The organism is Laspinema olomoucense D3b (assembly GCF_025370785.1).
GTDB classification, from domain to species: Bacteria; Cyanobacteriota; Cyanobacteriia; order Cyanobacteriales; family Laspinemataceae; genus Laspinema; species Laspinema olomoucense.
This window is the reverse complement of record NZ_JAMXFA010000039.1, coordinates 1-57,671: the sequence shown is the minus strand read 5'-3', so window position 1 is coordinate 57,671 and position 57,671 is coordinate 1. Positions and strand designations below refer to the sequence as shown.

The 57,671-nt window shown below is 46.4% G+C and carries 50 protein-coding genes (1 of these 50 running past the window's edge); 23 read left to right on the top strand and 27 right to left on the bottom strand.

Annotation, left to right across the window (positions count from 1 at the left end; all coding sequences use genetic code 11):
• The 3 genes from NG792_RS23075 to NG792_RS23065 form a co-directional block, all read right to left on the bottom strand.
• A protein-coding gene (locus NG792_RS23075; protein WP_261236942.1) for a sensor domain-containing diguanylate cyclase crosses the window boundary here: on the bottom strand, positions 1 to 3,271 show its 5' portion. The gene continues 128 nt to the left of window position 1, outside the view; the window shows 3,271 of its 3,399 coding nt (coding positions 1–3,271); the start codon lies at positions 3,269 to 3,271; its stop codon lies off the left edge, out of view.
• Positions 3,272 to 3,979: 708 nt separating this feature from the next.
• The gene (locus NG792_RS23070) at positions 3,980 to 4,138 is read right to left on the bottom strand and encodes a hypothetical protein (protein ID WP_261236941.1); all 159 of its coding nucleotides are present in this window, start codon (positions 4,136 to 4,138) and stop codon (positions 3,980 to 3,982) included.
• Between the two features lie 94 nt (positions 4,139 to 4,232).
• Entirely contained in the window at positions 4,233 to 4,661 is a 429-nt protein-coding gene (locus tag NG792_RS23065; RefSeq protein ID WP_261199178.1) for an NUDIX hydrolase, read from the bottom strand.
• 185 nt (positions 4,662 to 4,846) lie between these two features.
• Here NG792_RS23065 and malQ point away from each other — a divergent pair, with 185 nt between their 5' ends.
• Positions 4,847 to 6,352, top strand: coding sequence for a 4-alpha-glucanotransferase (gene malQ / locus NG792_RS23060; RefSeq protein WP_261236946.1), 1,506 nt, complete (start codon positions 4,847 to 4,849; stop codon positions 6,350 to 6,352).
• A 168-nt stretch (positions 6,353 to 6,520) separates the two neighbouring features.
• Here malQ and NG792_RS23055 read toward each other — a convergent pair whose 3' ends face one another.
• A complete protein-coding gene (locus tag NG792_RS23055) occupies positions 6,521 to 7,315 on the bottom strand; it encodes a helix-turn-helix domain-containing protein (RefSeq protein ID WP_261199176.1) in 795 nt (264 codons plus the stop codon).
• Positions 7,312 to 8,106, bottom strand: a complete 795-nt coding sequence (locus NG792_RS23050; protein WP_261199175.1) for a pseudouridine synthase — start codon at positions 8,104 to 8,106, stop codon at positions 7,312 to 7,314. The genes NG792_RS23055 and NG792_RS23050 overlap by 4 nt, the downstream gene beginning before the upstream one ends.
• 267 nt (positions 8,107 to 8,373) lie before the next feature.
• On the opposite strand from NG792_RS23050, the gene NG792_RS23045 reads away from it, so the two are divergent.
• On the top strand, positions 8,374 to 9,168 hold the full coding sequence (locus NG792_RS23045) for an LmeA family phospholipid-binding protein (RefSeq protein WP_261236940.1): 795 nt from the start codon (positions 8,374 to 8,376) through the stop codon (positions 9,166 to 9,168).
• An 11-nt stretch (positions 9,169 to 9,179) separates the two neighbouring features.
• Here the strand turns inward: NG792_RS23045 and NG792_RS23040 are convergent, their stop codons facing one another.
• The 4 genes from NG792_RS23040 to NG792_RS23025 all read right to left on the bottom strand — a co-directional run bounded on the left by NG792_RS23040 (position 9,180) and on the right by NG792_RS23025 (position 13,956).
• Positions 9,180 to 10,085, bottom strand: a complete 906-nt coding sequence (locus NG792_RS23040; protein WP_261199173.1) for a phosphatidate cytidylyltransferase — start codon at positions 10,083 to 10,085, stop codon at positions 9,180 to 9,182.
• Positions 10,086 to 10,285: 200 nt separating this feature from the next.
• On the bottom strand, positions 10,286 to 10,888 hold the full coding sequence (cbiT, locus tag NG792_RS23035) for a precorrin-6Y C5,15-methyltransferase subunit CbiT (protein WP_261199171.1): 603 nt from the start codon (positions 10,886 to 10,888) through the stop codon (positions 10,286 to 10,288).
• Positions 10,889 to 11,196: 308 nt separating this feature from the next.
• Positions 11,197 to 12,657 (bottom strand): aminotransferase class I/II-fold pyridoxal phosphate-dependent enzyme, encoded by a 1,461-nt coding sequence (locus NG792_RS23030; RefSeq protein ID WP_261236939.1) that lies wholly within the window; start codon positions 12,655 to 12,657, stop codon positions 11,197 to 11,199.
• 3 nt (positions 12,658 to 12,660) lie between these two features.
• Positions 12,661 to 13,956: a tetratricopeptide repeat protein gene (locus tag NG792_RS23025; RefSeq protein ID WP_261236938.1), complete on the bottom strand. Its 1,296-nt coding sequence runs from the start codon at positions 13,954 to 13,956 to the stop codon at positions 12,661 to 12,663.
• A 128-nt stretch (positions 13,957 to 14,084) separates the two neighbouring features.
• Between NG792_RS23025 and NG792_RS23020 the strand changes: the two genes are divergently transcribed.
• Positions 14,085 to 15,287 carry an esterase-like activity of phytase family protein gene (locus NG792_RS23020; protein ID WP_261236937.1) on the top strand — a complete coding sequence of 401 codons (1,203 nt, stop codon included), beginning with the start codon at positions 14,085 to 14,087 and terminating at the stop codon, positions 15,285 to 15,287.
• A 290-nt stretch (positions 15,288 to 15,577) separates the two neighbouring features.
• Here the strand turns inward: NG792_RS23020 and NG792_RS23015 are convergent, their stop codons facing one another.
• Positions 15,578 to 15,877, bottom strand: coding sequence for a hypothetical protein (locus NG792_RS23015; RefSeq protein ID WP_261236936.1), 300 nt, complete (start codon positions 15,875 to 15,877; stop codon positions 15,578 to 15,580).
• A gap of 764 nt (positions 15,878 to 16,641) precedes the next feature.
• Here NG792_RS23015 and NG792_RS23010 point away from each other — a divergent pair.
• Positions 16,642 to 16,779, top strand: coding sequence for a hypothetical protein (locus tag NG792_RS23010; RefSeq protein WP_261199166.1), 138 nt, complete (start codon positions 16,642 to 16,644; stop codon positions 16,777 to 16,779).
• 59 nt (positions 16,780 to 16,838) lie between these two features.
• Here NG792_RS23010 and NG792_RS23005 read toward each other — a convergent pair whose 3' ends face one another.
• The 3 genes from NG792_RS23005 to NG792_RS22995 all read right to left on the bottom strand — a co-directional run bounded on the left by NG792_RS23005 (position 16,839) and on the right by NG792_RS22995 (position 19,115).
• Entirely contained in the window at positions 16,839 to 17,978 is a 1,140-nt protein-coding gene (locus tag NG792_RS23005; RefSeq protein ID WP_261199165.1) for a tetratricopeptide repeat protein, read from the bottom strand.
• 76 nt (positions 17,979 to 18,054) lie between these two features.
• Positions 18,055 to 18,936 carry an IMS domain-containing protein gene (locus NG792_RS23000; protein ID WP_261199164.1) on the bottom strand — a complete coding sequence of 294 codons (882 nt, stop codon included), beginning with the start codon at positions 18,934 to 18,936 and terminating at the stop codon, positions 18,055 to 18,057.
• Positions 18,930 to 19,115, bottom strand: a complete 186-nt coding sequence (locus NG792_RS22995; RefSeq protein WP_261236935.1) for a hypothetical protein — start codon at positions 19,113 to 19,115, stop codon at positions 18,930 to 18,932. Before NG792_RS22995 ends, NG792_RS23000 begins: the two co-directional genes overlap by 7 nt.
• Positions 19,116 to 19,393: 278 nt before the next feature.
• Between NG792_RS22995 and NG792_RS22990 the strand changes: the two genes are divergently transcribed.
• Positions 19,394 to 20,374: an ABC transporter ATP-binding protein gene (locus NG792_RS22990; RefSeq protein ID WP_261199162.1), complete on the top strand. Its 981-nt coding sequence runs from the start codon at positions 19,394 to 19,396 to the stop codon at positions 20,372 to 20,374.
• 104 nt (positions 20,375 to 20,478) lie between these two features.
• Entirely contained in the window at positions 20,479 to 20,892 is a 414-nt protein-coding gene (locus NG792_RS22985) for a fasciclin domain-containing protein (RefSeq protein ID WP_261236934.1), read from the top strand.
• Between the two features lie 183 nt (positions 20,893 to 21,075).
• On the opposite strand, the gene NG792_RS22980 is transcribed toward NG792_RS22985, so the two are convergent.
• The gene (locus NG792_RS22980; protein ID WP_261236933.1) at positions 21,076 to 22,521 is read right to left on the bottom strand and encodes a glycoside hydrolase family 13 protein; all 1,446 of its coding nucleotides are present in this window, start codon (positions 22,519 to 22,521) and stop codon (positions 21,076 to 21,078) included.
• 134 nt (positions 22,522 to 22,655) lie between these two features.
• Here NG792_RS22980 and NG792_RS22975 point away from each other — a divergent pair, with 134 nt between their 5' ends.
• The 3 genes from NG792_RS22975 to petM all read left to right on the top strand — a co-directional run bounded on the left by NG792_RS22975 (position 22,656) and on the right by petM (position 23,325).
• Positions 22,656 to 22,976, top strand: coding sequence for a hypothetical protein (locus NG792_RS22975; protein WP_261236932.1), 321 nt, complete (start codon positions 22,656 to 22,658; stop codon positions 22,974 to 22,976).
• Positions 22,960 to 23,100, top strand: coding sequence for a hypothetical protein (locus tag NG792_RS22970; RefSeq protein WP_261236931.1), 141 nt, complete (start codon positions 22,960 to 22,962; stop codon positions 23,098 to 23,100). The genes NG792_RS22975 and NG792_RS22970 overlap by 17 nt, the downstream gene beginning before the upstream one ends.
• A 120-nt stretch (positions 23,101 to 23,220) precedes the next feature.
• Positions 23,221 to 23,325 (top strand): cytochrome b6-f complex subunit PetM, encoded by a 105-nt coding sequence (petM, locus tag NG792_RS22965; RefSeq protein ID WP_261199158.1) that lies wholly within the window; start codon positions 23,221 to 23,223, stop codon positions 23,323 to 23,325.
• 171 nt (positions 23,326 to 23,496) lie between these two features.
• Here the strand turns inward: petM and NG792_RS22960 are convergent, their stop codons facing one another.
• Positions 23,497 to 24,561 (bottom strand): AI-2E family transporter, encoded by a 1,065-nt coding sequence (locus tag NG792_RS22960; protein WP_261236930.1) that lies wholly within the window; start codon positions 24,559 to 24,561, stop codon positions 23,497 to 23,499.
• A gap of 298 nt (positions 24,562 to 24,859) precedes the next feature.
• Between NG792_RS22960 and NG792_RS22955 the strand changes: the two genes are divergently transcribed.
• The 6 genes from NG792_RS22955 to NG792_RS22930 all read left to right on the top strand — a co-directional run bounded on the left by NG792_RS22955 (position 24,860) and on the right by NG792_RS22930 (position 33,217).
• Positions 24,860 to 25,639 (top strand): MotA/TolQ/ExbB proton channel family protein, encoded by a 780-nt coding sequence (locus NG792_RS22955; RefSeq protein WP_261199237.1) that lies wholly within the window; start codon positions 24,860 to 24,862, stop codon positions 25,637 to 25,639.
• Positions 25,640 to 25,704: 65 nt separating this feature from the next.
• The gene (locus NG792_RS22950; RefSeq protein ID WP_261236929.1) at positions 25,705 to 26,235 is read left to right on the top strand and encodes an ExbD/TolR family protein; all 531 of its coding nucleotides are present in this window, start codon (positions 25,705 to 25,707) and stop codon (positions 26,233 to 26,235) included.
• Positions 26,236 to 26,497: 262 nt separating this feature from the next.
• Complete coding sequence (locus NG792_RS22945) at positions 26,498 to 27,823, top strand: class I SAM-dependent methyltransferase (protein ID WP_261236928.1); 1,326 nt, start codon at positions 26,498 to 26,500, stop codon at positions 27,821 to 27,823.
• Between the two features lie 108 nt (positions 27,824 to 27,931).
• Positions 27,932 to 28,456: a type IV pilin-like G/H family protein gene (locus tag NG792_RS22940; RefSeq protein ID WP_261236927.1), complete on the top strand. Its 525-nt coding sequence runs from the start codon at positions 27,932 to 27,934 to the stop codon at positions 28,454 to 28,456.
• Between the two features lie 173 nt (positions 28,457 to 28,629).
• Positions 28,630 to 30,855 carry an O-linked N-acetylglucosamine transferase, SPINDLY family protein gene (locus NG792_RS22935; protein ID WP_261236926.1) on the top strand — a complete coding sequence of 742 codons (2,226 nt, stop codon included), beginning with the start codon at positions 28,630 to 28,632 and terminating at the stop codon, positions 30,853 to 30,855.
• A gap of 157 nt (positions 30,856 to 31,012) precedes the next feature.
• Entirely contained in the window at positions 31,013 to 33,217 is a 2,205-nt protein-coding gene (locus tag NG792_RS22930) for an O-linked N-acetylglucosamine transferase, SPINDLY family protein (RefSeq protein WP_261236925.1), read from the top strand.
• Positions 33,218 to 33,236: 19 nt separating this feature from the next.
• On the opposite strand, the gene NG792_RS22925 is transcribed toward NG792_RS22930, so the two are convergent.
• The 6 genes from NG792_RS22925 to NG792_RS22900 all read right to left on the bottom strand — a co-directional run bounded on the left by NG792_RS22925 (position 33,237) and on the right by NG792_RS22900 (position 43,041).
• Positions 33,237 to 34,247, bottom strand: coding sequence for an FkbM family methyltransferase (locus tag NG792_RS22925; RefSeq protein ID WP_261236924.1), 1,011 nt, complete (start codon positions 34,245 to 34,247; stop codon positions 33,237 to 33,239).
• A 29-nt stretch (positions 34,248 to 34,276) separates the two neighbouring features.
• Positions 34,277 to 35,932, bottom strand: a complete 1,656-nt coding sequence (locus NG792_RS22920) for an FkbM family methyltransferase (RefSeq protein WP_261236923.1) — start codon at positions 35,930 to 35,932, stop codon at positions 34,277 to 34,279.
• Between the two features lie 72 nt (positions 35,933 to 36,004).
• Positions 36,005 to 38,062 carry a glycosyltransferase family 4 protein gene (locus tag NG792_RS22915; protein ID WP_261236922.1) on the bottom strand — a complete coding sequence of 686 codons (2,058 nt, stop codon included), beginning with the start codon at positions 38,060 to 38,062 and terminating at the stop codon, positions 36,005 to 36,007.
• Positions 38,059 to 40,857, bottom strand: coding sequence for a TylF/MycF/NovP-related O-methyltransferase (locus NG792_RS22910; RefSeq protein WP_261236921.1), 2,799 nt, complete (start codon positions 40,855 to 40,857; stop codon positions 38,059 to 38,061). Before NG792_RS22910 ends, NG792_RS22915 begins: the two co-directional genes overlap by 4 nt.
• A 139-nt stretch (positions 40,858 to 40,996) precedes the next feature.
• Complete coding sequence (locus NG792_RS22905) at positions 40,997 to 42,487, bottom strand: glycosyltransferase (RefSeq protein WP_261236920.1); 1,491 nt, start codon at positions 42,485 to 42,487, stop codon at positions 40,997 to 40,999.
• Between the two features lie 200 nt (positions 42,488 to 42,687).
• Positions 42,688 to 43,041, bottom strand: coding sequence for a tetratricopeptide repeat protein (locus NG792_RS22900; RefSeq protein WP_261236919.1), 354 nt, complete (start codon positions 43,039 to 43,041; stop codon positions 42,688 to 42,690).
• A 191-nt stretch (positions 43,042 to 43,232) separates the two neighbouring features.
• Here NG792_RS22900 and NG792_RS22895 point away from each other — a divergent pair, with 191 nt between their 5' ends.
• Together NG792_RS22895 and ftsH3 are read left to right on the top strand one after the other, a co-directional pair.
• Entirely contained in the window at positions 43,233 to 44,027 is a 795-nt protein-coding gene (locus NG792_RS22895) for an aminotransferase class IV (protein WP_261236918.1), read from the top strand.
• Positions 44,028 to 44,123: 96 nt separating this feature from the next.
• On the top strand, positions 44,124 to 45,962 hold the full coding sequence (gene ftsH3 / locus NG792_RS22890) for an ATP-dependent zinc metalloprotease FtsH3 (RefSeq protein ID WP_317618942.1): 1,839 nt from the start codon (positions 44,124 to 44,126) through the stop codon (positions 45,960 to 45,962).
• Positions 45,963 to 46,210: 248 nt separating this feature from the next.
• On the opposite strand, the gene NG792_RS22885 is transcribed toward ftsH3, so the two are convergent.
• The gene (locus NG792_RS22885; protein WP_261199144.1) at positions 46,211 to 46,438 is read right to left on the bottom strand and encodes a hypothetical protein; all 228 of its coding nucleotides are present in this window, start codon (positions 46,436 to 46,438) and stop codon (positions 46,211 to 46,213) included.
• Positions 46,439 to 46,776: 338 nt separating this feature from the next.
• On the opposite strand from NG792_RS22885, the gene NG792_RS22880 reads away from it, so the two are divergent.
• The gene (locus NG792_RS22880; protein WP_261199143.1) at positions 46,777 to 46,959 is read left to right on the top strand and encodes a hypothetical protein; all 183 of its coding nucleotides are present in this window, start codon (positions 46,777 to 46,779) and stop codon (positions 46,957 to 46,959) included.
• A 186-nt stretch (positions 46,960 to 47,145) separates the two neighbouring features.
• On the opposite strand, the gene NG792_RS22875 is transcribed toward NG792_RS22880, so the two are convergent.
• Positions 47,146 to 49,365 (bottom strand): serine/threonine-protein kinase, encoded by a 2,220-nt coding sequence (locus NG792_RS22875; RefSeq protein ID WP_261236917.1) that lies wholly within the window; start codon positions 49,363 to 49,365, stop codon positions 47,146 to 47,148.
• 640 nt (positions 49,366 to 50,005) lie between these two features.
• Here NG792_RS22875 and NG792_RS22870 point away from each other — a divergent pair.
• Positions 50,006 to 50,653 (top strand): bifunctional 4-hydroxy-2-oxoglutarate aldolase/2-dehydro-3-deoxy-phosphogluconate aldolase, encoded by a 648-nt coding sequence (locus NG792_RS22870; RefSeq protein WP_261199235.1) that lies wholly within the window; start codon positions 50,006 to 50,008, stop codon positions 50,651 to 50,653.
• 158 nt (positions 50,654 to 50,811) lie between these two features.
• The gene (locus NG792_RS22865; protein WP_261199141.1) at positions 50,812 to 51,327 is read left to right on the top strand and encodes a L,D-transpeptidase; all 516 of its coding nucleotides are present in this window, start codon (positions 50,812 to 50,814) and stop codon (positions 51,325 to 51,327) included.
• A gap of 196 nt (positions 51,328 to 51,523) precedes the next feature.
• Here NG792_RS22865 and NG792_RS22860 read toward each other — a convergent pair whose 3' ends face one another.
• Positions 51,524 to 53,116 (bottom strand): Hsp70 family protein, encoded by a 1,593-nt coding sequence (locus NG792_RS22860; RefSeq protein ID WP_261199140.1) that lies wholly within the window; start codon positions 53,114 to 53,116, stop codon positions 51,524 to 51,526.
• A gap of 801 nt (positions 53,117 to 53,917) precedes the next feature.
• On the opposite strand from NG792_RS22860, the gene NG792_RS22855 reads away from it, so the two are divergent.
• Positions 53,918 to 55,459: a methyl-accepting chemotaxis protein gene (locus NG792_RS22855; RefSeq protein WP_261236916.1), complete on the top strand. Its 1,542-nt coding sequence runs from the start codon at positions 53,918 to 53,920 to the stop codon at positions 55,457 to 55,459.
• A 303-nt stretch (positions 55,460 to 55,762) separates the two neighbouring features.
• A complete protein-coding gene (locus tag NG792_RS22850; RefSeq protein ID WP_261236915.1) occupies positions 55,763 to 55,885 on the top strand; it encodes a hypothetical protein in 123 nt (40 codons plus the stop codon).
• 57 nt (positions 55,886 to 55,942) lie between these two features.
• Here NG792_RS22850 and NG792_RS22845 read toward each other — a convergent pair whose 3' ends face one another.
• The 3 genes from NG792_RS22845 to psb34 (NG792_RS22835) all read right to left on the bottom strand — a co-directional run bounded on the left by NG792_RS22845 (position 55,943) and on the right by psb34 (NG792_RS22835) (position 56,885).
• Positions 55,943 to 56,284 carry a histidine triad nucleotide-binding protein gene (locus NG792_RS22845; RefSeq protein WP_261236914.1) on the bottom strand — a complete coding sequence of 114 codons (342 nt, stop codon included), beginning with the start codon at positions 56,282 to 56,284 and terminating at the stop codon, positions 55,943 to 55,945.
• A 139-nt stretch (positions 56,285 to 56,423) separates the two neighbouring features.
• Positions 56,424 to 56,594, bottom strand: coding sequence for a photosystem II assembly protein Psb34 (gene psb34, locus NG792_RS22840; RefSeq protein WP_261236913.1), 171 nt, complete (start codon positions 56,592 to 56,594; stop codon positions 56,424 to 56,426).
• Between the two features lie 120 nt (positions 56,595 to 56,714).
• Positions 56,715 to 56,885 carry a photosystem II assembly protein Psb34 gene (gene psb34, locus NG792_RS22835; RefSeq protein ID WP_261199135.1) on the bottom strand — a complete coding sequence of 57 codons (171 nt, stop codon included), beginning with the start codon at positions 56,883 to 56,885 and terminating at the stop codon, positions 56,715 to 56,717.
• A gap of 213 nt (positions 56,886 to 57,098) precedes the next feature.
• Here psb34 (NG792_RS22835) and NG792_RS22830 point away from each other — a divergent pair, with 213 nt between their 5' ends.
• A complete protein-coding gene (locus tag NG792_RS22830) occupies positions 57,099 to 57,302 on the top strand; it encodes a hypothetical protein (protein ID WP_261236912.1) in 204 nt (67 codons plus the stop codon).
• The last annotated feature ends 369 nt before the right edge of the window (positions 57,303 to 57,671 follow it).

Here is a 57,671-nt window from a genome sequence, read left to right as displayed (position 1 = left end):
CACTCAAAGTAATGTATCCACAGGTGGGAGAAGCCCGATGAGGAACCTGTAATCCTTTCACCGCCTTGCGGATGTTTTCCCCCACCGCCAGTGCGCCATTCCCATCGGTATCCGGTAAAATCACCGCAAATTCTTCTCCGCCATACCGCGCCACAAAATCTAAGGGCCTTTGGCTGGCTTTTTGAATGGCAACTGCAACTTGTTTAAGACATTCATCCCCAGCTTGATGACCGTAGGTGTCATTATAGGGTTTGAAAAAGTCAATATCGCACAGAATCAACGAAAGTGGGGTGCGATCGCGCTCCATCTGTCGCCATTCGCGTTCTAAATATTCATTAAAATGACGCCGATTTGATAACAGCGTTAATCCATCCCGAGTTGCCAGTTGTCGTAACTGTTGATTCGCTTCTTTGAGCTGTTCATACAGTTGGGATTGTTGGGTAGCAATTCCCACCTGGGTTGCTAGTTGACTGAGCAACTTAATTTCCGACTGCTGCCATCGTCGGGGTGCGGCACAGTGGTGCGCAATCAGTAATCCCCATAACCCACTACTTTGCACAATGGGTACCATTAACATCGCCTTGACTTCCACCTCAGTTAAAAAATTCACCTGAGACTCGCTCACCCAAGCTTGAGTAATATCCTCTACCTGATAAATTCCTCCCAACTCTTGGGGGGGTAAATCCTTGTGTACTAATAATGGATCGTGAATGGTGAGTCCTAAAATCGAGCAGTATTCTGAATTAACTGATTCCGCTACCATCTCGCCAGTGCAATCCGAGCTTAAGCGACAAATTGCCACGCGATCGCACTGTAAAAATTGCCTCACCTGGACCACCGTTGTTTGTAAAATCTCTTTCAAATCCAAAGACTGTCGGATCCGCTCTTGCATAGCGGATATCAACCGTTCTCGGTCCGCTTGTTCTCTTAAAGAGGCTTCAATATGAACCCGATAAGTAATATCCCGAAGGATCGCCTGCTGAACTTTCAGACCCTCTCCCCATTGGACAACGCTGCAACTAATATCCGCCCAGAGAGTTTCCCCATCTTTTTGGCGCACTTGGGTATTCGGCAGCCATCCGCCTCCGATTTTTGCCGTTAATGCAAACATTGCAATCACTCTTTCCCGTTCTTCCGGGGGCAAGATTTGACTGGCGTGGAGAGTAACTAATTCTTCTTTGGTATAACCTAATAGTTCCTCGGCTTTTTTGTTGGATTCTAAAAAATTACCCTCCAAATCCATCAGTAAAATCGCATCTCCTGCATCGTTCATTAAGGAGCGATATTTGGCTTCGGATTCAGCGAGGGCAGCTTGGGCTTTTTTCTGTTCGGTGATATCTAAGGCGGTTCCAAAGAGCCTAATGGGTTTTCCCGTTTCATTAAATACTGCCTCGGCCCTCGCTTCAATATAACGGAGCGTGCGATCGCCTTGCCAAATTCTTAGTTCAACTTCATTGGCACTTCCTTGTTCCAGGGCTTCTCGAATCAGCTTACTCCAAGTGTTTCTATCTTTTCGGTGTAGCTGCTTCACCAGTTGAAGATAGCTTACCCCTGAATTCAAGGGGAAGTCAAATATTCTTAAAAATTCTTCAGAAACTGTGATTTTTTTAGATTCCACCTCATATTCCCAGCTTCCCACATGAGCGACTCTTTGTGCGCGGGCGAGATTGGCTTCACTCTTCTGGAGGGATTCAATCAGTTGATTCTTTTCTCGGTCCGCATTTTTACGCGCTGTAATATCTCGCACAATTCCCAAAACTTCATCATCGCCACTGGCAATCAGTCTAGCTTCATAAACGGAAAGTTCACCGCTGATTTCTAGTTGATATTCAAACACCTGTATTTCTCCAGTTTCCAATGTTTTTTGAATATATTTCATGGAGCTTTCGGCAATGGCTGGCGGCATGACATCCACCACTTTTAAGCCTTGAAAAATTTGTGGTTTGATTAAATTGCTAAAATTAGCCGGTTTAAAATCTAAGTATGTTCCATCTCCTTTTACTCTAAACATTAAATCGGGGATGGTATTGAGTAAGGCTCGATTGGTGGTTTCACTTTTAATTAAAGATTCTTCCGCCCGCTTGCGTTCAGTGATATCATGGGTGATTCCTAAAATCTGATAAAGTTCCCCCCTCTCATTGAGTAATGGAATGTAAGCGATCGCGGCGCTCCATTGGGCATCATTTACCGCAATGGTGCATTCTCCTTTTTGAGGGGTTTTTGTCTCAATAGCTTGCTGGAGTAGGGGGAGATAATTATCGGTGATTGCTGGAGAAAATAATTCTTCATCCCGGCGATTGAGAATTTGTTCTTTAGTATAACCACTGGCTCGGATGCCTTCATCATTAATAAACTGAATGCGGCGATCGGCATCATAAATTACAAAGGTGTCGGGAAAATTTTCCACTGCTTTTTTAAATTGCAGTTCACTTAATTTTAACTCTATTTCTGCTTTTTTACCTCTGCCTATATGGATATAGGCAATTACCAACCCATAGTTTTCTAACCGAATCGGTACGGCTGTAATATTCAGCCCGTCTACTTCTTCTTCGGCTGAGGTAATTCCAACTTGTAAACTTTGGATAACTTGGTTTTCAGCATTTTCTGTTAAAGCCAGCCGTCGGGAAAGTTCTTTGAGATTCAGCGGCATACCTTCCCTCAAAATAGGCGGGTAATCTCTGTGAGGTTTGGCCTCTTCTGGGGAATTTACAAGCAGGGTATCTAAATCATCTAATGCAGCCAAATTGGATTCTATGATATTACCCTCCGAGTCTGTAACTGAAATCCCCACCGGCGAAATATCGAAAATGATTTGGTATTTTTCTGCAAGTTTTTGAGCCTGGGTTTTCAGGGGAACGGCTTGTAAAATATTTTTAATAATTCCCACAGTAAATTGTGGATTTCCGGCCCCGTCTAGCATCATGGATAGGTTCTGTTTGACCCAGATTTCTTTTCCATTTTTGCAGATTAATCTTTTTTCTATTTCATATCCCTCTCTTTTGCGGGCGATACAGTCTTGGATGAGAGCCTCCTCGACTTGAAAGTCATCGGGATGAGTAATCTGGCAATATTTCAGATGCAATAGTTCTTCTGCCTCATACCCCAGCATGGTTTGTAAAAAAGGGTTGGTTTGCAAGAATTTTCCAGTCAAGTCCCAAAGCGCTAACCCAATCGTGGCTCGTTCAACTATGATTTGAAAGTATCCATTGTGAATGGTTCCACCCGGGCTGACGGAATCATGGGTTTGACTAAATTGGCGATCAAGGTTCATAACCCTCCCCTTTTTTACTCTGAATTTTATTACCCTTTAATAGAGTGAATTTTACTATTAAATTTGGGTTTTACAACGAATCATCAGAAGTGGTTATTTTAGTAAAAATTTAATTATTTAATTAAATAAATCTGTAATTTTTTAAACTGTAAATATTTCAACCTTGTTTCTCCTCCAAAATAAAAGTTTACAAAAACTTTCTTTAATAAAATCAAGAATAAATTTTACTAAATTGGCTAACCAATGTAAGAAAGAAAGATGGGTTTTAAATAAGGGTTTTACCATTTTTATAAGAAACCTATTTAGTAATAATAAACCACCCCTAATGGCTGGGTGGGGGGAAGGGTTGAGCGTGAGCTTGATCCAGACTATTTCCTCTAGGACTCTAGCCCGGGGTTCTACTGACAAGGGAGGAGAAAACCGGAATAGACGGAAGCCAACCTGTTCCCCTAATGAAACCGGCTGTCCTTAACGAGGATGCCATTCCCGCTGAGGGGGATTAGAAACTCTATTCTAAGTCAAGGTTCAGGGCGCATTGGCACTTGGGAGTGGCAAAGGGCGGTACGAATTGAGGAAAGGTGATTGCCGGAGGATTGATGATGACATTAATAAAAATCTAAATCACTTTGAGTGATATGGCTTTGGGAGTGGGGAAATATTTCGTCTTTAAAGAAAAATAGCAACAGAGCGATCGCACCGTTAAGATTTTTAAGAGACCCAAACCGAGGGGTTGGGGAAGTTCGGATCAATCGAGTACCGTTTTAAGCGCAATCCAGTCAGATCGACTATTTCCAGGGCCTGTAAGGCGATCGCATCGGTTTGGTAGGACCTGGTGGGGTGGGAAACGAACTGTGATACTCCATCCAATTCTCCAAAGTCTATAAAAACCCGCACCCTCAAGGGTACGGGTTTGGGCTATTTTATGTTTTGCGGTTCCCCGACAGATGCCGTGGCGATCGCCTTAAATCCGGGGTCTGATCCCATAGTTTCGATAGCGCCCATAATCCTTAAGGATGCGATCGTGGTCAAAACAAAGATTTGTGGGAATGCGCCAAAACTCAAAACACTCTAAATTTTTGGCATCATCTGCCGCTTGGGGTTCCCCCGTCGCCATTGCTAAAAAAACGACACTTAAAGTATGCTGACGCGGATCCCGATTGGGGTCAGAATAAACATGAAATTGTTCGATGAGTTCGACATCTAAACCGATTTCTTCTTTCGCCTCACGGATCGCCGCAGTTTCTACAGATTCCCCATAATCGACAAAACCACCGGGAAGTGCCCAACCCAAAGGCTCATTGCGACGCTCGATCAGGATAATGGGACGACCCGGGCGATCGCCTAGCTCAATAATGATGTCAACAGTCGGAGTGGGATTGCGATAAGTCATAGCTAGATTTTAAAGTTGATAGGTTTAGAATGGCTGTTAGCGGGGATACGGGCTGATTTGTAATCGAGTTTCAACCGGGCGATCGCCGCGATCTCGTGACCCGTCCCGTGATAAAGTTGAGAGTCGGTAGCCCAGTGAACTATTGGGCAACCACGCTTAAGTTATTTTCCAGTGGTACATACACCATGCCCTTCCCCAGATCTAGCGGTATTCTACTCCACCCCACTTCATTTCCCAGTCGGTTTGGTATCGGTGACCTTGGCGAAGCTGCTTATCGCTTCGTTGACTTTTTAGCAGAGAGTTACCAACTTTACTGGCAGATTTTGCCGCTAGGACCTACGGGGTTTGGCAATTCTCCCTATTTGTCCTATTCCGCGATGGCAGGAAACCCGATGTTGATTAGTCCCGATCGCCTGCGGGATGACCAACTGCTGGCAGACTGGGACTTTAATCACCTGCCCGAGTTTCCCGCAGATTGGGTCGATTTTGACCAAGCGATCGCCATCAAAATGCCCCTATTACAACAAGCCTGCCAAACCTTCAAAGCCCAGGCTTCTCCCCAGCAACAACAGGAATTTCAAGAATTTTGTCATGACAAAGCCTATTGGCTTGATGATTATGCCTTATTCATGGCGATTAAAGGCGCAATGGATGGCAAAAGCTGGTATCAGTGGGAACCTGACATTGCCAAGCGGGAACCCGAAGCCTTAGACAAATGGGGGCGACAGTTAACCGGAGAAATCTTTTTCCAAAAATTCCTGCAATATCAATTTTTCCGGCAGTGGTCCGACCTCAAACGCTACGCCAACGAACGAGGCATCCAAATTATCGGAGATATTCCCATCTATGTCGCTCACGATAGCGCCGATGTTTGGGCTAATCCAGACATTTTTTGTCTGGACGTCAAAACAGGAGAACCGGCAGGAATGGCCGGAGTCCCGCCCGATTATTTCAGTGCAACGGGGCAATTGTGGGGTAACCCGGTCTACCTGTGGAAGCGCCTGGAAAAACAAAATTTTGATTGGTGGGTCAAGCGCTTCCAATCCATGCTGAGTTATGTGGATATCATTCGCATCGACCATTTCCGGGGCCTAGAGTCCTTCTGGTGCGTGCGCCAAGGGGAAACCACCGCCATGAACGGAAAGTGGATTGCGGCACCCGGTTCGGCCTTACTGAAGACCGTGGAAGAACGCTTAGGTAGCCTGCCGATTATTGCGGAAGATTTAGGCGTGATTACTCCAGAAGTGGAAGCGCTACGAGACGAGTTCGAGTTTCCAGGGATGAAAATTTTACACTTTGCCTTTGGATCGGGACCGGGGAATCCCTATTTACCGATTAACTATTACTCGCGCAACTGTGTGGTTTATACCGGGACTCACGATAATGATACGACGGTGGGATGGTTTGAAAAACTATCGGACCATGAACGGTGGGGTGTTTTATCCTATTTAGGACCCGTTTCCGAGGAAGGCATTCACTGGCAACTGATTCGACAAGCATTGTCTTCCGTGGCGAATCAAGCCCTGATTCCCTTGCAGGATTTGTTGGGACTAGGCAGCGATGCGCGGATGAATACCCCTGGATTGGCGGAAGGGAATTGGGGGTGGCGTTATCGCGGGGAAGTGCTGACTTGGGACCTGCGCGATCGCCTGAAAATGCTCACGGAAACCTATGGTCGCAGACGATACTAGGGCCTTGAAATAGTAAGGCTTGGGAACCAATCCCGTCCCGACCCTCTAGGACTGGCTACAGTTTTAACTCCAAAAAACAAGAAACCGGGTTCCTCGCCGAGATTTGTTACTTTTTTGCAACAAATTTTCTGAAGAAACCCGGTTTCTAATCCTTACTGTACCGACTCTTTAGGGTTCTGCCTGCACAATCACCTCTTCGGCAACCCCAGGTTTACCCATGAGTTTGGCTTGCTTGTTATTGACAGCCATGAGTACCCCACCGGCATTGCCCGCTAGGATAACCAGTTGTTTTTTTGCTTCCCAACTGCGTTCCGTTCCTTGTTGTAACGTGCCTTCAAAGGCAGTTTTACCGTCAGCGATAATTTGAACCCAGGAACTGTCCTGAACAATCAATCCAACCCTGACCGGGGCGTCGGAATTGGACTGACTGGTCCCACGGGTTTGAGAGGCGGGAGTTGGGTTAGTGGGTTTTTTAGCCGTGGCGGATTCAGAACTCCCTACAGCGTCAGTCGTTTCCTGTGCCTGTCCGGTGGATTTTGGCATCGCCGTAGTTTCGACAAATCCAGATAACCCGGTGACTGCTCCAATAATCATCAGGATATAAATCAGGTACAGATGAATCGGTCGCACTCTAGGTATGGGTAAATACCACTGGGCTATTTTCTGCTTTCGCCAGGTCGAAATGATGGGAAAGGTTTTAGCAAACTCAACGCCATTTAAACCCAGGGCTTCAGCAAACCGCAAGAGAAAACCCTGAACATAAATAGGTTCGGGGAGCTTATAAAGTTGCCCTTCTTCAATCGATCGCAGCAGACTAACTCGAATCATCGTTTTCGCGGCGACTTGTTCAAGGGTCATCGACTGAGACTCCCGCACTTGCCGTAAGTAAGCACCCATCTCGGCCAGCTTGACCGATGGATCCTGCCGTGGTTTCAGGATGGCTTTAGGTTTAGGCTTCTTCATAGGGCCGGTTCCTGAGTATCTGCTGGCAAATTTACGGAGTTTAGGGAGACTTGACTTTGTAAGAAACATATCTCAGAGGGGTTCAAGGGGCGGTAGTAGCCGTGGGGCAAGGGAGCTTCCCCGGGTGGGTTAAGATGAATCGAGCCGATGGCGGTGCGGTGTAAGTGGATGACCGGGTATCCTAACAACTCAGCAACCCGGCGAATTTGGCGATTTCTGCCTTCACAGAGAATCACTTCGAGCTGAGTTTGGGCGGGATCTCGGCGATCGAGGATGCGCACCGAAGCGGGTCGGGTTTTTTTGCCGTCTAGGACGACACCACGACGCCATGCTTCCAAGGTGGATTCCCGAGGTTCTCCGGCAACGGTTACATGGTAGGTTTTGGGAATGCTATGCCGGGGATGGGTGAGTTGGAAGGTCAGTTCGCCGTCATTGGTCAGCAGTAATGCTCCTGTGGAGTCAAAATCTAACCGTCCAACGGGATGAAGACCTTTCTCTTGTCGTAAATCAGCAGGGAGGAGATCGAGCACGGTGGTGCGACCTTGGGGATCGGCGCAGGTGGAAACAACGCCGGTGGGTTTGTTTAACAACAAGTAAAGGGGACTGGGACGATCGCCGGGGTTGATGGGGATGCCATCGACTTGGATGCGATCGCGTTGAGGGTCGGCTTTCTGCCCCATTTGGGCAATTTCGCCATTCACTTGGACCCGTCCCTGTTCAATCATTTTTTCAGCTTGACGGCGTGAGGCAATGCCCCACTCAGATAGGATTTTTTGCAGTCTAGCATCCATGTTTTGGACGGCTGCGCGTTCTCGCTTTTTTTCTAACAGTTTTTAGAGGTTGAGTCCACCGGGCAAACTGCCAGACTGAACTATGTACAAATATTACAGGATCGGGGAGAATACAAGCGGTCACAACGGAAAACTAGGGGTTAGAACCACTCAAATGCCCCATCCGTCCGGTTGTGGGTGCTGCTGGATGCCCCAAGATTTTACGGATGCTCGCTGACCTCCCTGATTGTAAGGCGTTGCGCCTGGGGAATTACATTGAGAATATTTATGCGCGAAAAAGAAATTATAAAATTAGCTTCTGTGTCCAGCGATCGCCTGGAATTATCCCCAACCCAAGAGGGTTTACCCGTGACTTTTCCCATCCCTCCCTCTCAGTCGCGCATCGGTTGGGTCCTCTCCAGGGCGGTGCAATTGTGGTTGCGATCGCAGGTGGAATCCGTCGGCGAATTAGAGGTGCAGATTAACGGAGGCGATCGCCAAATCCTCCAAGGGGTGATTCCCCAGGTTTCTCTATCCGGGTCCGGTGTCATCTATCAAGGTCTGCATCTGAGTACCCTAGAGGTCCAGGGGACTGGCATTCAGGTCAATCTGATGGACATCATGCGCGGGAAATCCTTGCGCCTTCAGGACCCGGTTCCCGTGGTGGCCCGGTTACATCTGACAGAAGCAGATCTCAATGCCTCCATGCGATCGCCCTTGATTGCCGATGCCTTCACTCCCTTATTCTTCCCCCTCTTCGCCGCTGCCCTCTTTTGGAACTCAGAACCGACCCTCACCTGGCAGGGCGCTGCAATCCTTTCCTCGGACGAAACCCTCATCTTCCAAGGAAGTTTCCACCCCCCTTCCCAAGCAGCGCAACCCTTTCTCCTGGAAACCCGGTTGCAACTAGCTAACCCCTCAAAATTGCACTTTCTCAATCCCACGATTCAAATTCTTTCAGACTCAGCGGTAATCCCATTAGAAACCGTTATCTTACCCCTAGGGTCCGATGTGGCTATTTCCGAGCTCTCGTTCACCGAAAGCGGGCTAATCTGTCAGGGGGAACTAACGGTTCTGCCTTAACGGGTTCGGCATCAGGAGGACCCGCTTACTGCCGAAGAAAACTCGATCCATTGCAAGAGCAATGGCAACAACAGGGTAATAAAGTAATAAACAAAAGGAGCGGTAAAAATATAACTATCCACCCGGTCTAGGATTCCCCCGTGACCCGGAATCAGCTTACCGGAATCTTTCACTCCTGCATCGCGCTTCATCAGGGATTCGATTAAATCTCCCATCAAGCTGGCAATCCCGAGTAGTAACCCAAATGCCACCCCAGTCCCTCCCCAGAAGGGCCAATTGAGATACTTCGCCCCGAGAGTTGCCAAAATCACACTGCCGAGGATTCCAAATACTGCCCCTTCCACGGTCTTTTTGGGACTGATATCGGAAAAATGAGTCCGTCCCAACCACTTGCCACCGACATAAGCGGCAGAATCGGCCATAGAAATACAAATAAACGACAGCAAAGTGACACTCAACCCGGTGGGGAGGTCTGAAAAATCAGGCCAGGTTTGGGGCCAATAGCCACCCAAGGGGAGATTACTGGCCGCCTCAGACCCTAGAGTGCGTAAGCGCAACCAAAAACTAGGTAAATAACCGATATAAAATAGGCCGAGAATGGAGGCGGCTAAATCGGCGATCGTTGCCATTTTCGGCTTAAACAGCAGATAGAAACAAATACAGGTTCCGGCGATCGGCAAGAGGGCATCGGTCAACTGGGAATTTTGGGTGGAAAGCACGACCAAGGCCAGACTTAGAAATAAACTCGTTTTTGCGGCGGGGTAAATCCCTTTAGCCCGGACAAGTTCCAAGTATTCCCAATGAGCAAGATAGACCAGAATGGAGAAACCGACCGTAAAGTACCAACCTCCTAGGAAGGTCGTACCTAGCACTAGGATTAGAGCAACAATGGTACTGAGAATTCGAGACAAAGGCATAGAACAATTTTATAGTTAATCTAGTATTAGCCAAATAGATTTCTTGCATCATTGAAAAACGCCTCGGTCTTGTCAGCGTTTCCTGATATTACGGAACCCACCCACAAAACTGTACCGCTGGTTCCCGGGGGGATGGGGTCATCTGTTTGTCATTCTGCAAGAGGTCTAATTCAAGAGAATCTGGTAAACTGGGCTGAATCTTAATCGAGCTTTTCACCACTCAGAATAAAGATGGGGTCAACCGCCACAAAACTTTGATGAGTTCCCCTTCCTTCTAAGCGGTTGAAGGAGGACTGGACCACCTCCACATTGCGCACTTGTAACTCAGCAAAGCTTTCAGAAATGGCATAGAGATTTTCCAGACTCGCGGCAGTGGCAACAACTCGCCCTTCGGGGAGTAAGTAGGACCAGACTTTTTCTAAGATGGTTTTAATGGGACGTCCTCCTTCAATACAGACGCGATTCGGGGCATGGGGTAACTGGGCCAGACATTCCGGCGCACTGCCTTCGATGACTTCTACATTTTGAACCCCGAAGCGATCGCAGTTGGCCCGAATTAATGCCGCCACTTCCTCATCTCGTTCTACGGCTAAAATCCGCCCGTTCGGACAGAGTAATCCTGCTTCTACTGGGATGGTTCCTGTTCCTGCCCCGATATCCCATAAGACTGATTCGGATTGCAGACGCAGGTGGGAGAGTAAGAGCAATCTGGTTTCCCGTTTGCTCATCGGAATTCCCGGCAACCTCTCGAATAAATCATCCGCAATACCCGGGGTAATATAAGGCCAAATTCCAGAATTCATAATAATATTTATTTCAAAATCTTATGGATAATTTTAATGGAAATTTGCAGTTTGTTTAATCTAATTTTTAAATTAATCTCAAGCCCTAAATCATTGATTTAAAAAATAACCAATTGTAGGTTGGGCAATGCCCACCGTAAGTCATGTGGGCATTGCCCAACCTACTCGTCTTAACAATCAGGAATTGTTAACCCCAATAATTTTAATTAAAATAATCCTGAAAGCAGGCTAAATTTATAAATTATCGGATTAAATGAGAAATTAAATCGGAATAGGTTTAACCGATTTTTGGATTATTTCTATCCAGGTTATCCAGTTTTAACCACTTTAAGGGTGGTTAGAGTGCGATCGCTACATCCAGTGAGGATACCTCCCTGGGCGAGCACTTGTTGCAAATAGGCGACTGCCTCTAAGGTAATCACCTCGGAGGGCATCAAAATTGGGATTCCCGGGGGATATGGACATACTAACTCAGCACTGACCCTCGCGATCGCCTCGGTAATGGGGATTGCTTCCACAAGCGCGAAAAACGCATCCCTCGGACATAGGGAAAGGGCAGGAGAGGGCGGGAGAGGGTGAAGGGAAACCGATCGCCGGTTGTGGCAATAATCCTGGGAGAGGGTCGAGAAACCTTGGACGAGTTGGTCAATATCTGCCGAGGTGTTCCCCAAGCTGATAATAAAGGTTAAATGGTCTGGGGACGGTAACTCACAGGTGACCCCAAACCGTTCCTGAAGCATTTCATCGACTTCATACCCACTCAGTCCCCACTCCCAAACCCCCACCGTCAGACGGGTGCGATCGCCTGCTACAAATCCCGGAATTCTCGGTTCAGGCGGCGTTAACACCGCTAACCCGGGGATTTGGGCAATTTCCTCCCGGGCGCGACTGCCTAGGGCCAGGGTTTGGGTCATCAATTCTGGACCTTGTAGCGCCATTTGTTGCCTTGCTGCATCTAAGGACGCCAGGAGTAAATAACTGGGACTGGTGGATTGCATCAACTGCAAACTTTGACTTAATCGATTGACATCAATGCGATCGCCTTGGATATGCAGCATCGATGCCTGAGTCATCGCCCCGAGCACTTTGTGAATTGATTGCACGGATAAGTCTGCCCCGGCAACTAGGGCCGGGGCAGGTAAATCCGGATGAAAGGCAAAATGAGGCCCATGCGCTTCATCTACCAACAGGGGAATGCCAAATTGGTGAGTCACCTTGGCGATCGCCTGAATATCGCCGCATACCCCCTGATAGGTGGGATAAACCATCATCACCGCTTTCGCATCAGGATGGGTTGCTAATGCCTCGGCGACAGATGCGGGAGTGATACTCAGGGCTAAACCCCAGATTGGGTCAAATTCAGGGGCGATAAAAACCGGCAATGCCCCGGATAAAATCAAGCCAGAAATTACAGATTGATGGACATTTCTAGGCAGAATAATTTTTTCACCTGGGCGCACTGTTGCCAGAATTGCGGCAATAATTCCAGCGGTGGAACCATTAACTAAAAACCAGGTTTGAGAGGCTCCAAAAGCATCGGCTGCAAGTTCCTGGGCGGAGGCGATCGCCCCGGTTGGTGCAAATAAATTATCCAGGTCGGGCAGTTCAGGTAAATCGGCTAAAAAGACCGAAGTTCCTAACAGATTGCTCAGAGATTGAGGAATTCCTCGCCCCCGTTTGTGTCCGGGTGCATAGAAGGGCGTGTCCGGTGTGCGGGCACAGCGGGCGAGGGTTTCTAATAAGGGGGCTTGACGGTGATCCTGGAACATGAATTAGAATAATGGACGCGATCGACGAACGAGGCGGTCAATTTGTTCAGTGAAATATGCCTCTTGATATTTGAGTTGTCTGGCCACCTCTAATCCATTTTGAAAGGCTTGGATGGCCTGGGGATAGGCATTTTGTCGCTGATGAAGTTGACCGAGGCGATCGTAAGTATCCATTATCCCATATAAGTTGTAGGCACGACGCTCAACGATTAATAAAGCTTCATAAACTTCTAAGGCAGCACCAAATTGTTCTAGTGTGGTATAGAGGCGGGCGAGGTGCTCTAGGGCATCGCTGGCGATGTAAAATTGTTGTTGAGTCCAGGCGAAGGTATAGGCTTGTTCGTAGCTAGAGATCGCGGTTTGCAGTTGCCCGAGACGTTCATAATCTGTGGCGATCGCCAGCTTAAGTTGAGGGATTTTGGCAATATCTTGGGGGTTATTATAAAGGGTGACCAGTCGTTCCCTTGTGGCGATCGCCCCTGGGGAATCATTCGCCTGGGTGTAGATAAAAGCGAGTTGTTCAAGATAGGACAATTCTTGGAGGCGATCGCGTCGTTGTACCGCAAAGGAGAGTAATCCTTGATAGGGTGTTGACGCATTGACATAATCCAGTTTTTCCAGATAGAGGCGACCCATATTGGTGAGGATGGATTCTTCTGCGGAGGCATCGTTGCGATCGCGTGCATCGGTGAGTAATTGCTGATAAACTGTTAGGGCTAAATCCCGCGATCGCACGGTTTCAAATCCCGTCACTAATGCTTGTAACAGAGGCAATTCACAAACTTGAGGACTGAGACAATAAGTTTGATAAATGACCTTGAGTCTAGCATCAATTGCTTGCAGTGCCGTAATTTCTGATTGTTCCCAGGCAGTCGCCCCCACCCGAGTTAAAGCCCGCACCTCCGGCAAGGGTCCGAAATACCGCCATAACCGCAATTCTCGATACCAAATCGTAAACGCTTCTGGTTTATTTCCCGCCGCTAACTCGGCGGTAGCTTCTGCATCTAAAACATTTAAAGCCAATTCTAACTCCCGAAGTTCTTCCGGGGTTAAGGATTGATTTTTCTTGGGAGGATTCGGCACTAAGGGGTCGGGAATCAGCACTTCCAAAGGATTTGGCGGCAGCAGTGGTGGTGCAGAATTTTCCGGTTGACCCACGGCGGTTAAAGCATTAAACCCGGAAAAAGTCAAGCCTAAAATTCCCAAACATAACCCCAAATAAGCCCGGTTTCGGTATAGTCGGATTGGGCCGATGGGGTAAGGATTTCCTCCACATTTTACTCCCGTTATAATTTTCATCTAGTTTATTTTTGCACTTACTCGACTGGTTAATCGTTCAATTTAATCGCTCTACATAAATGGGGTTCGGGATTGATTAAAGATAGAGGAACCCTCGCAATTTCACCGCCAATTTGTTAAATTAAAAATTGGACTGTTTAGATTTTCAAGGGTTGGAGGCGATCGTGAACTGGCGCAAATTTCAAATTTTCCCCTGGGTGATGGCATTGGCACTGGTGCTATCGACGGTATTAACCGCCTGTGCTTTGCCCCAAGTCAATGCACAAGAGCGCATATTTCTCGACTTGTCCCTAGAATTTTTAGACGACTATGAACTGCCGAAACGTCCATTTCAGGATACGCCCGTTGGTGGATTATCCGGCATCACCTACGATCGCCAACGCGATCGCTTCTACGTCATCTCAGACGATCGCGGAGATTATGCCCCCCCCCGCTTCTATACCCTTAAACTGAATTTGGATTCTAACAGTTCCGATACGCCCAAAATCGCCAGCGTTGAAATCGAATCCGTCACCCTTCTCAAAGCAAAAGACGGCAACCCCTATCCCATCGGTGAAATGGATGCAGAAGGCATCGCCTTTGCTTCACCCAACAGCGTTTATATCGCCAGCGAGGGGATTACTCGCAAAGGGTTGGCACCCTTTATCCACGAAATCAACCTCGAAACCGGCCAATTTGTCCGGGATATCACCCTTCCCAAACGCTACATCCCAGATAATCCTGAGAACCCCACCCAAGGTATCCAAGATAATTTAGGGTTAGAGTCCCTCACCCTCAATCCCCGAGGATTTGGGGATGCCACGGTTGATCCCTATCGCCTGTTTACCGTAACAGAAGCACCCCTCATTCAAGATTTGGATGAACTCGACGCCGATATGCCCCCCAAAAACCGTTTACTTCATTATCTAATCTCCGATGGACCCCCAATCTTAATTTCTGAAAATCTTTACACCCTTGACGATACGGTGCGCTGGAGTCTTTACCAGGGGTTATCGGAATTATTAGCTTTAGAACAGGGAGGGCATTTGCTCAGTTTAGAGCGCAATTTTGGGTTTCTGGGGTTTGGTGCCAAAATTTTTGAAATTCAAACCGGCAGCGCCACCGATACTTCCCGAATTGCCAGTTTAAAAGGGGAACTGAAGAAAGTTGAACCCATTAAGAAGCGATTGCTTTTAAACTTACAAGATTTAGGAATTGAGTTAGACAATCTAGAAGGGATGACCCTTGGACCCCGGTTGGCCGACGGCAGTCAAAGTTTAATCATGGTCAGTGATGATAATTTTAGTCCTGATCAAGTGAATCAGATTTTATTATTTCGGTTAAAATTTTAGGGTTTTTCCCCAGAGTTTTAGTCAGGTGTATCAGCTCTATCGGTTATCACTTAGAGATAGAATTTATGAGTCTGATGCACCTGTCCCCCCGGGAATTCCCCATCACTGAACTGCAAAAATTAATGCCCTCAGTCGTCTGAAGGCATTAATCGTCAATTGATTTATATTAAATTTTCACCTGAACCCTAAAAATTCACAAATTTAACGACTTTTATCTACGGCTCTTCCTGGATACGCTGGCCCATGTAGGGTCAGAAAAATCAGCCAGTTTTATTGAGTTCTAGGTGAACTTACTCTACCATTTTAATCCATCCGCGTTTTATGGCGTGTAAGATACGATTAATTAGTCTATAGTCGGAGTCGTTCAGTTCAGCATAACTTAACAAAGCAAATTTTAACCTTTGACGATTTGCTTCGGTCATTTCATGGCGTTGCCACACTGAGAAAAATAACTCGGCAATATCTGATTGGGGTAAAATATCAGCGTGTCCCATCTTAGCGTTTTTCTCGGTAGAAGGGAAGATCTGCTTAACTGAATAGTTAGGGAAGGAAGATTTAGGGAAAGTGTGAATACTTTCAAGAGCTTGCATAGACGATTCCTTGTTTTAATAAGTATTAAATTGCCCTTTTTATCATCTGTTAGTAAGTTGAGGGGGGCGACTTTAGGGGAGTAAATTTAAGGGGGCAAGCCCTGGGGGAATGCAATTAATAAGTAGTCATAAAATTTAGGGGACTTTGCCGCACCTTCTGCCTGAATCCTGGATTTTCAGTTGATCCCTGCCCAGGTCATTGAGATTGCTCCACTATGTCCAGGATAGTCTGATGGGTTTAAAAACTGCCTCTATCTAAAGAGGTAAGTTCGGGGAATGTAGAGGGATAGACCGCCCAGAGTCAGTAGGGAGGGTATGAAAAACTCTACGGAAGTTTTGTAGCTCTGAGTGAGGCAACTTTAGTTAGGGAGGAAAGCCCTATATATGACTCATTCAATCTTTTTAAGTTTCGGATAACTTGGAGATTAGAGGCTCGCTGTGAGGCAGGGAGGGAATCCCTCTAGGGGAGGACAATTACTCGCCTGCTTAAAGGGAGAAAAGGGGGTTGATTAAGGCAGAGTTTGGGAGCATTCCCTCGGGATGGGGTGAGTACCGAGGGGTTGGGTGTTTAACAGGGGTCTGGGTTGTGATGAGGATAAGGTGGGGCCTTAAGAATGAATCTCCGGGTGGATAGGGGATTGGCGATCGCGCTTTGATTAAAAGATGTAACGATTTCCCCGATGTTCGCCTAAGTAAGTTCTGAAATAGGGTGAATCTTTGTTAACTTGGTAGTAGAGCAAAGACATTCTCCTATTTTTTTAGATATGCAAAACTGTGAAACTTGCAAGCATCGAGGCACCAAGCACTGTCCAGTTCAAACCAAAGCGCTGATTGTGGGAGAAACAAGCCAACTGACGACCCAGGGGTTCTGCGATCGCTATTCCCCGCTCTTGGGAACCTAAACCCTCCTGCTCGTGAATGGGTTCTGAATCTCCAGTGAAACAAGCACTCCAGGTCTAAACTATCCGATCCAGCGTCGCCATAGCCGGACCATCCATCGCCGCATCCAACGGATCACACGCCCCAAAGGACTCGACGATTGGCGCATCGGGGTGCGGGTGGGAACTATCTGCGGTAAGGGAGCCTCCACCGCCGACTCTGTAGCGATATCTATCGAAACTTCCCCAGAAGAAACTTCCCCAGAGGCATCCGCCGGTTGTTCCGGAATTGGAGGGGGCGCGGGTTGCAATTCTAACGCCCGCTCATAACTTTTGAGGGCTTCTTCTTGTCTTCCTAACTGTTTCAGTGCGACTCCCCGGTATTTCCATCCCTGCCAATTGTCCGGATCCAGGGAAAGGGCACGATCATAGCTGCTAATGGCTTCCTCATAGCATCCTAATTCGGCTAAAGCACTGCCCCGATCCCCCCAAGCTTCCGCATCATCGGGATAGCGTTCCACCATGCGATCGCAAGCGGCTAGTTTAGGATTATCCAGGGGCATCAGGGGCTGACTCCGGGCTGATTCCCGGAGGATTTTCTCCTCTTTCTGCTCAACTGGAGTTTCCACAGGTTCCGGCGTCGCTGCTTCCGGTTTGGGAGTGGGGGGTTTCTCTTGCAACTTCGCCATCGCTGTTCGTCGCAACCGCTGTGTTTCGCGCCAGGTGGGTTTGAGGGCTAAGACGCGATCGTAACAGGCGACTGCCTCTTCATAGCGTTCTAACGCCGCGAGAGCTTCCCCTTGGTTATGCCACCCTTGACAATACTCCGGAGAAATGGCGATCGCCCGTTGGTAACTGGCTACCGCTTCCTCATAGCGTCCTAACTCCACCAAGGCATTCCCCAGGTTGTTCCACCCTTGGTAATAATCCGCCTTCAGGGCGATCGCCTTTTCATAACTCGTCACCGCCTCTTCATGACGTCCCAAACACTTCAGGGTCATCCCCCGATTATTCCAGGCATCCGCATACTCCTCATCAATGGCGATCGCCTTCTCATAGCTCTCTAGCGCCTCTTCATAGCGTCCTAACTGATAAAGAGAACCGGCGCGATCGTACCAGGCTTTCGGATTATTCATCTGGATGACAATCAGACCCTCTTCCTCCTTCTCCTCGGGTGAGGGAATAGAAGAATTAAAATTGTCTTGTGCTTCTTGCCCTGTCATTAACTCACTCTCTCCCTTGGTAAACCCTATCCCGTTGAAACACCCTGATGTGAGCAATTCTCCTGAGCGATCGCCTTTAATTAATCACCTGATAATCGGCAATTTTCCACTGCCCATTGACCCGTTGTAAATTGTACCTAATTAAATTTGTGCCAAAACTAGCGCGATCGCCATTGGCTCGTCCATTTTCATATAACGTGTAATCTTCCGTCACCCTAGCTTCTAATGTCGCCCGATTTCCTTCCGTGACAAACCGCTCTACTGATTCTACCCGCTGCACCCCATATTGATAGAACGCATTATTATTTTCTAACCAAGTCACGGAATTGAGAGAATCTGCATATAAAATTCCCGTCGTCAAATTCCCCAATAATTGCCGATCAAATGGAGGTCCAAAAATATTACCTTTAGCCGTTAGCCAGTCCCGCAGCAATGCCGCTGCTTGTCTCTGGGGAAGTACCCCTGTCTCTGATGGCGGATTTGGTGTCGGTGCCGGATTCGGTGCCGGTGCCGGGGTAGGACGAATGCACCCCGCCTCTTCCAAATTGACCCCTTCTAATCGAGCATCTTGTCGCTGCCAACCGCAAGTATTTGCTCCTGTGAGCACAGCGTCCTTGAGATTGGCTCCTCGGACATCCATCGCGCGTAAATTCGCCTGACTAAAATTAGCCGCTTCTAAGTCGGCAGCAATCAGAATCGCTTCGGATAAATTGGCACGGCGAAAGTTGACATAACGCAAGTCCGCATTTCGGAGATTCGCCCCCTGTAAATCGGCTTCCGATAAATCGGCACCCCGCAAACTAACCCCCTCTAATTGAGCATCACGCAAATCACATCCCGGACAACGATTGGTATCCAGGAGTTGCTGTAGGTGGGCTGGGTTAGCCGCAGCAACAGGTAACGCCAACCCCAAGGGGACTAACAGAACCGTGATTTTTCCTACATTTTTAATTAGCATAGACGGGTGATAAAAGTAGCAACAGTTACTAGGGTAGTGGGAATGAGGGTTCCCGTATCAATGGGAGCCGGTAACATTTCCCCGCGAAAATCGAGCAACTGAACAACGACTAGGTAGGCGATCGCCAGCAAAATGGATATCGCACCCGTAATGATAGCTATAACTTTAGACCGATCCATTGGATTTTTTCCTCTTGCTCCCTACAACCATTCTATTTCGCAGTCGCAGCAGGAGGAGCAAAAGCATGAAAGCAACAGTTCAATGTCCCGACTTGCTGTCCTTATCCCCCAAGTCGAAGAAAAAACGCTGCAAACCCCTCTAATCGAGGCCCACTCCATCCTAAAATCCCTTGGAATCCCGAGTATCTTGCCCCTGAAAGGATGTAAAATTAGGCAAACTTGGGTAAATTCGGTACAAGATAGAACTAGATTAGGTTGGACGAAATTGGGAAACGGACATGGATTCTGTGGTTGATTGGCCTGCCGAACCGATAAGCAGTGAGCGAGTGCCAGCGATCGAGACCTTTCAATTGCGAAAGGCTTACCGCACTGGGTTTTGGATGAACAAGCAAGTCGAAACCCTCAAAAACTGCACCCTAACCGTGTATGAGGGAGAAACCTTTGGGTTGCTGGGCCCAAATGGGGCTGGGAAAACAACAATCCTGAAAATTTTATTGGGCATCTTGCGTCCGAGTGGGGGTCGCGGCTTGCTCTTAGGGAAGCCTTTGGGCGATCGCGCTGTTCGAGAACGCATTGGTTATCTCCCAGAAAATCCCTATTTTTATAAATATCTAACCGGCTGGGAATTTTTAGCGTTTACTGCCAACTTATTCCAAATTCCCGCCAGTGAGCAGCGCCAGCGCATTCCCGATCTATTGGATCTCGTTGGCCTCGCCAAAGCCACTGCTCGGAATAAGATTCTGCGTAACTATTCTAAAGGGATGTTACAGCGAATTGGCATGGCACAGGCACTGATTAATAATCCCGATGTGGTGTTTTTAGATGAACCCATGTCGGGATTAGACCCTTTGGGACGATATCAGATGCGGGAAATAATTATTTCTCTGAAAGAACAAGGGAAAACGATTTTCTTTAACAGTCACATCCTCGCCGATGTGGAAAAAATTTGCGATCGCGTTGCTATCCTCGCCCAAGGGGAATTAATTTGCTCCGGTTCCCTGAAAGAATTGCTGGGGACTTCTGACCTGTATTTTGTCAAAGGTACCGGGGGGAATTTAGAAGTGCTTAAACAGTGGTTACCGGACTTGGACTTAGAAGACGATCGCTGGCAAGGGCATTTAAAAGGTTCCCCCCAGGATTTCCTCGCCAGTTTGCAACTCATGGGGGGCAAGCTGATTACAATTGACTTAACAGGTGCTTCCCTAGAAGAGTTTTTTGTCCAACAACTGCGCGATCGGGGGATTACCGTCAGTCAATAAATTCACCCTCAATTTCCTCCCTGTGAAAGAGGGCTTGGGTTGATTTCTCATGTTATTCCTAAACAGAAATCAACATAAATCCTATTTTTAGGGAGAACTCACTCATGGCTGACTTGATAGAAACCGCCCAGGAACTGGGGCAATTCAAAACCCTGATGACTTTAGTGGAATCAGCAGATCTCCTGGATCTGCTCAAGAGTCCCGGACCCTATACCGTTTTTGCCCCCACGGACGAAGCCTTTGCCGCACTGCCTTCTAATACCATTGCCAATTTGATGGAAGATATTCCCAAGCTGAAGAGAATCCTTTGTTATCACGTTTTAAACGGAGACGTGCGGACGGATAATCTGGAGGAGTTAGCTTCAGCAGAAACCGTGGAAGGTTCAGTGGTGGGGGTTGATACTTCAGACGGCATCCAAATTAACGATGCTAAAGTCTTGAGTGCCGATCGCCTGACGGACAATGGGGTGATTCATGCGATCGACAAGGTACTGATTCCCAGTTTGGTTGCGGTATAAGTCTCTAAAAACCCGCAGGCTGAAGCCCGGAGGCTATACGGACAAAGCCCGCCTGCGCGGGCTACTTTATAAAAATGACTTTTCATAGCCGGATTTGGTATCAGAGGCGATCGCCAGGATGCCCATCCCCTAAACTCTCTCCATCAGCTAGAGGGGCGATGCCTCCTGGGTCGCCCCCATCATTTAACCCAAAATGCACCCACTGCGAGGGGGAACACTTAAACTCATCTGGTCATCCTGCCAAGACACTTGAGCCTTCCCATATAACAATTTCTCAGGATGAGAACTCAACCCAGAGAGATCCAGGGTCTGCTCGCAGGCATTTGTGCCGACGTTGACAGCGACAATTAGTTCTTCCCCCGGTAACTGCCTTGCGAAGACATAGAGGGTTCCCTGAGCGCATAACACCTTGTAAGTACCCGTCCGCAAAGCCGGATGAGCCTGACGCAGCGCAATCAGTTGGCGATGATAGTCGAGCACTTCTCGGTCCCAATCTTCTTCTTTGGGAAAACCGCGCCGAGAGTCGGGGTCCAGACGACCCGCTAAACCGACTTCATCTCCATAGTAGATACTCGGAGCACCGGGGAAGGTCATTAATAGGATAGTTGCCAACTCCACAGAAGGTTTATCATCTCCGGCGATCGAAAGCAGACGTGCCGTATCATGAGAAGCCAGAAGGTTAAGCTGAGTTAGTTGGATTTCCCAGGGGTACATTTCCAACAACTGCTGCATTTTTTCCGCATACTCACCCGCAAACATGGGAGGGGAGGTTTGGTAGTCCCGGTCCTTAACTTGACTCAAATCAACGCGATCGCCAGCAGTAAAGGCAATGGTGGGTCCGGTAAACAGATAGTTCATCACCCCATCGAACTGAGTGCCATCCAACCAGGGACGAGCATCATGCCAGACTTCGCCGACAATGTAAGCTTCGGGATTAATCGCTTTGACGCGATCGCGAAACTCCTGCCAAAACCCTTCCGTTTTCACCTCAAAGGGCACATCCAACCGCCACCCATCAATCCCAAACTTAATCCAATATTCCGCAATCTCCATAATGTATTCCCGCACCTCGGGATTATCATGGTTGAACACCGGCAAAGCGCGATTATCCGCCCACCCATCATAATTAGCGGGAAAATCCCCATTGTAGGGAGACAGGGGCCATCCGTGAATTTTAAACCAATCGACCCAGGGAGAATAAGGGCCATTTTCCAAAACATCATGAAAAAAGAAAAAGCCCCGACTAGAATGGTTAAAGACCCCATCTAGCACCACTTTAATATTGCGTTGATGCGCCTCTAACAACAATTCTCGAAACGCCCCAGTTTTCCCTAACATCGGGTCCACCTGATAGTAATCATGGGTGTGATAGCGGTGGTTACTCGCCGATTGAAAAATGGGGGTAAAATAAATGGCATTAATCCCCAAGTCTTGTAAATAGTCCAGTTTGTCTACAACGCCCCAGAGATTTCCGCCTTTATACCCTTGCAGAGTCGGAATAGCGTGCCAATCTTCCCAACGACTGTGCTTCAAGAGTAGCTCACGAGGTTGAGTCCCTCGGGCGAAGCGATCGGGAAAAATTTGATAAAAAACCGCGTGTTTTACCCAATCGGGTGTTTGAATTTCCATAGATTTTCTTATGCCTCCACCGCCAATGCTACAATCGTGGGCGGTCAAAGGGATCTAACCTCCGGTAGAAAATCTCCGCCCGAATATTGCAGGAGGTTAACAAAAGTAAAAGTTAATGAATTTTTTTTAGAAAGGTGACCAATACCATTCAGGAGTTCCACGACGTTCAGTGGGAAAATGGTCAAGATTTAGTCGATATTTTGACCAATTTGCAACAATCGATTACCACAGATCCGGCCCTGGCAGAAAATCAGCAGAAACGGGCGCTCAAAGCGGTGGAAACCCTCGCCAAAGAAGGGAAAAAGCCTCCGGAAGAACGGGACAAGGATATTGCTGGAATGGCTTTAGATGCCCTGCAAGGAATCTCCGCTACTGTGGGTCATGCCAGCACGTTGGCCGCATTTGCGGAAAAATATCTACCGACCCTGAGTAAGCTGTTTGGTCTGGGGGGCTAGTTTTCGGGCATCGTTACAGGGGTTAGAAACCGGGTTTCTGGTCGGGTTGAGTCAAGATGAACCCTGGTGTCTTAGGCAAGGAAGCGGCACAGGAGCGATCGCCCTCTCCAAAACCACCGCTTAGTTCCAGGCAGAAGCAGGTCCGAAGTGTTCTACAATACTCCCTGCGGGTTTAAACCGCAATCTGTTTAGCGGTCTGGCTAGAACTTGTCCTCATCCCATAAATTTAGGAGAAATTATAACGATGACTGGTGAAATTTTCACGACAGCCTCTTTAGCCTTTGTCTTAGTCATGGTCGGTTTAGCCCTCGGGTTCGCGTTACTCAAAATTCAAGGCTCAGAAGAATAAGCCTCTTGTTTGGCCCGATCGCCTGCACAACCCAATCCCATCCTTAAAATAAGCGATCGCCTTCTTGAAAATTCAGGAGGGCGATCGCTTGTTTTATCCTTCAAAACAACCCGCACCCTCAAGGGTGGGGCTATAGGGACGAAGCCCGAGAAGCGCGGGCTACTCTATAAATCAGTGAGCACTGGACACTTCAACTGGGGGACTATCGGGATCCGATCGCAAGCTGTCTGACGTGCTTTTGATAAAACTAGCCAGAGGCACGGCAATTAATACCCCTAAGACTCCTCCCAACTTCGCACCGATCAAGAGTGAAATTAGCACCCAGACTGGATTAAGACCCGTAAATCCTCCCAACAATCGCGGGGCCACTCCACTTTCGATGCTTTGCTCGATCGCCACGGACACAATTAAAACTTTCACCCCCAGCCAAAAGTTATTAAACGCAACTAAGATACTCACCAAACTAATACTTAAACCGGCTCCAAACGGAATCAGGCTCAAAACGCCAACCACTAAACCGAATAACAGACCAAACGGAACCCGCAACACCAAAAACGCCAAAGTCATCGAGACCCCCATTAAAGAAGCTACCGTGACTTGACCCACAAAATAATTATGGAAATTTTGGCCCAGGGAGAACCGCATCTCCTTCGCCAGACGAGGGGGCAACCATTGTAATAGGCCCTCCCAAAGGCTACGTCCGCGCCAGAGCATATAGAAGGTTAAGATGACCGTCACCACCACATCAAAGATGCGACCCACCGTATCCACAGCAAAGCCCAGGACTTGACCCGTGAGATTTTGCAACTGCCCCGACAAGCGTTCCGTGAGTTGAGTGCTCAATCCACTGAGATCCACCGGCCAATTTCGGGCGATCGCGATTTCTTGCAGGGTCTGGAGTTGCGCAGCACCGGATTTAATCCAAACTGGCAAGCGATTGGCTAACTCCGTCAATTGTTCCAAGGCGATCGGCACCAAGGTGATCCCCAACCCTACCAACGTCAGCAAGGTCAACAGAAACACCAGAATCACCGCCGGGGTATGTTTGGCCCCATATCGCTCCAGCAAATTCACCGGATAATCCAAAATAAACGCCAGCAAAGAGGCTGCAAGCAAGATACTGATGATCTTGTCAAAATAATCAAACGCCACCAGCAACAGCCAACTGTTGAGGAAAATTAAGGGGAAGGCGAATCCCAAAGTCAACCATCGAGGCATTATTTCGCTGATTTTCATAATGAGAACAATGAACAGGGGATACTGAAACCCCAAAGAAGGCATCTTTTTAGTATGGTAGATGGGTGACCAGAGGTTTCGCTGAAAACTCCCGGAGGCGTCCGTAGCGCCCACCCTCTTGTGGAATTCTACCGAATCCTCTCAGACTGGTTGTAAAATATCTTAAATTTCTACAATAGAGATGCCATACCCTAAATCGCGCGGAGTTTCCACCCCCGGCGATCGCAATTGACATCAGGATCCTTAAAGCGTGAACATAGACACAATCCAAGATATTTTTGAGAAAGGCGGCGTCTCAATGTGGCCGCTGTTAATTTTATCCATCCTAGCCGTCGCTACCATATTAGAGCGCGGTTGGTTTTGGGCAAGCGTCGTCCGCAAAGAAAAAGAAACCGCTAATCGCGTCCTCGAAGCAGCGCGATATGATTGGCGAGTCGCCCAGGAAGTGGCCAGACAAGCCAGCAAGCGCCCGATCGGACGCTTTCTCCATGCCCCCTTGCGCTTGCAAAATGCTGACCCGGAAGTCTTTCGGTTAGCATTAGAAGCTGGGGCCGAAGAAGAAATCACCACCATGCGCCGGGGTGATAAAGTATTAGAAGCAGCCATTGCTTTAGCACCTTTACTCGGGTTACTGGGGACCGTTCTAGGGTTAATTGAATCCCTCGGTTCAATTCGCCTGGGAGACATCGGCACGGCAGCCACCGCTGGAGTGACGACCGGCATCGGTGAGGCCCTAGTCAGTACCGCATTCGGTCTCATCGTGGCGATTACCAGTTTAGCCTTCTATCGCCTATTTCAAGGGTTGGTGGTCAACCAAGTCAAAATTTTCCGCAGATGCGGGAATGAACTAGAGTTGCTTTATCGCCAGTATTGGAGCCAAATCCACCACAATCGCAGTGGTGCGCCAGAAACTCCCGCATCTTGGGGAAGCAGAACTGTGCCCGACAGTGGGTTCACGGTTAAACCAGAAGGGTCTGTGAATCATAGTAAAGGCTACCCAGAAATAGGGGATCAGCCCCAGGATAGAGCGAACAAGATTGAGGGCTTGAATTCCTCGGATCAGTCTAATTTAAGTTAGATTTAGCGGGGGAGTTCCTACCGCTTGCCATTCACCCTTTTGAATTTCTGGGAGGCGATCGCCCGATGAAGATTAACTATGATTCGCAAACGGAAGAAGCTCGCATCGAGTTGATTCCGCTCATTGATGTCATCTTTTGTATTTTGACCTTTTTCCTACTAGCGGCATTGCAACTGACTCGCCAACAGGCGGTGAATGTAGATTTGCCCCAAGCGGAGACAGGGACGGTACAGATGCAAGAGTTGAAACTGTTTGTCAGCGTGGACCAACTGGGACAAACTTATGTAGATAAACAGCCCGTCACTCGGGAGCAACTGTATCAGTTATTGTTGACTTATAAAAGAGCTAGACCCGAGGGGTTGATTGTGCTTTCGGCGTCTAAGATGGCGAGTTATAATGACGTGATGCAGGTGCTGGATTTGCTGAGGTCCGTGGGAGGCGATCGGGTTGCCCTAGCCACGATACCGAGTTCTGGTGACCTCTTGGAGCTACCTGGTAATCAACCCGATAATGGTTTGGGAGTACCAAATCTGCTCGTTCCTGAAACAGGTGGGGAAAATGCTCCGGCTACGGGAGGAACTATTGAAGGGAATTAATCCGAAGAGTAGAAAGAGGGAGCTAAGAAGTTGTAGCTATTATTCTATCTAAACCTCAAGGTTGTCTGGGTATTAATTAAATCCTCATTGTGACGTACAAAAACTATTAGTTGGGTTTTGAGATAAAATTTTAATACTTGACAGCAAGATTCCCTCTTTGGAGAGAAGTAGCGCTGTCAAGTTTATTTTATTAATATTATTAAATTGTACAGGTCATTCTATAATTGGCAGATCAACGGAACTACTAGGGAGAATAGACAAAATGGACAACTATACACCTGAGCTACGAGAGAAAATTCGGCAACAATTTGACACAGGCCCTTATCCTAGACAACCTGTAGAAGCCTCGCCCCAAAACGATTATGATTCTCTATTTATTCATAATATTGTTACGGCCTTTTATTTGAGAGATAAAAAAGTAATCACCCCAGAAAACAAAGTCATATTAGATGCTGGATGTGGCAGCGGCTATAAAGCTTTAGCTTTGGCCATAGCCAACCCAGGAGCTAGAATTATTGGAATAGATTTATCGCAGGAATCGGTAAAGCTGGCCAAACAACGTTTGGATTATCACGGATTTAAAGATGCTGAGTTTTATGTCATGCCCATCGAAGATTTGCCTAGCTTGGGCCTGAAATTTGACTATATTAATAATGACGAAGTTTTATATCTGTTTCCCGATCCTGCGATGGGGCTAAAAGCGATGAAAGCCGTGCTTAAGCCTGAAGGAATTATTAGAAGTAATTTACACAGTTTCCTTGGTCGTTATTACTATTATCGCGCTCAAGATATATTTAAAATGATGGGATTAATGGATGATAATCCAGGAGAATTGGAGATTTCCATAGTACGGGATACTATGAAAGCTCTAAAAGATGGTGTAGATATTAAAAGATCTACCTGGCAGGAACAGGAGCAAGATAATCCAGAGTATTATATGATGAATTATCTCTTTCAAGGGGACAAAGGTTACACCATTCCTCAAATGTTTGCAGCCTTGAGAGCAGCCGAGCTAGAGTTTGTCAGTATGGTGAACTGGCGGGGGTGGCAGTTACAGGACCTGTTCATCGATTCTGACGATTTACCTCCTTTTATGGCAATGAGTCTACCTGAGCTTTCCCCAGAAGAGGAATTGCACTTGTTTGAACTATTGCATCCCTGTCACCGATTATTAGACTTCTGGTGCGCTGACCCTAAGACCGAGGAGAGTACCCCCTCAGTCTCGGAATGGACAGAAGCAGACTGGCAAAATGCTTGGGTGGAGCTGCACCCCCAGCTCCAAACCCCTCAAGTTCGAGAAGATCTGCTGGAGTCTATCGCCAATCGACTTCCCTTTCAAATCAGTCAGTATATTACACTCACTAGCCTTCGCCCTATAGGTTTAGAGAGTAGTCTAGCTGCTTGTCTGTTGCCTCTGTGGGAAAAAAGGCAGTCCATCAAGTCACTGACAGAACGATGGATTCAGATCAGGCCAGTGGATCCAGTTACCCTGCAGCCAGTCACGGAAATCATCGCCTTCGAGCAAGTTAAATCCCTTGTGAGAGATATGGAAGCTTTTCTCTATCTGCTTTTGGAGCGTTCTGCTTAAAAATCTCCAAAAAATTTTCTGGGGGTGATATGAACGACTCAGAAGGTGGGTAAGTTATCTCCAGGAGTTAGAAATCACCCATTCCACTCAGCAAGGAGACCTCAGACTATGAAGACCGAATTTAAAACTAAATTCCTGCAACACCTCAACAAAAAAAATAGAGAAGAAGGTTTCACCCTCATTGAACTTCTGGTCGTTGTTATCATCATCGGGATTCTGGCTGCTGTCGCTCTGCCCTCTCTACTGAGCCAAGCCAACAAAGCCAAGCAAGTTGAAGCCCGGAACAACATCGGTGCCATGAACCGTGCACAACAAGCCTACCACCTGGAAAATAGCAACCAATTCGCCACCCAAGTGGATAACCTGGGAATTGGGATTAAAAATAGTTCCAACTATACCTACACTATTACGGGTGGTGCTGCCGCCCCAGCCGTTCAAGTTGCCCAAATCGATCCGGCTACTACTGGAAAATCCCTCAAAGGCTATAAAGGTTTAGCATATACGGCAACCGGGACAACTCCAACAGAAGTTCTGACTCTCGCGCGTCTGTGTGAAGCACAAAATCCAGGTGCTCAAGCTGTCGATCCAACTACTACCGCATGTGGAGGCACTGATAAGGATCTAGCCAACTAAACACTTTCTTAAATAAGGGAGTTCTCAGTATTCCTCCCCTTGAAATGGTAAATGATCTTCATAAGAGTGAGTAGTCGATAATACTGCTCACTCTAACTTATTTTTAGGGTAAGGATGAGGAACAAAGTTCAGGTCTTAGAAGGATTGACAGCGTAAAGATAGTTTGTAATTTTATGGTTACTCCATCTATTGATTGGGAGCAACAAGCGAATCAAGAACGGCTTGAAGGCAATTATACTAAGGCAGCTACCCTTTATGAACGCGCCATTGAAACTCAGCCGGAACAGATGTCGCTGTACTGGCACTTGGGTATGGTTTTTCTGTTGCAGGGACAGGAAGAAGAAGCGCATAGCACTTGGTTAATGGGTATGGCGGAGGGTTCTGAGGAAGAGATCGATCTGTGGACCTCTGAACTGGTGCAGTTGCTGGAAACCGAAGCAATCCGGCTCGAAGCCGAGACAAATGAGTCCGCAGTTTGGTTGATTCGTCAACACATTAGGGAAATTGCTCCTACAGATATTCACAATTTGTTAAATCTGATGCAACTGGGAATTGCTGACGATACATTAAGCGCTGAGGATCTTCAGAATTGGGAAATTATTGAACTGTTACAAACACAGCCCCCAGGTAGTATTAATAGCGATTTGCTCTTACAAGTATTGCAAACGTTGCTAAATTTTGCTCCTCTCCACCCTTCATCCATAGCTTTTGCTCACGCTTGTCTCCCCCACCTCGATCGCATCTCTGGTTTTCGCGATGTTTTGTTAGAGACGGCGATGACACTTACTTACTCCTATAAGCAACCGGAGCCTGCCATATCTTTAGCTAAATTAGCTTTAGAAGGGAATCCTCAGTATCCCGGCGAAATTTTGGGAAACCTAGCAAGTTTTTATGATTATGCTCATCATTATTCTCTAGCGATAGAGACGGCAAAACAGTGCTATGAGCGTATGGATACCTTGCCGGACAAAGTTTTTGGCACCTACTTGCTCATTAAAACCTATATGAGTAGGGGGGGATACTGGAATGAAGCGGTTACTGCTTTAGAACAGCAGGAACAATTCCTGCTAGAACTGATCCAACAACCGCCCTTGATATTGGATCCAGTTAGAGCAAGACGTTTGCTGACTTCCACATTTTTTTATCCCTATTTGCGAGATGCTCCTGAAAAAAATAGAAAGATTCAGAATGCGATCGCAGAATTATGTCAGTCTTATCTTCAAAAGGATTCCCAGGAACGAGTCAATAAATATTCTCAGTATTTCCAACAGCGCCGAATCGGAGGAAAAGCAAAAGAGAAACGATTAAAAATCGGTTACATCTCTCATTGCTTTAGAACTCATTCAGTAGGATGGTTAGCACGATGGTTATTTCAATATCACGATCGCAATAAATTTGATATTTATGGCTATTTCATCAATTACCAGCCCCTCGGGAATTCTTTACAAGACTGGTATGTTTCTCAGATGACCCGCGCCTATCAAGTCGGGAGCAATAGCATAGAAATAGCCGAACAAATTGCCAGGGATGAAATTGATATTTTAATTGAACTGGATAGTTTAACCCTGGATTCTACTTTTACCGTAATGGCCCTTAAACCAGCACCGATCCAGGTCACTTGGCTGGGATGGGATGCGGTAGGACTTCCGGCTATTGATTATTATATTGCCGATCCTTATGTTTTACCTGAGCAGGCTCAAAACTACTATCAGGAGAAAATTTGGCGCTTACCTCAAACTTACATTGCTGTAGATGGTTTTGAGGTAGGAGTCCCGACTTTAAGACGCGATCGCCTGGAAATTCCGACTGATGCAGTGGTGTATTTTAGTGGGCAAACCGCTTACAAACGTCATCCCCATACAGTGTCCCTGCAAATGAAGATTCTTAAAGCGGTGCCGAATAGCTATTTTTTAATTAAAACCCGTGCCGATGAAGAAGCGGTGAAAACCTTTTTTACACAGTTGGCAGATGAAGAGGGCGTGGAAAGCGATCGCCTCCGCTTTTTGCCGACGGATTCCTCGGAGGAAATTCACCGGGCGAACCTAAGCATTGCTGATGTGGTACTTGATACCTATCCCTATAATGGGGCGACAACCACTCTGGAAACCCTGTGGATGGGTGTTCCTCTGGTGACGCGAGTGGGGGAGCAATTTTCGGCTCGTAACAGCTATACGATGATGATCAATGCTGGTGTAACCGAAGGGATTGCTTGGACGGATCAAGAGTATGTGGAATGGGGAATTCGTCTGGGGAGCGATCGCCAACTTCGGGAAGAGATATCTTGGCGACTCCTGCGATCGCGCCAAAATGCTCCCCTGTGGAACGCCAAGCAGTTTACCCGGGAGATGGAAAACGCCTACCAACAAATGTGGCAAAGGTATCTCGATGCGACACCTTAGTTCCTGGTAAAATCTAACGTGAATTGTCCTGACCTTTACACCCTGTTTTACTTCTCGACTTTATAGAACTGAATAATAGCATTATGAAGCCGAGTTGTCGGAGTAGCTAATCGCGTTAAAAGCGCGTCGTTGAGTTGTAATAAGCCTTACTTAATCGATGGAAAATCTAACGAATTTAGAACAAACAGCTTACTCAAGCTGGATGCAAGGCAACTATAACAAGGCAGCCCAACTGTACGAACAGGCAATTCTAGCGAATCCTGAAAAGCTGGAATATTGCTGGTATTTGGGGCTGATGTTTCTGTTGCAAGAAAAAGAAGAAGAAGCCCATAGCACTTGGCTTTTAGGAATGATGGAAGCCTCCGAGGACCAAACCGAAGAGTGGACGTCGGAATTACTATACATACTGCACAAAGAAGCGTTAAGACTCGAAGAATTACAACAGGTGTCAGCCTCTTGGTTGATTCGCCAGCACATCCGGGAAATTGCCCCGACAGATATTCATAATCTGTTGCATCTCATCAAACTGGCGATCGCACAGGAGATGTTGCCTGACGAAGAATTACAGGAATGGCAAGTGACTCAGTTGATAAAAGAGATGCCTACGGACACTTTAGATGCTAATTTGCTCGTGGGAGTATCGGAACAATTATTCAAATTTGCCCCCCTCCACCCCTTCTGTTATGAGTTTGCTGAAGTCTGTTTGCCCCATCTCCAAGGAAACTCTAACTTTCGCGATCTGGTCTTGGTGGCAGCAGTTAACATTGGTTTATCAATGGGGGAAACAGAAATTGCTATATCTCTAGCCGATTTATGTCTACGGATTAACGCGCCACATCCCGAAGAAATTTTGGGACATCTAGCGACTTTTCATGAAAAAAACCAGAACTATTCAAAAGCGCAAGAAGCGGCTAAACAGCGGTATGCCCTTTGCGAATCGCTCCCCGATAAAATTTCTGCCAATGATCTGCTCATAAAAGTATTACTGATTGAGGGAAAGTGGGAAGAATCTTATGCCCGAATGGAACAGCAAGAGTCGATGTTTATCTCACTCCTGCAACAACCTCCAAAACAGATGGATACAGTCACGGCATCACGTTTACTAACGGCCACTTTTTACTTTCCTTACTTTTGGGATGAACCTAGGCGAACTAGACCGATTCAGAACCAGGTGGCTGAGTTGTTCCAAAATTGCGCCCAAACTTATGCCAAATCAAAGGGATATAAGCTTCCTCAACACCGAGAAAGGAACTCGATTAATACCAAACCTTTGAAGATTGGGTATGTATCCAATAGTTTGAGAAAACATTCCGTCGGCTGGATGGCGCGGTGGTTATTTCAGTATCATGATCACCGGCGGTTTGAAATTTACGGCTATTTTGTAGACTATAAGCCTGGAGATTCTCTCCAAGACTGGCTTATTTCTAAAGTTGATCGGGTCTATAAGTTAGGGGCGGATAGCCAGGACATCGCCACTCAAATTGTGGCAGATGGAATTGATATTTTAGTCGATCTCGATAGCTTAACTCTACAAGCAACTTATCAGGTGATGGCACTCAAACCTGCACCTATTCAAGTCACTTGGCTGGGTTTGGATGCTTCGGGACTTCCGGCAATTGATTACTATCTGGCAGATCCTTATGTGTTGCCAGACGATGCTGAGGATTATTACAGTGAAAAAATATGGCGGTTTCCTCAAACTTATATTGCAGTAGATGGGTTTGAGGTTGGAGTACCCACTAGAAGGCGGCAGGATTTGGATATTCCCGCTGATGCTGTCGTCTATTATAGCGGTCAGACCAGTTCTAAGCGCCACCCGGAAACAGCGCGATCGCAACTGAAAATTATTAAGGAAGTATCAAATAGCTACTTCTTAATTAAAACCTGGCCTGATGTAGACATCGTAAAAGACTTTTTTAGGCAACTGGCAGATGCTGAAGGGGTGGAACGCGATCGCCTCCGATTTTTGCCAAACGAACCTGAAGAAACTCACCGCGCTAACTTAGGTATTGTGGATGTGGTACTCGATACCTATCCCTATAGCGGTGCAACTACGACCTTTGAAACCCTGTGGATGGGAATTCCTATCGTGACAAGAGTGGGCCAACAATGGGCAGCGCGCAATAGCTATACGATGATGATGAACGCTGGAGTAACAGAGGGTATCGCTTGGACAGAGGAAGAATACATTAATTGGGGAATTCGTCTAGGCAATGATTCCGAACTCCGAAAACAAATTTATTGGCGACTGATGAACTCCAGAAAAACTGCTCCTTTATGGAACGCCGAGAAGTTTACCCGCCAGATGGAAGATGCCTATCAGCAAATGTGGGAAAACTATTTACAAAGTATTCGGGGTTGATAGAAATAACTGTAAAGAATTACAGGCTTTTCCGACCCTCCAGTAAATCAAGCCAGTCTCCAGTTATATCATCGCGAATATTTTTTATTATCGGAAGCGAATCCAAACCCTGATTAACCAGATCAGGAAGCTGTACCAGACTCTCAACGATGTTATTTGCAAAATTGTAGGAGGAGTCATTCCGACCATAGTGCAGCGTCAGATGCTCCAATAATTGTAGACTAAAGTCTGGAAAATCCAGCATATCCGCTAGGCAAGCTAATTTAAAAAGTTTTTCCGGTGTTTTGAGAGGGGTCGTGATATCTTCTTGAAGTAAATCTCGCAAGTAAAAAGCATCACCCCAGAGTAGTTGACCAAAGTTAGCCGTTGAAGTAATAGGCGATCGCGCCCGACTTCGGCAACCCGCTTTTAAAGTAAAGAGAGTGAAACCTTGACTTCTGAGATAATTATCTACTTCAGCAAAAAGTGGTTGATTGACATAAACCTCAGAAAACCATACTTCTGCTTGCACCGCCAAAACGCTCTTGGAGACAATTTGAGAAGCGCCTTCCAATACCTCAAGCTCGGCCCCTTGGACATCTAGGCTAATAAAATCTATTTCCTCAATTGCTTCGGATTCACAAAAGCTATCGAGAGTCGTGGTCTCAATTTCTATAGAAAAATCTAAACTGGCGACTTCGGGAAGCTGGTTGAACAATTGTAAGTAAGATTCTTTGGGTAAATAGAGTGAACTACACATGGGATTTTTGGTGACGTACAGTGTTGCTTCACCCACTGATTTTCCCAATGCTAAAGGGATATGGTTTTCATTCCAATTAACTTGACGATATTCCAAATCGGCATTGGCTTCATCGCAAGCATCCGCATCAGCGTCAAATCCATAAATGCTCAGATTGGGGGCAAAGATGCTCCAGCCTAAGTTTCCATAGTCATCTTCCGGGCTGACTTTCCGAGAACCCACGTTACAGAGGGTCATGTAAATTCGGTCTAAATGGCCACTTTTCTTTAAGCTGGCAACAAATACAGACATTAGCTAAAATCCTTTAATTTAAAAATAGGTTAAGAGTTGACCGAGTTTACATTATAAAATTGATTCACTTTACATTCTGGAACAGCGATTATATTCAGATGGTCTGGATAATCATCCTCGGCTATGATCGGAACTAACTCGGGCAAGTAAGGCCGATAAAGAAATAATTTATACCCCCGGCTGTTGAGATAGCTGGCAACAGGGAGGTTACTTCCTGTCACCCCGGCGATGTTTTCATAAAGAATAACGGGGGCAAACTCCGATAAGATACGGGCACTGCCCACTAAAACGGCGAGTTCGTGACCTTCAGCATCAATTTTCATAAAATCAACCTGGGTCAGATTTTCTCGCTCGCTCAGACTATCTAAAGTAAAGCAGGCAACTTCTTGATAAGAGCCTGTTTCTATTTCCTCGCCTGTATTTTCCGCTACGATTTCGTTTAATTCACTCGACTCATTCAAAGATAACCGAACTGTTCCGTTGCGATCGCTCGCTGCACCTGCACAGATTGTAACGGAGGAAAGGTTATTAACTCTACAAGTTTCTTCTAAGCATTGAATACAACCCGCAAACGGTTCGATCGCGAGTACGCGACCTTCTGAACCGACCTGGTTTGCAGCGCTAAAGGTATAAACTCCGACATTAGCGCCCACATCAATAACGGTCATCCCGGGTTTAATCTGACTACGCCAAAACTCCATTTCTTTCTCAAACCAGTCTCCCTGTGCAATCAAGATACTGGTGACTATGCTCCGACCAGTCGGCTCAGCCGCCAAGAGTAATTTTGTTTCAAAAGGTAGATAAGTAAACGGACTTTCTATTGGCAAGTGAGTCCATTTCAATTCTAAGCTATCTATATTATAACCTGTAATAAAGCCAGACAAATTTTGCCAAAACTTAGCTGCTTCTATTTCTTGTGCATCTCGCAATATTAAATATAAAGTTTGAATTAATTCGGGACAAAAGAAAAAAGGAACTTTTTCTTGAAGTTTGTTGACAAGAAATAAACTTTTTGTGTTTAAAAATAATTCACGTTCAAAATTTATTTTTTCCCAGATATAAAATAATAATTTTTGGACACCTATTCCTAATAAATCTATTCTTTTTTTTGTATAGATAATAACGACATCTCGACGACCAATTGATTCTATTTCCAATCGTTCAATTACTTTTTCTAGCAACCAAAGTGCTTGAATATAGCCATTATTACATTGTAAAATTTCACTCAGCCGCTCATCCCTTCTGAAGTTAACTGATAAAGGCGAAGGGCAGTAAACAATATTGGGCGAAATTGTTTTTAAATCAACATACGCAGCTTGCATCGCTTCATCGAAAGTAGAGAGAGCCAAAGGAATTGCTGCATCTACTTCTCCATTCAGGGTAAACAGCAGAGCGAGGTGTGCCGCACAAAGAGGATCATCTCCCTCCATCTCGGTCCCCTGAACCAGGGATTCAAACGCAATTTCGACATACATCTCTTTTAGGGATGAATCCTCGCATTGCTCTGCCTCTATCAATGCTAAAACCGCAATATTATTTAGTTCTCTAGCCGAAGTGGGATCTTCCCAAGATGTCTTTTTAATGCTTGCCTCGATATCCGGATTAGACAAAGATTCTGCTTTGATATTAGGACAAACTTGGTTTACATATTCCCAATAATTAGTATAAAAACTAGAATTTTCCATAAAAATAATGCTCCAGCTACTACCCTGTTTGAGTATCGAAGGGAATCTTTTCATTCCCGTTTATATTTAATATTATCGCAGCATCCACGCGCCATCTTCTCCCCTGACAACGCGGCGATCGCTTATGCTATCTAACGGGTATTCCGGGACATTTTCGACTTGAATCGGCACCGTGGCCTCCTTATTCTCATTTTTCATCACTATTTTACCATGAACACGAGGGAATAATGCTTTCCATTCGGTTTCGGTTAATTCGGTAAGCAGAGAAATATCAGGGCCATCATCTAGGTCTAATTCTTCTTCCATCATAAGACTCATAATTACTCCTGATACGGCGGCATCTACCTCTTCCTCTGTAATATTATTAGTATCTATCAGAAGAGTCATCAGACTTTTGTCGGGGTGAGTGGCGATCGCCCGAATAATACTCGCCAATTCCTCAAGCAAAGGCTCTTCCGGCTGACTCCAGTCGGGAAAAATAATTAAGTTAACCTCTCTTAATCGCAGGGCCTTTGCGAACTCGCTCTCTTCTCTTTCAGAAAGATACCCGGGACGGGACATCAATTCTATAGATTCTAGCAATTCGTGGGCCTCGGCAAAATCTGGCACCGCCCGAATCACTTCACTCACTGCTTGTTTTGCTAAGGGAATATTGTTCACCTTTAGGGCTAGTTGCGCCACATACCACCCGAGTCGCCAGTGATTACAACCTAAATCAATCGCTTTGATAAATTCTGTAAGAGCTGCATCATACTTTCCTTGATATTGGTCTCTTAACCCCCACCAGAAGCTTAAGTAACCATCATTTTCATAGTAATCTCGATATTGGGAAATTCCACCCTCTCCAGTTGCTAACAATGTGGAAGCTCTAGCAATTTGGTGATCAGCTTCAAATAACTCTTCAATGTTGTCCGAAGCCTGACTGACTTTAAATTCAGGAGCCGTATCGCCCAAGGATTGGATAAAACATTCCGAACCCGAAAGTTTTTCTACCTTCCCCGTCACATCTTCGAGAGAAATTAGTTGGTCAACTTGCCTATAGCCCATCATCACACCCCAAGTGCGATCGCGCTTGGGGCGTTGTAGCAGTCTTTCATAAATCGGATTGAGTTTCTTAGCTGCATTTTCTGCCCCAAAAATTTGTTTAGCATATTCTCGGGCATTCCCCCCTAACCTCGCCCGTTCTTCCGGATGATGGTATAAATATTCAATTGCTTGTTTGTACTCTAATTCACTGTGAACAATTAAGCCGGTATAGTCATCAACTACTAAGCGTTTGATACCCCCGTATGGGAAGACTACCGGCGGAACTCCAGCAAACATCGCTTCTTGTAAATTTAACTCTGCTGCTGCATAAGTATCCTCCCCCACAGGATACCCGTAAATATCTAAATTCTCTAAAACGGATTTGATATCTTCGACAAACCCCCTAAATTCAAATCGCTCCGTAGCGCCTAAAAGTCCTGCTTGCTGCTTGAAATAGCTTTTGAAAGGACCACCACAAACAATAAACCGGACATTTGGAATATTGATCGCTGCACTCATTGGGACATAATTTGGGTGCATCTTGGCTAAGTTAACCGTGCCGATGTAGCCGACATTAAAGCTATCGTGAACTTGGGGCTGCAAGTTAGACAATCGCTCAAAGTCTGTTCCATCATAAACCATGCCAATTTTGTGACATCTAACTTCAGTGGGGAGACTGTGAAAGACAGGTAACTCATAGGAGTATGGATTGCAGGCAATGGCAAAATCTGAGAAACCGACCAACTTTGGGGTGATGACTTGGGGGGCGCGATCGCCTGCAATATGAAACCACATGAGTAGGCGCATTTCGGGCAGATTTGACCGCAAAAATTCATAAAGCTGAGGATTATTCCAAAAATGGACCTGGACGATATCGGCACTTTCTATTTCCCGCACCAGCGTTGCCCTATCAGGTGCGTTAATTACTCTCATTCCCGCTTCTATTGCCTTCTCCACAGCATTGGGCTTCGCTGGAGCTAATGACATTATACGGTGCTGAAACCCGCCCAGCTTAGATGAATACTTAGCAGTTGCCATCATAGACAATGCCGCACCCCCAATGCCCAGAGATTGCATAATATGAAGAATTTTAATAGAATTCATAGATTGTTAGTGTTAAGGTTGGGTTTACGATAGACTCGAAGGGTAGAAAAAACCCCCGGGATAATGGGAAGATGAGCTTGAGTCTGGGTTGGATCCGTTGGATATAATAAGGGAATATCTATTACTTCACAAGCGTAAGTATTTTCCATTAATTCCTGGCAGGCTTGCCTAATTCCCGGTTCTTTGTCCAGTCCGTGGTGAAAAAAGATGGCATCCCGATTTTCATCAGTAAGGGGTGGTAAATAGTCGTGAAACACTAAGATTCCCCCAGGGGCCAAAAGCGGATAATAATCCAAAACATCTTTTCGCACGCCTTCGTAGCTGTGATCACCATCAATAAAGATTGCTATGGGTAGGTTGCTGTCTTGCTCGAAGATAGCCTGTAATTCAGGAGCAGCCTGATGGGAGAACATGGGCAAGTGAGTCACATCTAGTTCTAAGTTTTTAAGAACTTCATATAGCTGAGGCTGTCCCCCAGGCTCTACCGCAAATCCGTGAAACGGGTTAGCCCTTCGTTTGAAAGCTCGCCATGTTAGAAATAGAGAACTTCCCGCAAAAGAGCCGATCTCTACAAACCTGGAAAGCGAGGACACTTGGGGAAGCAAATTTCGCAAAACGTAATATAACTGAAAGCGTTCGTTGCATGACATTTGGCTCATCAGCCCATGATTAACCGGATCATCTTCTATGAATTCCTGGACTAATTCGGGAGGAAATATCGGATTGATGGCAAATTTTTCTTGACAGTTAAACCAGACTCCGGTCCCGTCAATGGGATGCAAATTAAACTTGATTTCACGTTCATTTTCAAATTCATCAATAGCTTGCCGACACCCCGGCCAATGACCATAATCATCAACCTGAATAATACCTTCATTTACGACGCGATCGTATAAATTATCCAAAATGCTTTTGGTGGATTCATACCAATCGCCATCCATGTGTAACAGTGAAATCATGCCAATGGCATTGCGGACCGTCGGTAAAGTATTTTGAAAATATCCTTTGACGGTTTGAACAATATTCAAAACGCCTAGTTTATGGCAAATCTCTACAACGCTGGCTTCTGGAGCTGCACAAGTGCCTGTTCCCCAGCCGGTGGCGTCAGCGGGAATGCCATTGAACTGATCGGCATCTGTAGGGGCTGGCATTCCATCAAAAGAGTCAAAAGCATAGAGCCAACGGGGTTGCTTTGTATAACGTTTAATGACACTGGCTAGTAAAGCTGTGGAACCTCCACCAGCAACGCCACACTCCACAAAATTACCGGGAATATTTTGTAAACAAATGTATTTTGCTAGAGAAAACAGGGAATATAACCGAGCTTCGCTCAACATCGTATAGGGACGAACAACTTGGAATAACTCCTGAAATTCTGCATCTTCGATCTCTCCCGAGACCATTTGCGGGTATTGCTCTACAAGTTTATCCAGGAGTTCCCGAGCTTCAGTATTTTGTTGGAAATATCGAAGTTCTTCATACAGGCATTCTAGGGCGGATGCCAGTTGGTTTACTCGTAGAAAATAAAGGGAGCGCAAATAATCCTGCCCGATGGTGGGTTGCTTTAAAGCTTTAGCTTGGTTCAGTAAATGAAATGCTTCTTCATGGCGATCGCCCTTCAGGGCTTGGTTGGCTTTTTTCATCAAATTACCCACATGACCAGGCCAAATTTCCTCTAGCAATAACTGAGCTTTTTGGTGACCAGGCACTAGCTGCAATAACTGATTCAACTCGTCCACCGCTGCTTTAGGACGTCCCAAGCGTACCAATGCTATAGCCTTGCCATAATTAAGGTGGGGAATATCTGGGTGAAGGGCGATCGCATTTTCAAATCTATCCAACGCTTCTGCATTATTCCCGTCATTTAGGCAGGCGATCGCTTCGTGAATAATGGTGAATTGACTAGAATTTTCTTTGACTTGAATTTGTCCACTAAACATAGTTTTCTCGGTAAAATCATCGGCTTGATTGTCGCGAATTATAAGCTCCGGGTGCTTGAGCGGAAACACCATCGCCTCTGTGGGTAAATTCCCTAGGGGATTACTACCTTGGGTATGAGTAGCTTCTGCTGTAAAGCCGATATTAGAAACTAAATTAACATTCGGGAGAATTGTTAACCCTCCCTGGATCCAACAACAAAATTGCCAGGGATAATCCCAGGTATCTATTTGGCGATCGTAAACATTTTGGAAAATATGTGACCAGCAGCGACTTGCGTGGTTATCTTCAAGAACTTCCTCCAGCCAATTTTCCTCTCGAACTTTCGGCCAAAGTGCCATTTTGTTATCATAATGCTGCCATGCTCTACGCCATGTTGCCCACCCCCAAGAATGGGCATATCGGGAGAAGTAGTAACTGTCATCTTTGCCTCGGTGTCCAAACTGAAAATTATCTCCGGAAATCGCCATGATTTGCTCGTTATCCCGGTATCTTTCTAATAATTCCCAACAAAAAGTAAAGAAACTCGGATGAGGAAGACAGTCATCCTCTAAAATGATAGCTTCTTCAACAATAGTAAATACCCAATCTAGCCCACTAGAAATTCTTTCCCGACACCCCAGGTTTTTCTCGGAATAATTGGTCAAAACCTCGCATTCCCAGTCAATCCGATTTATTATCGCCCTTGCCTGGATACATTTTTCCGCTTCTCCGGGGCGATCGCAGCGAGGGCCATCAGCAACGACGAACAACTGATGGGGTTGAACCTGCCGAATTAATTCAAATACTGTTTCAGTTATTTCGGGTCGATTGAATATAATAAAACAAACAGCTCGAATCGGATAATTTTTTTTCATTTTTATAAAATAAACCTTGCTTTTTCTGGACAATGTTATAAGTAATTACTCACTTCTATATATATAAATAATTTGTGGTTTTTTGATAAAAACTATAAATTATTCCCCGACTAGCTTCCCGCTTACTTAACCCTAAAATTTATATTTTATCTAAATCCTCTAATGTAAGTATCGGGATATTTGTAGGGAGGGAATTGTTCTCTTGATTTTCATCCAATAAAATGCAACCCCTTATTTTATTCCCTAAAACTGACCATTCTTTCTCGCTTAGTTCTCCGAGGGGAGCAATTACTAGCTTCTCCATACCTTCTAAATTTTGTTCCAGGAATATTTTCATAATGACGCTTGATAGCACTAGATTGGCGGCCTCTTCCGTAATATTTCTAGTATCGAGCAGCAAGGTTTTATTTAAAGGATTGGGTAGACTAGCAATTTTGATGATTAGAGATTCAATCTTTGGCAAAAGTAAATCTTCAGGTTGAGACCAATCTACAAAAACTACTAAATTAATGTGTCGGAGTTCCAATCGTTTGAATAGTTGTTGTTCGGTATTCTCTTGAATTGATTTTTCAATAATTTGCCATAAGTTTTCAATACTTTTTTCTATACTAAAATTAATACAAATCCGTTCTCTGGCTGCTTTACCTAGCTGGGATGCTAACTCAGGCTCTTCCACCAATCTCACCATGCAATCAGCCATTGCATCTATATCGGCTTCTTCAACTAAAAAGCCTGTCTCTCCATCGATTACTACTTCGGGAATCCCTCCACTCCGAGTCGCCACGACGGGTAATCCAGATGCTCCAGCCTCTACGAACACCACCCCTAATGCTTCACATTCTCCATCCGATTTAGTCATGGAATGCTGGATAAAAGCCCTCGCCGTTCGCATAATTTCTGCTACTTCTGTCGGGGTTTTAATTCCTACAAAATCAATGTAATTGTAAAGTTTAAGCGCTCTGGTTATTTGTTTACAAGTTTCCAGTAAAGGCCCCGTACCCACTACAATTAAACGAGCATCCGGGTGACGTTCTATCACTTTTTTAAAAGCTAAGATACTCAGGGGAGGCGCTTTGAGATCGACTAAGCGTGATACGGCTAGAAAAAGAGGGGGTGATGTGGCTGGATTCGCATCGCAAAATAGGGAGGTATTCACACCATAAGGATTAACTATCACCTTGCCTTCTGGCGCACCCATCTCTAGTAACTGCTTTTGAATGAAAATCGTTGGTGCTATAACCGCTGCTGCTTTTTCAAAAAGTTCTAAAAAGCGCGTTCCCATGCGCTCAAGTACATCATTAATCTGGGTATCACCCCCATGAGTATGAACAATCAGAGGCAATCCGGCTTCTTCACAAACGTCTAGGAGTCCTACACCCACCGGAGCATATTCTGCTAGGACAGCTTCCACCTGATTATCCCACAGGAATTGTTTGAGTATCGACATATCCTGCAATGGTGGGGAGCTTCTGTGGAGTACAATCACCCTTGCAGGTAAGCGTTCGATATGGGCGTGAATGAAGGTTTCAGAGTAGGCGTTTTCATTGGGATGAACAATACATATCACTGGCTCTTTTCGCTCGTTGAAGACAGAATTTATCTTTTCTTGTTTGCTAGTATTTCGAGCCATTTGTTTAAATTCCTCATAACCTATAATAAAATAAATATTATTTTTTATCGTAAATAAAATAATATTTCTAAAATTAAACTATAAAAATGAGCAGCATTCTTATAGTTTTCTATAATTATTTTTTAAAGTAAAATTTAAAAATGAATTTTTGATTTAAGTAATTACTTACCATTTGTCCGGGTTGACCTTCTTAATGTGACTTAATGTGACATTGAATGTTTAATTTGAGCGAGTTGTTTTTTGTAATTTTCTCGATCGCCATTCAATCTAATCAGTTGCTCCAAAGTCTCCATCGCCCCCGGCAGGTCATTCAGCTCGATGCGAACCTTAGCTAGTCCTTCTAATGCTATCTGATTCTTTGGTTCTCGCTGTAATACCAGTTCGTAACCGCGTGCTTGATCTGCCAGTTTTGAGGCTGCTGATGTAACTTCTGTATTGGCCTCGGTAGGGGCTTGTTGAAAGTAGCTGCCAAAAAGCTTAACCGTGTTGAAAAGCAGCGATGAGCTGATTGAGGCGATTGAAATCACTACAAAAAACTGACGAATTTTCTTCATTCGTCGATACCGTGGCATATTATACTCTCTTTCTAGGGATTTTTCCTCTGAATAACCCATTACTAATCCTATGCTTAGGTAAGTTTATCATTAGCCGGGAGCTAAATCTAACAGTCAGCTTACCCACGGGTTCTAAAAAAGCGATCGCCCCCTTCACTAAAATTCAACTAACTTTACTTTGAAAAACACTTATGTTCTTCTATAACGGCAATCTGCACGACTCTAGCACCATCGAACTCTCGATCGCTGACCCGGCTCTCCTCTACGGCGCCACTGTTTTCACCACTCTACGGGTTTATGAGCAATCCTTAGATTCTCCCCTGACTGCATGGCAGGCGCACTGTCAGCGTTTGAAATCTTCGCTGGAACCCTTCCAGTGGCCTGAACCGGATTGGCAGCGGGTGCGGGAGGGGGCGGAGTTGATGAGGGAACAGTGGTCGGTGTTGAGAATTGCTATTTTCCCGGATGGGAGAGAATTAATTATAGGGCGAATTTTACCACAGGAGTTGCCGAATCGTCAAGAAGTTGGGGTGAAGGCTTGGGTGGCGGCGGATTCTTTGTTTATCCGATCGCTCCCGACTCATAAAACCGGCAACTATCTCTCCTCCTGGTTGGCGCTGCAAGCGGCTCAACGGCAGGGTTGCCTAGAGGCTATCCTAGTAGATGGTCAGGGGAACTGGTTGGAAACGAGTACGGGAAATCTGTGGGGATGGCGGGAGGGACGGTGGTGGACACCGCCTATCGAGGTGGGGATTTTACCCGGGGTGATGCGATCGCAGCTTTTGCAGTGCCTAGAAACCCACGGTCATCCGGCCATCCTCGAACCCTGGACAGCCGAGGTGGTGAGCGGGTTTGAAGCCTTGGCTTATAGTAATAGTGTGGTAGAAGTCATTCCTCTATGTGAAATCTTCTCAGAAAACAAAACTCGGGTTTATCCCTCTTCCCATCAAGGGTTCAGCCAATTACGTCAGCTTTTCCTGGGGTAGTTGCCCCGCAAATTCTGATAATACGTTAACATTAGTTAACACAGTAGAATAAAAATAGCCCAAACACCCCCCAATCCAGAACTAGGAGGACCGCTGGTGAATAAAAAATGGAGAAACGCCGGACTATACGCAATGCTGGCGATCGTTGTCATCTTCGTGGCAACTACATTTTTTGAAAATCAAACATCAAACGAGGAAACCTGGCGCTACAGTCAGTTTATCCAGGAAGTTCAAAACAACCGCATTGATAAGGTAGTCATTACCTCCGATCGCTCCCGGGCCCGAGTCACCGCTCAGGATGGCAAAAAGGTCGTGGTGAACTTACCCAACGATCCGGAACTTCTCAACATCCTCACCGACCACCGGGTCAATATTGAAGTCTCGCCCCAAGGGGATGAAGGATTCTGGTTCAAGGCGCTCAGTAGCTTATTCTTCCCTGTTTTCCTCTTAGTGGGCTTAGTCTTCTTGCTCCGTCGTGCTCAAAATGGCCCCGGTTCTCAAGCGATGAACTTTGGCAAATCGAAAGCACGGGTGCAAATGGAACCCCAAACTCAAGTCACCTTCGGGGATGTAGCCGGGATTGAGCAAGCCAAACTAGAACTGAGCGAAGTCGTAGACTTCCTGAAAAATGCCGATCGCTTTACCGCTGTTGGTGCCAAGATTCCCAAAGGTGTTTTATTAGTCGGCCCTCCGGGAACCGGCAAAACCCTCCTGGCGAAAGCAGTGGCGGGTGAAGCGGGCGTCCCCTTCTTCTCCATCTCTGGCTCAGAATTCGTGGAAATGTTTGTCGGGGTCGGTGCCTCTCGCGTCCGCGATTTGTTTGAACAAGCTAAATCCAACGCTCCCTGTATCGTCTTTATCGATGAAATTGACGCCGTAGGTCGTCAACGGGGTGCCGGTTTAGGCGGTGGCAACGATGAACGGGAACAAACCCTCAACCAACTCCTGACGGAAATGGATGGGTTTGAAGGCAACACCGGCATCATTATTATTGCCGCCACCAACCGTCCTGACGTACTCGATGCCGCGTTATTGCGTCCGGGTCGTTTCGATCGCCAAGTTGTGGTTGATCGCCCTGACTATGCGGGTCGTCGGGAAATCCTCAACGTCCATGCTCGCGGTAAAACCCTGGCGAAGGATGTGGACCTCGACAAAATCGCCCGTCGGACTCCCGGTTTTACAGGTGCCGACCTGTCCAACCTGCTCAACGAAGCGGCAATTTTGGCTGCACGGCGCAATTTGACCGAAATTTCGATGGATGAAATCAATGATGCCATCGATCGCGTCCTTGCTGGACCCGAGAAAAAAGACCGGGTAATGAGCGAAAAACGCAAAACTCTGGTTGCCTATCATGAAGCCGGTCATGCTTTAGTCGGTGCCTTGATGCCGGATTATGACCCGGTGCAAAAAATCAGCATTATTCCTCGGGGACGTGCAGGGGGATTAACCTGGTTTACCCCTAGTGAAGAACGGATGGATTCCGGTCTTTACAGCCGGTCTTATCTGCAAAATCAGATGGCAGTGGCCCTTGGCGGTCGGATTGCGGAAGAAATTGTCTTCGGTGAGGAAGAAGTCACCACGGGTGCTTCCAATGACTTGCAACAGGTGGCACGAGTCGCACGGCAGATGGTCACTCGCTTTGGGATGAGCGATCGCCTCGGTCCTGTGGCCCTAGGTCGTCAGCAAGGCAATATGTTCCTCGGTCGCGATATCATGGCAGAGCGTGATTTCTCCGAAGAAACCGCTGCGGCAATTGATGATGAAGTCCGGAATCTAGTGGAACAAGCCTACGGACGCGCTAAAGAGGTACTCGTTTCTAACCGTCACGTATTGGATCAACTCTCCCAAATCCTGATTGAGAAGGAAACCGTTGATGCTGATGAATTGCAAGAGTTGTTAGCTAACAGCGATGTGAAGATGGCGGCGATCGCCTAATCGACTATCGAGCAATCGAGGGTTGATGATCAATTGGAAACTCAGCCATGATTGAGCTTGAGCAATAAAAAAGTCGGGGAATTCCTGGGATAAAGTCCAGAATCTCCCCGACTTTTTTTATTGCAGGAGTTGGAAATAGCTTTTCCCACACTTGTTGTTATTGTTATTGTCGAAAAAGCATCTACGAATTTCCTTGAAATCTTGATCTGAACCGTGGGAGAATCCATTCCATCTCCTGGCGATCGCGATTAAGCGCTTTGCATCACCTGTTGAAGGTGTTGGCGCAGCTCTTGGACTTGCTGCATTTCCGATTCCTTGAGCTTTTGCAACAGTTCCACGCAAGGCTGTGCTCCGGCTGCTTGAGCATCTTGAATGTAAGTATCGTAAGCATTCACCGCTTCACACTTGTTTTGCATGACGGTCAGCAAATCGTACTCCAAATTGGCGATGCCATGTCCATTTCCATTTCCAGACATAAACTAATCCTCTTGTGATGTTTTCTAACACTTTAGTCTGACTCCCGCTCCCCTGATGAGTCATCTACCAAAAAGAGGAAGCACACCTGAGTCAAAAGGAAGGTGTCTCTGGTTACAGAATGAGAGTTCCGGTATTGCTCGCTACTGGAGCCATTAGCAGAATCAACAACCAGTTGTCCAGATGGCACAGTCCTGTTCTGGTGGCGAGAGATGATCTCCCGATAAGCAGAGTTACCCCAGGGTAGACGCTTGGGAAAGTGACACCACAGCGGGAGACGCCACTCTGGGGTTTTGGTTATTCTCCGTTATAGAAAGTCAATCTAAAACGGAAGTCAATCATGCGTTTATCCACCTCGGTCTTACTGTTCGGTCTGCTGGTTTCTACGGTTGCTGTGCAATTCTGTGGGTCTGCTCCGGTGTCGCTACAAGGGGTCGAGTCCGATCGCACCGCTGAGATTTTAATGTCCAATGAGTCCCGCTGTGGTTTGCATGATGGCCGTCGCTGCGACGATCGCTCGTAGTCTGATTGTTAGAGTCGAGATTTGGTCAATTTTACGGACGGATCGCCCCTTAAAAATTGATGTCCGGTCTATTTTTAATAGAAACTCTTGTTACTTTATTAGTTCGGCTGCCATAAAGGGTGCAATACAGAAATGGCAGGAAAACTAAAAATACAGGGTTGATATCCTGATTCAATTCAATGCAGTTTACCGAATTCCCCAGATCCGAATAGTGCGATCGCCACTGCCCGAAGCGAGTCTACCCCCGTCGGGACTAAAGGCAATTGATTCGACCCATCGCGAATGTCCGGATAAGGTTTCTACCAGTTCTCCACTCGCTAAATTCCAGAGTTTAATTCTCCCGGTTAACGTGCCTCCAGCAATCGTGTTGCCATCGGGACTAAATGCTACCGAAAACATCGTTCCGGCATGACCCGAAAAAGAGCTAATTTCTTGCCCTTTACTCAAATCCCATAATTTAATCGTATTGTCTGCACTACCGGATGCCAGCATCTTGCCATTGGGGCTAAACGCTACAGAAAACACGGTTCCTACATGGCCGGAGAGTTGCTGCTTTTCGGTTTGTGCTAATCCGGATTCCGTGGCTTGACTGGCAACTGACCATAATTTAATCGACCCATCCTGAGAAGCACTGGCTAAAGTTTGACCATCGGGACTGAACACCACAGAAAAGACAGTTCCTAAATGACCGTTTAAGGTTCCAATAGCTTCCCCAGAATCCAGATCCCACAGGTAAATATTCCCCTCTTCCGAACCACTGGCGAGGAGTTTACTATCGGGACTAATTGCAATGGAAGAAATGCCCAAAGATGTCCCGGCGATGGTATCGAGTAATTCTCCCGTGGATAAATTCCAAATTTTAATGGTTCCGCCGTACCCATTGCTACTACTAACCAAAAGCGTTCCATTGGGGGCGATCGCCACCGATGAAACCATTTCTCCGGCATCAGAATGTCCGGTTAAGGTGCGAATTAAAGCGCCGGTTTCTAAGTTCCAAATTTTAATTGTGCCATCAAAACTCCCCGAGGCGATCGCCCCTCCATCGGGAGTCACCGCCACCGATCGCACGTCTTGGGAATGTCCCGTTAAGGTATTTGACAATTTGATATCATTAACCGCAATTGTTCGGGATAACTGCCGGTTGCTGGCGAGTAAAGAAGGGGATATTTTCCCTTGAGCTGCCTTAACTGGGGCAGAATTGTTCGGGGAATTAACAGGGGTGACAGCAGTTTCTCCCACATTCTCTGGGACGGACAAAACGTCCTGAGTCACCTCCAAAGCGGATTGCTCTACCACTGCCCCCGCATTCCCTAAGCTAGAGAGTCCCAACCGATACACATTCACCTGAGTAACGGCAACCACCCCAAACAGGACCACCCCGCCCCCCAGAACCAATTGCATTTTCCACTGTTCCAGCTTATCTAACAGTCGGTTTGGGGGCTTCAACACCATGAACTGGCCCCGGGATTTCCCCCTCTGATGCAACATCACATCCAGTTCCCCTAACCGTTGCAAAATCACCTCGGTACTTTGGGGGCGTTTTCCCGGTAACCGCGCCATTAATTCATCGATAAAATCTGCTAATTTTGGGGAAATATGAGGGGCCGCCTGTCGCCAGCGCAATTCATCATTGAGGGGGTCATAAAAATCTAGGGGATGTTTGCCCGTGAGTAACTGCACAAATGTCCGTCCCAACCCAAAGAAATCCGACTGGGGAACGGGTTTACCATTTTCCTGTTCCGGAGGTGCATATCCTTTAGAAGAAATCACCGTGCCTTGTTGTCCCACAGCCATTTTTGCTAGATAGGTTCCGCTGACTGCGCGGGCGGAACCAAAATCAATTAAGGTTAATTGTTCAGTCCCAAACGCTTTGATTTGCGCCGGGTCACGGAGCATAATATTTGCAGGCTTAATATCGCGATGAAAATACTGCTGATTGTGAACTTGATGTAAGATTTCTGTAAGCTGTAATAACCATCCGACTGCCTGTTGCTGGGTGATCGGTTCATAGTTACGATTTCCTAACCATTCCTCCAAATTCTGACCCTGGATTTTTTCCATCACCAGGCAATGGACTGGGGTTTTGCTATATCGAGGGGTAAAGGTAAAATAACCTCCCGGTTCCACTGCTGGAATGCCGGGGTGTCTGAGGCGTTGTAAAACTGCTGCTTCTTGTTTAAATAAGGTAATGGCTTTGGGATTTTGTTCCGTCAGCACTTTCAAAACCTTGGGAAACCCGCGATCGTCTACTTCAAAGGTTTGCCCAAACCCGCCGGTCCCCAAGAGTTTCACGATGCGATAGCGTCCTGCCACAACAAGTTCTGAACCGCATTGGCGACAAATGCGATTATTGGCATTTAAGGGGTCTGCGGGTCTCGGACAGTAGGGGTTGATACAGTAGCTCATGGATGGCTACGGGCTTGCAATATCCCGGCTATAGGCTGATTAGGTATGCCTGGGCTTTTTAATATTAGACTTAATTTTAAGGGGTTCATATCATCCCGATGAATTAATTGAGCGGGAATCTGGAAAACTGAGGGTAGAGGTTCGTAAATTCTGCTATCTAGCCTAGGACACCGCTACAGTAATTAGATAAGCGAGGACAAGAAACTGGGTTTATTAACCATTACTGTTGCTAATTACCACCATTGGGGTGCACAAACCCGCTTGCTCACTGCTACTGTACTGGAACTCTAAGGGAACTGGGCATAGTGGGTTCAAGGGAGCATCTCCTGAAAGGCCCGAAGACCTGAGATCATCCCCCCTGCCCCCCTCCCCTGATTCTTGGGGAGGGGGGTGAACTGTTCTAAATGGAGATGCTCACGGGTTCAAGGGGTTAAACTGGCTGAGTGCCAGAAAAGAGTCTCGATCGCCTCTTGATGCGCTCTTGGGTACGCGCCTTCCATTAGGATAACAACAAGGAGTGCTGACGAAAGGGGGGAAGCGCTTGAGGGAGCAAGAATCACAGGTGGAGGTCACCAATGGTTGAGATATTAAGGGGGCTGAATTCTCCCCAAAGGCCAGATTGTAGAAAGGTCAAAGGATGATGTCTGAAAAGTCCTGGTTAAAATTGTTACAACAATACCGCGCGATCGCGGTGATTCGTGCTGCGACCTTTGAATTGGGGTATGAAATGGCCCGGGCAGTTGCCCGAGGCGGGATTCACCTGATTGAAATTACGTGGAATAGCGATCGCCCTGAGGACCTGATCGATATCCTGCGATCGGATTTACCTCAATGTACCATTGGCACGGGCACGCTGTTAAATCAGGGGGATCTCCATCGGGCGATCGCTGCTGGTGCTCAATTCCTGTTTACCCCCCACACTGAACCGGCCCTGATTCAAGTCGCCGCTGCTTCTGGAATTCCCATCATCCCTGGGGCGCTTTCTCCGACGGAAATCGTTACCGCTTGGCACTCGGGCGCCAATTGCGTTAAAGTTTTTCCCATCTCGGCGGTGGGTGGCCCCCACTATATCCAAAGTCTCCACGGCCCCCTCGGTCACATTCCCTTAATTCCTACCGGCGGGGTTAATCTCCAGAATGCCATTCATTTTCTTAAAGCTGGGGCGATCGCCGTCGGACTCTCCGGGGATTTATTTCCCAAAAAGCTGATCGCCGAGCAAGATTGGGACGGGATCTCGGACCAAGCCCGAATCTTGACCTTTTCTATCCAAAACTTTAATAATCTTTAATAATAATGAGATAACCTCCTCCGGAAATTAACCCCTTCGGGATTGTAGCTAACTTTCAAATAAAAGTCCCAATCCCACAACTTACCCACTCTTTAACACAATACGCCGTTTTCAACAAGTCTGTTCTAGATATAAATTGACTTCCACTGTGAGGAACTATGAAAAAAAACATCAGCTACATCCGTCTGAGTCCCGTGCGTTTGTTCGGCGCAATCAGTGCCTTGACCCTCTCTGCTTTCTGTAGCTTTTCTCAACCCCTAGTTGCTCAAGCGGTAGAACATGACCGGATTGCCCGAATGATGCTCGATTTGCAATCCTCCCCGGACCGCTGGATTCAAATTGACCTGACGGAACAAAAATTAATGGCTTGGGAAGGCAATAAAGTCGTCTATGCGGTCAGTGTTTCCACTGGAAAAGAAGGCCATTTGACTCCTCCTGGTACCTTTGCCGTTCAAACCAAGTATGAAGTCACCCGGATGCAAGGGGATACCTACGATGTTCCGGACGTTCCTTTTACGATGTACTATTATGGCGGTTATGCCATTCATGGTGCTTACTGGCATAACAATTTTGGCACGCCCATGAGTCACGGTTGTACCAATGTCGCGGTTAATCACGCTGAATGGTTATTTAATTGGGCGGATGTGGGAACCCCGATTGTGGTTCATTATTAAGGAAAGATTTAGCTCTAATTAATCGGGAAACGACTAAAGTCGGGACGTTGAACTTGGGTAATTATTCTTCAGTTAAACGTCCCGACTTTAGTCGTTCTTGGGGAGTGCCAGCATCTGGCTCACACTCCACACAAGATCTATCAATGCACTTCTGAGCGAAATTTGTACCTCCTGAGTCCGGGAACCGTTTTAGGGTTTAACTCAATTGCACAACCGCTTGATCCTCCAAGAGGGTTTGATTGGTGAATAAATCTTCCACCGTAATTCGCAAAAAGCGTTGTTCATCGACTTGAAATAACACCTTGACGCGATCGCTCCCCGGGTGTCCGGGCGGATTCAGTTTGGCAATACTTCGGGCCCCCTCTTTATCATTCAGGGGTTGCACGGCTATTTTGCCAGTTTCCAATCGCTTAGTTACCAGGCGATCGCCATCAAAATAAACCTCAGTTCCTCCCGTATCTGCTCCTAATTCTCCAATAATTAACTCAATACTCGGCTGATTATCCAAGGATGCACCGAGCATTAATTCCACAGGTTCACTCATGGGATAGGGTTGTCCTTCCCGGACTAAGGGATGCCAATTGTGGCATTGATTGCGCCGGTCCCAATAGCGAATACCGTAACTGTGATAGAGAAAATCTTTGATTTCTATCCCTTGACTCAGTTGTAGCGCACCTTGGGCGACGGCTTCAAATGGGCGATCGCGACGAATCTTGGTTTCATCAAAATATTGCTGTACCCAGTTTTGAACTGCTGGAATCAGTGCCGTTCCTCCCACCAATAACACCGCATCAATATCGGCTAAGTCCAATCCCTGCCGTCGCGCTTGCTGACTCACCTGGTTCATGGCATCATCCAAAGACTCAAAAAACTGATGTTTTGCCAGAATTTCTTCAAACCCACTGCGGTCTAATTCTAAGGAATAGGTTTCCAAAGTTTCATCATTAAAATAAACCTCTCGGGCTTGTTTTTGTAAAGAGAGTTGAATTTTTAACCGTTCTGCCAAGCGCGTTGTTAGGGGTGTTTTTGCCATGCCTTGAGTTTCCGCAAAATAATCCACTAACCAATTATCCAAATCAGTACCGCCTAAGTTCTTCCCCGCTTTGGCTAAAACCCGCGCAGTTTTGACTTTTTGACCTGAACTTTCGGCAAATAGTTTATCTCCCCATTTGAGAAGAAATCCGAGGGGTTGTTTTCCAGCCGTTTTATCCAGTTGAACTAACGATAAATCCAGGGTTCCACCCCCAAAGTCTACAACGAGCAAGTTTTCACCATCGGTGAGTCCATATCCCAAGGCAGCAGCGGTGGGTTCATCGATGATCCGGACTTGTTCGACTTGCAGGGATTGGCAGACTTGTCCCAACCAGTGGCGATAGGCTTCAAAGCTATCCACGGGAACGGTTAAGATTAAGGAGTCTACAGGAAGAGGGATTTGGCGCAGGGAGTTGACGAGTCCGGTAAGGAACCATTCCCCGACTTTTTCAAAGGTGACGATTTCGCCATCAAGTTCCGGGAGGAACCCCTGGATATCGGTGCCGATGCCGCGTTTAAAGCTGCGGAAGAACCGGGGGTCAGTTTTGAGGTCTAGGCCCTTGTCGCGGACTTGTTGCGCGATCGCCACCTGTTGTCGGGTGGCATTTTCGACGTACAATAAGCTGGGAATTAAGGGTGGATTTTGACCCAACTGCCAGGATAATCCCGGCAGTTTCAGGGTTTCCGGTTGCTGGGTTGCAGAATTCCAGCGCGAGATGACGGTGTTGCTTGTTCCAAAATCAATTGCGATCGCCATTGGGCTATAGGTTTCAGGGACAGTTAGGAATGCTTTAGCTAATATCCTATCGAACCACAGGACTGGGTGATTCTCTCCCCGAGTTGAGATAGGGTTGATTTCCGAGGGAGTCCGAGTCTGAAATGGAGTCTGTAATGGAGTCTCAACTATCCTTAATAATTTATCCCCAATCAGCGCTCCATGATCTGCACCAGTTCTTCAGAGTATTGATCTATTTAGGGCATAAACCGGGGCTTTGGAAAAAAATGATTCAGGCGGCCCACAATGAGGGACACCCAACAGAGGCTTTTATGGGGAACTCTGAGCGTCACCAGGTTTTAGTGGGGAGAAACAAAAAAAACAGTTTCAACCATTGTTAAAAGATAATGCGAATTGTAAACTATCCTGAATGCTGGGGATGTCTTTCCCCATTTTGGGCAATAATAATTAATAGGGGGTGCAAATGTGGGTTAAATCGAAAAATTAAGGCGGATTGAGTTGTCATTCCCTCCCTCTAATCGTACTGTGGTTTATAGTCGGCTTACCACTGTAAAATGAGGAGCCTGAAATCGAGTCATCAGCCGCAGGAAAATCAGGAAACCTAGAGCGGGACGGCTGACCAAAGGATTCACGCTTCATGAGGTAGTGGTTGTAAGCTGATCAGGACTTGATACCGGGAATCTACCTGCATCTCCCTCGAAGCAGCCCCGAGCTAAGTGAATTTATGGAGTTCATTTTTTCCTCTATATGTAAACAGAAAAAGGACTAAAAGCTGGAAATAAAATCATTATTTTTTAGATTAAAAAGGGGAAATTACCTACTATGTTTGCAAATTTAAAGCTCCGAAATCAGATGGTGTTGGGATACGGCCTGCCGATCGCCATTGCGATCGCGGGATTTATGATCTTTACTTATGAATCCTCCCAAAGAGTCAGTCGCTCTTTTGAAAACGTGGAATTGATTCAAACCCGACTCATGACCTTAAATGATCTCACCTATACCGCATTAGGTATGGTGAGAGAGGCCCGAGGATATCTCGTGAATGGAAATCCAGATTATTTCGACCGATATGAGAGCGCAGTCAGTGAATTTGACAACCTCGTGAATGAAGCAAAGGAACTCTATGTGCTTCCTGAAGATCGAGCAGTAATTATGGAGATGATTGAGCTAACTAGAGGCTACATCACGTTCTTTACTGAGGTTAGAAACCTTTACGATGCCGGTAAAAAGCAGGAGGCGATCGCCCTATGGTCCAACCAAAAAGGCACGCAATTAGTAACTCGCTTTAAGCAACTCACCGAGGAGTTTGAAGCCAAGCAAAAAACCTTGCTCTTACAAGAAAATGAGGAGTCAACCCGCACGTTACAAAGCCTAGGGATGTGGATAACCTTGGGCTGTTTCTTATTAGTAGCCATTGCCGTCATCGTGGCCCTGATTATTTCCTCCAGTATTGCCCGAATCATCCGCCAAGAAACCAATGCGATCGCCTCCGCATCTACCGAAATTGCCTCCACCGTCGAGCAACATGAACGCACCCTCTCTCAACAAGCCACCTCAGTTAACGAAACCAGTGCCACAATGACAGAATTAGGCTCATCCTCCACCCTCACCGCTGAGCAAGCCCAATTCTCCGAAAACAATGCCAATCAAGTCTTGAAGCTGGCCGAATCTTCAGTTCAGGGCGCTCAAGATGTCTTAACCCTCGCCGATCGCGGTATCCAAGCCGTGGAACGCACTCAAGAAGGAATGTTAGTCTTAACCGACAAAGTAGAAGCAATCGCCCTCCAAATTCTCCGATTGAGTGAGCAAACTAACCAGATTAGTAACATTACCAGTCTGGTCAGCGACCTCGCCGGACAAACCAATATGTTGGCCCTCAATGCTGCAGTAGAAGCCGTTCGTGCGGGAGAAAATGGCAAGGGATTTAGCGTAATTGCCACAGAAATTCGTAAACTAGCTGACCAAAGTAAAGCCTCCGCCCAAAAAATTAGTACCCTCATCGTTAATATAGAATCCGCCATTGATTCAACAGTCACCGTCACTGAAGAGGGCAAAAGGAAAGCCCAGGAAAGTATCATCCTCTCTCGCGAAACCGCCGAAGCCTTTTCCAAGGTCACCCAAGCGATTAATGAAGTGATTTTGAACAATCAAGAAGTATCACTCAATGCCATTAATGATGTCGTCCTCAACTCCAGGCAAATTTCCCTGACCACAAAACAGCAAGCCGTCGCCATTAACCAGGTGGTCACCGCTATGACCGACCTCAACCAAGGTGCCACCGAAACCGTCAACGGCATTAACCAAACCAAAATCGGGATTCATAAATTAAATCAAACCGCCCAAAATTTGAATGCGTTGGTCTAAGTAATATTTCCGATAATTTCCCTAATTTCCTCCCGGTAAATCATGGCATTTTGGGGCAGGGAGATAGCCTGTATTCCAAAGATTTTACCTAAGTAGATCCATCTAGTTCGGTAAATTTATGGTTCTTCCTCGTGACTTCAAAAGCAGCCGAATCCCCGTCTAAAATCCGGGGTTCGGCTAAAATATTTTAGGATAAGAAATAGGAATCCTTGGGGGAATTAGACTACCCCCACATTGAAAAATTTCAAGTTAAGAGTCCGCCTTTTTTTTGCTTTTCCAACCCAACCCCACGCCCTTCAAGAAGTGGTTGAAGCGATAAATAATCTCAACCCAGGCGCAGTCCAAACCGCTAGTGGTATCACCCAAAGCCAAGTCGGGATTCAAAAGCTCAATGAAGCGGCCCATAGTCTGCAAACCATTGTCTAATTCTAGGGGCAATTTACCAATTGCCCCTAAAATTTAGCGAAATCGGAGATCATCGCCTCATCCGGGAGGCCAACCTAGGGACCGTCCAGCGAGAATATGTAGGTGCAAATGATCCACGGTCTGACCCCCATCCTCACCGCAATTAATCACTACCCGATAGCCATTTTTGAGTTCCAGTTGTTCGGCGACGCGCTTAACAGTTAAGAGCAAATGACCCATCAAAGCATGATGGTTTGACTCAGCATCGGATAATTTGGCGATCGGTTCCTTGGGAATCACCAAGACATGAACCGGCGCTTGAGGATTCACATCTCGGAAGGCGAGGCACAAGTTATCCTCATAAACGATATCAGCCGGGATTTCCCGACGGATGATTTTACTAAAAATTGTCTCAGTCATAAAGGGTTGTTTGTTGTAAGTGCGGCTAGTTGCCATCTTACGGGAACAGGCGATCGCTGACAATTTCCACCGGCACAAAAAAAAGGCCCCTAACCAGTAGGGGCGCTTGATAGAGGAGAGTTGAATCGAAACTTAAGGATTAGCTGATGGCGACTGCGGTAAAAATCGTCAGGGCCACGAGCAAGGCTGAGGCCGCACCGTAAGCAATGTAGCGCTTTTGTTGCTCCGGCGAGGGATACTCGGCCCGATAAATTTTAGGCTCAGTTGCAAAGTTGTTCAGAATTCCGTTTTCATCAGTGCTAGTGTACATTTCGTTTGTCCTCGGTGGATTATGTAAATGAATGTAACGAAATTTTAAGAGTTCTTGCCGTAACTGGACTCAAGGTGTTAACCGTGGTATCGAGGTCCACCCTTCATCAATCCTTGCAGATTAGCTGATAGCCACTGCTGTAAAAATCGTCAGGGCCACAAGTAATATAGAAGCCGCACCGTAAGCTATGTAACGCTTTTGCTGTTCCGCAGAGGGATACTCAGCATGGTAAATCTTGGGTTCGGTGGCAAAGTTGTTCAGGATTCCGTTTTCATCAGTGCTGGTGTACATTTCGTTTGGCCTCGCTGTCTTTATGTAAATAAATGTAACGTAATATTAAGAAGTATTTCAGTGACTTGACGCACGAGGTTACGTGATGTTAATCACATCAAGCCGGAGACGGGGTGCAGAACTCTATATTGGTATTCTTCCCAGGAAGTGACACTTGAAGCCCTGATGCAGCGGGGGATAGAGTTCAGGGGCCATTCCTTGGGCAGAAGATGGATGTCCAGATCACTCAGATTCGATGATGAACTGCTGCCAGATTTCATGCAGAGATTTTACGGGTATGGCACCGCTGGGGGGATTATTTGTTTGTCGGTGTGGAAGAAGGCGGCGGCAATTGGTTTACGCCGATTTGCCAACGGCTTTAAGACGGCAGTTGGCAGGACAGGTTTGAAGCGGTTCCCCCAGTCCGGTCATCAATAGAATAGACCTCTGGCAAAAAACAGGATTGCTCCCCCCGACGCGCCTTATTAAGGGGGGTTTTTTGGAATTTTGCAAGAGGTCTAATATATAAAGGCCAAACTTTGGCGATGTTCTGGCCAAATCATGGGAAAATACCAGTTTTCCAAAAAACGGCGATCGCTGCCATCCCCACGATAGCCACTATGGGGAGTTGGTTAGGGGATTTCCCTGGGAAAATTTGAAGTAATTGGGAAGATAAATATTTTCGCTAATTTTTGATTTTAGCAAATTAATAAGATGTAAACTTTTCTATTTTTTAAGCTATCCTATTTTACATTTTAAATGACAAGGGTCTGTGTATGATTTGCACCGGAGATATAAACAAAGATT

What these genes read in the sequence shown, in the direction of transcription:
- NG792_RS22885 (WP_261199144.1), bottom strand. Translation starts at nt 46,438, where the DNA reads ATGTCTGGAAATGGAAATGGACATGGCATCGCCAATTTGGAGTACGAT.
- NG792_RS23010 (WP_261199166.1), top strand. Translation starts at nt 16,642, where the DNA reads ATGCAAAACTGTGAAACTTGCAAGCATCGAGGCACCAAGCACTGTCCA.
- NG792_RS22895 (WP_261236918.1), top strand. Translation starts at nt 43,233, where the DNA reads ATGTTCTTCTATAACGGCAATCTGCACGACTCTAGCACCATCGAACTC.
- NG792_RS22915 (WP_261236922.1), bottom strand. Translation starts at nt 38,062, where the DNA reads ATGAATTCTATTAAAATTCTTCATATTATGCAATCTCTGGGCATTGGG.
- NG792_RS23065 (WP_261199178.1), bottom strand. Translation starts at nt 4,661, where the DNA reads ATGACTTATCGCAATCCCACTCCGACTGTTGACATCATTATTGAGCTA.
- NG792_RS23045 (WP_261236940.1), top strand. Translation starts at nt 8,374, where the DNA reads ATGCGCGAAAAAGAAATTATAAAATTAGCTTCTGTGTCCAGCGATCGC.
- NG792_RS22865 (WP_261199141.1), top strand. Translation starts at nt 50,812, where the DNA reads ATGAAAAAAAACATCAGCTACATCCGTCTGAGTCCCGTGCGTTTGTTC.
- NG792_RS23030 (WP_261236939.1), bottom strand. Translation starts at nt 12,657, where the DNA reads ATGTTCCAGGATCACCGTCAAGCCCCCTTATTAGAAACCCTCGCCCGC.
- NG792_RS22920 (WP_261236923.1), bottom strand. Translation starts at nt 35,932, where the DNA reads ATGGAAAATTCTAGTTTTTATACTAATTATTGGGAATATGTAAACCAA.
- NG792_RS22860 (WP_261199140.1), bottom strand. Translation starts at nt 53,116, where the DNA reads ATGGCGATCGCAATTGATTTTGGAACAAGCAACACCGTCATCTCGCGC.
- NG792_RS23050 (WP_261199175.1), bottom strand. Translation starts at nt 8,106, where the DNA reads ATGGATGCTAGACTGCAAAAAATCCTATCTGAGTGGGGCATTGCCTCA.
- psb34 (WP_261199135.1), bottom strand. Translation starts at nt 56,885, where the DNA reads ATGTACACCAGCACTGATGAAAACGGAATCCTGAACAACTTTGCCACC.
- NG792_RS22905 (WP_261236920.1), bottom strand. Translation starts at nt 42,487, where the DNA reads ATGGCTCGAAATACTAGCAAACAAGAAAAGATAAATTCTGTCTTCAAC.
- NG792_RS23040 (WP_261199173.1), bottom strand. Translation starts at nt 10,085, where the DNA reads ATGCCTTTGTCTCGAATTCTCAGTACCATTGTTGCTCTAATCCTAGTG.
- NG792_RS22960 (WP_261236930.1), bottom strand. Translation starts at nt 24,561, where the DNA reads ATGAAAATCAGCGAAATAATGCCTCGATGGTTGACTTTGGGATTCGCC.
- NG792_RS22995 (WP_261236935.1), bottom strand. Translation starts at nt 19,115, where the DNA reads ATGGATCGGTCTAAAGTTATAGCTATCATTACGGGTGCGATATCCATT.
- NG792_RS22950 (WP_261236929.1), top strand. Translation starts at nt 25,705, where the DNA reads ATGAAGATTAACTATGATTCGCAAACGGAAGAAGCTCGCATCGAGTTG.
- NG792_RS22990 (WP_261199162.1), top strand. Translation starts at nt 19,394, where the DNA reads ATGGATTCTGTGGTTGATTGGCCTGCCGAACCGATAAGCAGTGAGCGA.
- NG792_RS22985 (WP_261236934.1), top strand. Translation starts at nt 20,479, where the DNA reads ATGGCTGACTTGATAGAAACCGCCCAGGAACTGGGGCAATTCAAAACC.
- NG792_RS22910 (WP_261236921.1), bottom strand. Translation starts at nt 40,857, where the DNA reads ATGAAAAAAAATTATCCGATTCGAGCTGTTTGTTTTATTATATTCAAT.
- NG792_RS22940 (WP_261236927.1), top strand. Translation starts at nt 27,932, where the DNA reads ATGAAGACCGAATTTAAAACTAAATTCCTGCAACACCTCAACAAAAAA.
- NG792_RS22980 (WP_261236933.1), bottom strand. Translation starts at nt 22,521, where the DNA reads ATGGAAATTCAAACACCCGATTGGGTAAAACACGCGGTTTTTTATCAA.
- NG792_RS22875 (WP_261236917.1), bottom strand. Translation starts at nt 49,365, where the DNA reads ATGAGCTACTGTATCAACCCCTACTGTCCGAGACCCGCAGACCCCTTA.
- NG792_RS23025 (WP_261236938.1), bottom strand. Translation starts at nt 13,956, where the DNA reads ATGAAAATTATAACGGGAGTAAAATGTGGAGGAAATCCTTACCCCATC.
- NG792_RS22925 (WP_261236924.1), bottom strand. Translation starts at nt 34,247, where the DNA reads ATGTCTGTATTTGTTGCCAGCTTAAAGAAAAGTGGCCATTTAGACCGA.
- NG792_RS22900 (WP_261236919.1), bottom strand. Translation starts at nt 43,041, where the DNA reads ATGAAGAAAATTCGTCAGTTTTTTGTAGTGATTTCAATCGCCTCAATC.
- NG792_RS23000 (WP_261199164.1), bottom strand. Translation starts at nt 18,936, where the DNA reads ATGCTAATTAAAAATGTAGGAAAAATCACGGTTCTGTTAGTCCCCTTG.
- NG792_RS22845 (WP_261236914.1), bottom strand. Translation starts at nt 56,284, where the DNA reads ATGACTGAGACAATTTTTAGTAAAATCATCCGTCGGGAAATCCCGGCT.
- cbiT (WP_261199171.1), bottom strand. Translation starts at nt 10,888, where the DNA reads ATGAATTCTGGAATTTGGCCTTATATTACCCCGGGTATTGCGGATGAT.
- NG792_RS22930 (WP_261236925.1), top strand. Translation starts at nt 31,013, where the DNA reads ATGGAAAATCTAACGAATTTAGAACAAACAGCTTACTCAAGCTGGATG.
- malQ (WP_261236946.1), top strand. Translation starts at nt 4,847, where the DNA reads ATGCCCTTCCCCAGATCTAGCGGTATTCTACTCCACCCCACTTCATTT.
- NG792_RS23015 (WP_261236936.1), bottom strand. Translation starts at nt 15,877, where the DNA reads ATGCAAGCTCTTGAAAGTATTCACACTTTCCCTAAATCTTCCTTCCCT.
- psb34 (WP_261236913.1), bottom strand. Translation starts at nt 56,594, where the DNA reads ATGTACACTAGCACTGATGAAAACGGAATTCTGAACAACTTTGCAACT.
- NG792_RS23005 (WP_261199165.1), bottom strand. Translation starts at nt 17,978, where the DNA reads ATGACAGGGCAAGAAGCACAAGACAATTTTAATTCTTCTATTCCCTCA.
- NG792_RS22935 (WP_261236926.1), top strand. Translation starts at nt 28,630, where the DNA reads ATGGTTACTCCATCTATTGATTGGGAGCAACAAGCGAATCAAGAACGG.
- NG792_RS22870 (WP_261199235.1), top strand. Translation starts at nt 50,006, where the DNA reads ATGTCTGAAAAGTCCTGGTTAAAATTGTTACAACAATACCGCGCGATC.
- petM (WP_261199158.1), top strand. Translation starts at nt 23,221, where the DNA reads ATGACTGGTGAAATTTTCACGACAGCCTCTTTAGCCTTTGTCTTAGTC.
- NG792_RS22945 (WP_261236928.1), top strand. Translation starts at nt 26,498, where the DNA reads ATGGACAACTATACACCTGAGCTACGAGAGAAAATTCGGCAACAATTT.
- NG792_RS22880 (WP_261199143.1), top strand. Translation starts at nt 46,777, where the DNA reads ATGCGTTTATCCACCTCGGTCTTACTGTTCGGTCTGCTGGTTTCTACG.
- NG792_RS22955 (WP_261199237.1), top strand. Translation starts at nt 24,860, where the DNA reads ATGTGGCCGCTGTTAATTTTATCCATCCTAGCCGTCGCTACCATATTA.
- NG792_RS22855 (WP_261236916.1), top strand. Translation starts at nt 53,918, where the DNA reads ATGTTTGCAAATTTAAAGCTCCGAAATCAGATGGTGTTGGGATACGGC.
- NG792_RS22830 (WP_261236912.1), top strand. Translation starts at nt 57,099, where the DNA reads ATGTCCAGATCACTCAGATTCGATGATGAACTGCTGCCAGATTTCATG.
- NG792_RS23055 (WP_261199176.1), bottom strand. Translation starts at nt 7,315, where the DNA reads ATGAAGAAGCCTAAACCTAAAGCCATCCTGAAACCACGGCAGGATCCA.